Origin of the sequence: Arcobacter cryaerophilus gv. crypticus (assembly GCF_002993025.1) — a bacterium.
GTDB lineage: Bacteria > Campylobacterota > Campylobacteria > Campylobacterales > Arcobacteraceae > Aliarcobacter > Aliarcobacter cryaerophilus_B.
The window spans coordinates 1-57,671 of the sequence record NZ_NXGI01000009.1 but is presented as its reverse complement, the minus strand read 5'-3'; the positions used below and the strand labels follow the sequence as shown (position 1 = coordinate 57,671).

The 57,671-nt window shown below is 26.7% G+C and carries 65 protein-coding genes and 2 tRNA genes (1 of these 67 running past the window's edge); 50 read left to right on the top strand and 17 right to left on the bottom strand.

Annotated elements, in window-relative coordinates:
* From CJ670_RS05125 to CJ670_RS10745, 6 genes are all read left to right on the top strand, one after another.
* Positions 1–466, top strand: the 3' portion of a protein-coding gene (locus CJ670_RS05125) for a lipocalin family protein (protein WP_105939114.1). The gene continues 23 nt to the left of window position 1, outside the view; the window shows 466 of its 489 coding nt (coding positions 24–489); its start codon lies beyond the left edge, outside the window; its stop codon occupies positions 464–466.
* On the top strand, positions 463–1,701 hold the full coding sequence (locus CJ670_RS05120; RefSeq protein WP_105939113.1) for an NAD(P)/FAD-dependent oxidoreductase: 1,239 nt from the start codon (positions 463–465) through the stop codon (positions 1,699–1,701). The genes CJ670_RS05125 and CJ670_RS05120 overlap by 4 nt, the downstream gene beginning before the upstream one ends.
* Positions 1,702–2,466, top strand: coding sequence for a DUF1365 domain-containing protein (locus tag CJ670_RS05115; protein ID WP_105939112.1), 765 nt, complete (start codon positions 1,702–1,704; stop codon positions 2,464–2,466). It abuts the gene before it with no gap.
* A gap of 2 nt (positions 2,467–2,468) precedes the next feature.
* On the top strand, positions 2,469–3,695 hold the full coding sequence (locus tag CJ670_RS05110; protein WP_105939111.1) for an SAM-dependent methyltransferase: 1,227 nt from the start codon (positions 2,469–2,471) through the stop codon (positions 3,693–3,695).
* A complete protein-coding gene (locus CJ670_RS05105; RefSeq protein ID WP_105939110.1) occupies positions 3,692–4,219 on the top strand; it encodes a DUF3833 domain-containing protein in 528 nt (175 codons plus the stop codon). Before CJ670_RS05110 ends, CJ670_RS05105 begins: the two co-directional genes overlap by 4 nt.
* 848 nt (positions 4,220–5,067) lie before the next feature.
* Positions 5,068–5,652 carry a hypothetical protein gene (locus tag CJ670_RS10745; RefSeq protein ID WP_133161062.1) on the top strand — a complete coding sequence of 195 codons (585 nt, stop codon included), beginning with the start codon at positions 5,068–5,070 and terminating at the stop codon, positions 5,650–5,652.
* Here CJ670_RS10745 and kdsA read toward each other — a convergent pair.
* Both kdsA and CJ670_RS05090 read right to left on the bottom strand, forming a co-directional pair.
* Entirely contained in the window at positions 5,649–6,452 is an 804-nt protein-coding gene (gene kdsA, locus CJ670_RS05095; protein WP_342587568.1) for a 3-deoxy-8-phosphooctulonate synthase, read from the bottom strand. The two genes, CJ670_RS10745 and kdsA, sit on opposite strands and share 4 nt — an antisense overlap.
* 42 nt (positions 6,453–6,494) lie before the next feature.
* Entirely contained in the window at positions 6,495–7,373 is an 879-nt protein-coding gene (locus CJ670_RS05090; protein WP_105939107.1) for a DMT family transporter, read from the bottom strand.
* Between the two features lie 97 nt (positions 7,374–7,470).
* Between CJ670_RS05090 and murA the strand changes: the two genes are divergently transcribed.
* Both murA and CJ670_RS05080 read left to right on the top strand, forming a co-directional pair.
* Positions 7,471–8,739, top strand: a complete 1,269-nt coding sequence (murA, locus tag CJ670_RS05085) for a UDP-N-acetylglucosamine 1-carboxyvinyltransferase (RefSeq protein ID WP_105939106.1) — start codon at positions 7,471–7,473, stop codon at positions 8,737–8,739.
* 3 nt (positions 8,740–8,742) lie between these two features.
* Positions 8,743–9,312, top strand: coding sequence for a hypothetical protein (locus tag CJ670_RS05080; protein ID WP_105939105.1), 570 nt, complete (start codon positions 8,743–8,745; stop codon positions 9,310–9,312).
* Here the strand turns inward: CJ670_RS05080 and CJ670_RS05075 are convergent.
* The 9 genes from CJ670_RS05075 to CJ670_RS05035 all read right to left on the bottom strand — a co-directional run bounded on the left by CJ670_RS05075 (position 9,295) and on the right by CJ670_RS05035 (position 17,314).
* Complete coding sequence (locus CJ670_RS05075) at positions 9,295–10,080, bottom strand: YihY/virulence factor BrkB family protein (protein WP_105912206.1); 786 nt, start codon at positions 10,078–10,080, stop codon at positions 9,295–9,297. The two genes, CJ670_RS05080 and CJ670_RS05075, sit on opposite strands and share 18 nt — an antisense overlap.
* A 1-nt stretch (position 10,081) precedes the next feature.
* Positions 10,082–11,470, bottom strand: coding sequence for an FAD-binding oxidoreductase (locus tag CJ670_RS05070; RefSeq protein ID WP_105939104.1), 1,389 nt, complete (start codon positions 11,468–11,470; stop codon positions 10,082–10,084).
* Positions 11,470–12,489, bottom strand: a complete 1,020-nt coding sequence (locus CJ670_RS05065) for a plasminogen-binding N-terminal domain-containing protein (protein WP_105912204.1) — start codon at positions 12,487–12,489, stop codon at positions 11,470–11,472. The genes CJ670_RS05070 and CJ670_RS05065 overlap by 1 nt, the downstream gene beginning before the upstream one ends.
* Positions 12,490–12,497: 8 nt before the next feature.
* Entirely contained in the window at positions 12,498–13,007 is a 510-nt protein-coding gene (gene bcp, locus CJ670_RS05060; protein ID WP_105939103.1) for a thioredoxin-dependent thiol peroxidase, read from the bottom strand.
* Positions 13,008–13,111: 104 nt separating this feature from the next.
* Complete coding sequence (gene cmoA, locus CJ670_RS05055) at positions 13,112–13,819, bottom strand: carboxy-S-adenosyl-L-methionine synthase CmoA (RefSeq protein WP_105912202.1); 708 nt, start codon at positions 13,817–13,819, stop codon at positions 13,112–13,114.
* A gap of 20 nt (positions 13,820–13,839) precedes the next feature.
* On the bottom strand, positions 13,840–14,691 hold the full coding sequence (locus CJ670_RS05050) for a bifunctional riboflavin kinase/FAD synthetase (protein ID WP_105939142.1): 852 nt from the start codon (positions 14,689–14,691) through the stop codon (positions 13,840–13,842).
* Positions 14,657–15,373 (bottom strand): 23S rRNA (cytidine-2'-O)-methyltransferase TlyA, encoded by a 717-nt coding sequence (gene tlyA / locus CJ670_RS05045; RefSeq protein ID WP_105939102.1) that lies wholly within the window; start codon positions 15,371–15,373, stop codon positions 14,657–14,659. Before tlyA ends, CJ670_RS05050 begins: the two co-directional genes overlap by 35 nt.
* A 15-nt stretch (positions 15,374–15,388) precedes the next feature.
* On the bottom strand, positions 15,389–15,856 hold the full coding sequence (locus CJ670_RS05040) for a hypothetical protein (RefSeq protein ID WP_105939101.1): 468 nt from the start codon (positions 15,854–15,856) through the stop codon (positions 15,389–15,391).
* A gap of 78 nt (positions 15,857–15,934) precedes the next feature.
* Positions 15,935–17,314, bottom strand: a complete 1,380-nt coding sequence (locus CJ670_RS05035) for a DUF4885 family protein (protein WP_105939100.1) — start codon at positions 17,312–17,314, stop codon at positions 15,935–15,937.
* Positions 17,315–17,429: 115 nt separating this feature from the next.
* Between CJ670_RS05035 and CJ670_RS05030 the strand changes: the two genes are divergently transcribed.
* From CJ670_RS05030 to CJ670_RS04920, 23 genes are all read left to right on the top strand, one after another.
* Positions 17,430–18,056, top strand: a complete 627-nt coding sequence (locus CJ670_RS05030) for a hypothetical protein (protein ID WP_105939099.1) — start codon at positions 17,430–17,432, stop codon at positions 18,054–18,056.
* A gap of 49 nt (positions 18,057–18,105) precedes the next feature.
* Entirely contained in the window at positions 18,106–18,876 is a 771-nt protein-coding gene (locus CJ670_RS05025) for a hypothetical protein (protein WP_105939098.1), read from the top strand.
* Between the two features lie 27 nt (positions 18,877–18,903).
* Complete coding sequence (locus CJ670_RS05020; protein ID WP_105939097.1) at positions 18,904–19,620, top strand: hypothetical protein; 717 nt, start codon at positions 18,904–18,906, stop codon at positions 19,618–19,620.
* 90 nt (positions 19,621–19,710) lie between these two features.
* The gene (locus CJ670_RS05015) at positions 19,711–20,037 is read left to right on the top strand and encodes a nucleotidyltransferase family protein (RefSeq protein WP_105939096.1); all 327 of its coding nucleotides are present in this window, start codon (positions 19,711–19,713) and stop codon (positions 20,035–20,037) included.
* The gene (locus CJ670_RS05010) at positions 20,030–20,386 is read left to right on the top strand and encodes a HepT-like ribonuclease domain-containing protein (protein ID WP_105939095.1); all 357 of its coding nucleotides are present in this window, start codon (positions 20,030–20,032) and stop codon (positions 20,384–20,386) included. The genes CJ670_RS05015 and CJ670_RS05010 overlap by 8 nt, the downstream gene beginning before the upstream one ends.
* Entirely contained in the window at positions 20,383–20,955 is a 573-nt protein-coding gene (locus CJ670_RS05005) for a YigZ family protein (RefSeq protein WP_105939094.1), read from the top strand. The genes CJ670_RS05010 and CJ670_RS05005 overlap by 4 nt, the downstream gene beginning before the upstream one ends.
* A 32-nt stretch (positions 20,956–20,987) precedes the next feature.
* A complete protein-coding gene (locus tag CJ670_RS05000; protein WP_105939093.1) occupies positions 20,988–22,409 on the top strand; it encodes a type II secretion system protein GspD in 1,422 nt (473 codons plus the stop codon).
* Positions 22,410–22,430: 21 nt separating this feature from the next.
* Positions 22,431–23,333 (top strand): radical SAM/SPASM domain-containing protein, encoded by a 903-nt coding sequence (locus CJ670_RS04995; protein WP_306460237.1) that lies wholly within the window; start codon positions 22,431–22,433, stop codon positions 23,331–23,333.
* A gap of 44 nt (positions 23,334–23,377) precedes the next feature.
* Positions 23,378–24,178 carry an EI24 domain-containing protein gene (locus CJ670_RS04990; RefSeq protein ID WP_105939092.1) on the top strand — a complete coding sequence of 267 codons (801 nt, stop codon included), beginning with the start codon at positions 23,378–23,380 and terminating at the stop codon, positions 24,176–24,178.
* Positions 24,179–24,180: 2 nt separating this feature from the next.
* On the top strand, positions 24,181–24,909 hold the full coding sequence (locus CJ670_RS04985) for an inositol monophosphatase family protein (protein WP_207763613.1): 729 nt from the start codon (positions 24,181–24,183) through the stop codon (positions 24,907–24,909).
* 38 nt (positions 24,910–24,947) lie between these two features.
* Positions 24,948–25,202 (top strand): YfhL family 4Fe-4S dicluster ferredoxin, encoded by a 255-nt coding sequence (locus tag CJ670_RS04980; protein WP_105912188.1) that lies wholly within the window; start codon positions 24,948–24,950, stop codon positions 25,200–25,202.
* A gap of 1 nt (position 25,203) precedes the next feature.
* A complete protein-coding gene (locus tag CJ670_RS04975; protein ID WP_105939090.1) occupies positions 25,204–26,673 on the top strand; it encodes a Ppx/GppA phosphatase family protein in 1,470 nt (489 codons plus the stop codon).
* Positions 26,670–27,683: a lipopolysaccharide heptosyltransferase I gene (gene waaC / locus CJ670_RS04970; RefSeq protein WP_105939089.1), complete on the top strand. Its 1,014-nt coding sequence runs from the start codon at positions 26,670–26,672 to the stop codon at positions 27,681–27,683. Before CJ670_RS04975 ends, waaC begins: the two co-directional genes overlap by 4 nt.
* Positions 27,667–28,578, top strand: coding sequence for an LpxL/LpxP family acyltransferase (locus CJ670_RS04965; RefSeq protein ID WP_105939088.1), 912 nt, complete (start codon positions 27,667–27,669; stop codon positions 28,576–28,578). Before waaC ends, CJ670_RS04965 begins: the two co-directional genes overlap by 17 nt.
* Complete coding sequence (locus tag CJ670_RS04960; RefSeq protein WP_105939087.1) at positions 28,579–29,349, top strand: BUD32 family EKC/KEOPS complex subunit; 771 nt, start codon at positions 28,579–28,581, stop codon at positions 29,347–29,349.
* A 28-nt stretch (positions 29,350–29,377) separates the two neighbouring features.
* Positions 29,378–30,385: a glycosyltransferase family 9 protein gene (locus tag CJ670_RS04955; RefSeq protein WP_105939086.1), complete on the top strand. Its 1,008-nt coding sequence runs from the start codon at positions 29,378–29,380 to the stop codon at positions 30,383–30,385.
* Between the two features lie 35 nt (positions 30,386–30,420).
* Complete coding sequence (gene rfbA / locus CJ670_RS04950) at positions 30,421–31,311, top strand: glucose-1-phosphate thymidylyltransferase RfbA (RefSeq protein ID WP_105939085.1); 891 nt, start codon at positions 30,421–30,423, stop codon at positions 31,309–31,311.
* A complete protein-coding gene (gene rfbC / locus CJ670_RS04945; RefSeq protein ID WP_105939084.1) occupies positions 31,311–31,916 on the top strand; it encodes a dTDP-4-dehydrorhamnose 3,5-epimerase in 606 nt (201 codons plus the stop codon). Before rfbA ends, rfbC begins: the two co-directional genes overlap by 1 nt.
* Complete coding sequence (gene rfbD, locus CJ670_RS04940; protein WP_105939083.1) at positions 31,909–32,811, top strand: dTDP-4-dehydrorhamnose reductase; 903 nt, start codon at positions 31,909–31,911, stop codon at positions 32,809–32,811. Before rfbC ends, rfbD begins: the two co-directional genes overlap by 8 nt.
* The gene (locus CJ670_RS04935) at positions 32,808–33,374 is read left to right on the top strand and encodes an ORF6N domain-containing protein (RefSeq protein WP_105939082.1); all 567 of its coding nucleotides are present in this window, start codon (positions 32,808–32,810) and stop codon (positions 33,372–33,374) included. Before rfbD ends, CJ670_RS04935 begins: the two co-directional genes overlap by 4 nt.
* Complete coding sequence (gene rfbB, locus CJ670_RS04930) at positions 33,364–34,455, top strand: dTDP-glucose 4,6-dehydratase (protein ID WP_105939081.1); 1,092 nt, start codon at positions 33,364–33,366, stop codon at positions 34,453–34,455. Before CJ670_RS04935 ends, rfbB begins: the two co-directional genes overlap by 11 nt.
* Positions 34,452–35,528, top strand: a complete 1,077-nt coding sequence (locus tag CJ670_RS04925) for a glycosyltransferase (protein ID WP_228154203.1) — start codon at positions 34,452–34,454, stop codon at positions 35,526–35,528. Before rfbB ends, CJ670_RS04925 begins: the two co-directional genes overlap by 4 nt.
* Positions 35,525–36,751, top strand: a complete 1,227-nt coding sequence (locus CJ670_RS04920) for an O-antigen ligase family protein (RefSeq protein WP_105939080.1) — start codon at positions 35,525–35,527, stop codon at positions 36,749–36,751. The genes CJ670_RS04925 and CJ670_RS04920 overlap by 4 nt, the downstream gene beginning before the upstream one ends.
* Here CJ670_RS04920 and CJ670_RS04915 read toward each other — a convergent pair.
* Both CJ670_RS04915 and CJ670_RS04910 read right to left on the bottom strand, forming a co-directional pair.
* The gene (locus CJ670_RS04915; RefSeq protein ID WP_105939079.1) at positions 36,745–37,572 is read right to left on the bottom strand and encodes a glycosyltransferase; all 828 of its coding nucleotides are present in this window, start codon (positions 37,570–37,572) and stop codon (positions 36,745–36,747) included. The genes CJ670_RS04920 and CJ670_RS04915 overlap by 7 nt on opposite strands.
* Positions 37,562–38,620: a glycosyltransferase family 4 protein gene (locus tag CJ670_RS04910; RefSeq protein WP_105939078.1), complete on the bottom strand. Its 1,059-nt coding sequence runs from the start codon at positions 38,618–38,620 to the stop codon at positions 37,562–37,564. The genes CJ670_RS04915 and CJ670_RS04910 overlap by 11 nt, the downstream gene beginning before the upstream one ends.
* 113 nt (positions 38,621–38,733) lie before the next feature.
* Between CJ670_RS04910 and CJ670_RS04905 the strand changes: the two genes are divergently transcribed.
* From CJ670_RS04905 to CJ670_RS04870, 8 genes are read left to right on the top strand one after another with little or no spacing between them, the layout of a single operon-like run.
* The gene (locus tag CJ670_RS04905) at positions 38,734–39,483 is read left to right on the top strand and encodes a lipopolysaccharide kinase InaA family protein (protein ID WP_105939077.1); all 750 of its coding nucleotides are present in this window, start codon (positions 38,734–38,736) and stop codon (positions 39,481–39,483) included.
* A complete protein-coding gene (locus CJ670_RS04900; RefSeq protein WP_228154202.1) occupies positions 39,473–40,198 on the top strand; it encodes a polysaccharide deacetylase family protein in 726 nt (241 codons plus the stop codon). The genes CJ670_RS04905 and CJ670_RS04900 overlap by 11 nt, the downstream gene beginning before the upstream one ends.
* A complete protein-coding gene (locus tag CJ670_RS04895) occupies positions 40,195–40,962 on the top strand; it encodes a glycosyltransferase family 2 protein (protein ID WP_105939076.1) in 768 nt (255 codons plus the stop codon). The genes CJ670_RS04900 and CJ670_RS04895 overlap by 4 nt, the downstream gene beginning before the upstream one ends.
* Before the next feature lie 12 nt (positions 40,963–40,974).
* On the top strand, positions 40,975–41,202 hold the full coding sequence (locus CJ670_RS04890) for a hypothetical protein (RefSeq protein WP_105912545.1): 228 nt from the start codon (positions 40,975–40,977) through the stop codon (positions 41,200–41,202).
* Positions 41,186–41,569 carry a type II toxin-antitoxin system VapC family toxin gene (locus tag CJ670_RS04885; protein ID WP_105939075.1) on the top strand — a complete coding sequence of 128 codons (384 nt, stop codon included), beginning with the start codon at positions 41,186–41,188 and terminating at the stop codon, positions 41,567–41,569. The genes CJ670_RS04890 and CJ670_RS04885 overlap by 17 nt, the downstream gene beginning before the upstream one ends.
* A complete protein-coding gene (locus CJ670_RS04880; RefSeq protein WP_105939074.1) occupies positions 41,570–42,493 on the top strand; it encodes a glycosyltransferase family 9 protein in 924 nt (307 codons plus the stop codon).
* Positions 42,483–43,553 (top strand): hypothetical protein, encoded by a 1,071-nt coding sequence (locus tag CJ670_RS04875; protein WP_105939073.1) that lies wholly within the window; start codon positions 42,483–42,485, stop codon positions 43,551–43,553. Before CJ670_RS04880 ends, CJ670_RS04875 begins: the two co-directional genes overlap by 11 nt.
* Positions 43,546–44,490: a glycosyltransferase family 9 protein gene (locus CJ670_RS04870; RefSeq protein WP_105939072.1), complete on the top strand. Its 945-nt coding sequence runs from the start codon at positions 43,546–43,548 to the stop codon at positions 44,488–44,490. The genes CJ670_RS04875 and CJ670_RS04870 overlap by 8 nt, the downstream gene beginning before the upstream one ends.
* Here the strand turns inward: CJ670_RS04870 and gmhA are convergent.
* The 4 genes from gmhA to gmhB are packed head-to-tail and all read right to left on the bottom strand — an operon-like array spanning position 44,482 to position 47,991.
* Entirely contained in the window at positions 44,482–45,048 is a 567-nt protein-coding gene (gene gmhA / locus CJ670_RS04865) for a D-sedoheptulose 7-phosphate isomerase (RefSeq protein WP_105939071.1), read from the bottom strand. The two genes, CJ670_RS04870 and gmhA, sit on opposite strands and share 9 nt — an antisense overlap.
* A complete protein-coding gene (gene rfaE1, locus CJ670_RS04860) occupies positions 45,029–46,465 on the bottom strand; it encodes a D-glycero-beta-D-manno-heptose-7-phosphate kinase (protein WP_105939070.1) in 1,437 nt (478 codons plus the stop codon). Before rfaE1 ends, gmhA begins: the two co-directional genes overlap by 20 nt.
* Positions 46,462–47,469, bottom strand: a complete 1,008-nt coding sequence (gene rfaD, locus CJ670_RS04855; RefSeq protein WP_105939069.1) for an ADP-glyceromanno-heptose 6-epimerase — start codon at positions 47,467–47,469, stop codon at positions 46,462–46,464. The genes rfaE1 and rfaD overlap by 4 nt, the downstream gene beginning before the upstream one ends.
* Positions 47,470–47,475: 6 nt before the next feature.
* Positions 47,476–47,991, bottom strand: coding sequence for a D-glycero-beta-D-manno-heptose 1,7-bisphosphate 7-phosphatase (gene gmhB / locus CJ670_RS04850; RefSeq protein WP_105939068.1), 516 nt, complete (start codon positions 47,989–47,991; stop codon positions 47,476–47,478).
* An 88-nt stretch (positions 47,992–48,079) separates the two neighbouring features.
* Here gmhB and CJ670_RS04845 point away from each other — a divergent pair, with 88 nt between their 5' ends.
* From CJ670_RS04845 to CJ670_RS04795, 11 genes are all read left to right on the top strand, one after another.
* Entirely contained in the window at positions 48,080–48,952 is an 873-nt protein-coding gene (locus tag CJ670_RS04845) for a glycosyltransferase (protein ID WP_105939067.1), read from the top strand.
* Between the two features lie 64 nt (positions 48,953–49,016).
* Positions 49,017–49,205 carry a 50S ribosomal protein L28 gene (gene rpmB / locus CJ670_RS04840; RefSeq protein ID WP_066152839.1) on the top strand — a complete coding sequence of 63 codons (189 nt, stop codon included), beginning with the start codon at positions 49,017–49,019 and terminating at the stop codon, positions 49,203–49,205.
* 24 nt (positions 49,206–49,229) lie between these two features.
* Positions 49,230–50,357, top strand: a complete 1,128-nt coding sequence (locus tag CJ670_RS04835; protein WP_105939066.1) for a potassium channel family protein — start codon at positions 49,230–49,232, stop codon at positions 50,355–50,357.
* A 2-nt stretch (positions 50,358–50,359) separates the two neighbouring features.
* Positions 50,360–51,550, top strand: coding sequence for a bifunctional glutamate N-acetyltransferase/amino-acid acetyltransferase ArgJ (argJ, locus tag CJ670_RS04830; RefSeq protein ID WP_105939065.1), 1,191 nt, complete (start codon positions 50,360–50,362; stop codon positions 51,548–51,550).
* 54 nt (positions 51,551–51,604) lie between these two features.
* Entirely contained in the window at positions 51,605–51,820 is a 216-nt protein-coding gene (locus CJ670_RS04825) for an HP1242/YdcH family protein (RefSeq protein WP_105912465.1), read from the top strand.
* Positions 51,821–51,962: 142 nt separating this feature from the next.
* Positions 51,963–54,530, top strand: a complete 2,568-nt coding sequence (gyrA, locus tag CJ670_RS04820) for a DNA gyrase subunit A (protein ID WP_105939064.1) — start codon at positions 51,963–51,965, stop codon at positions 54,528–54,530.
* Position 54,531: 1 nt separating this feature from the next.
* Positions 54,532–55,569, top strand: coding sequence for an aspartate-semialdehyde dehydrogenase (locus tag CJ670_RS04815; protein ID WP_105912467.1), 1,038 nt, complete (start codon positions 54,532–54,534; stop codon positions 55,567–55,569).
* Positions 55,570–56,082: a YqhA family protein gene (locus CJ670_RS04810; protein WP_105912468.1), complete on the top strand. Its 513-nt coding sequence runs from the start codon at positions 55,570–55,572 to the stop codon at positions 56,080–56,082.
* Positions 56,083–56,096: 14 nt separating this feature from the next.
* A complete protein-coding gene (gene hemE / locus CJ670_RS04805; RefSeq protein WP_105939063.1) occupies positions 56,097–57,134 on the top strand; it encodes a uroporphyrinogen decarboxylase in 1,038 nt (345 codons plus the stop codon).
* 124 nt (positions 57,135–57,258) lie between these two features.
* A tRNA-Asn gene (locus CJ670_RS04800) sits at positions 57,259–57,333 on the top strand.
* Between the two features lie 25 nt (positions 57,334–57,358).
* Positions 57,359–57,433, top strand: a tRNA-Asn gene (locus CJ670_RS04795).
* The last annotated feature ends 238 nt before the right edge of the window (positions 57,434–57,671 follow it).

Genomic DNA, 57,671 nt, shown 5'->3' with positions numbered 1-57,671 from the left:
TTTATTTGTATCTTTTTCATTTTCAAATGATTTTATTGATAAAGTAAGGTTTTCAGGTCTTTGGTATGAAATAGCAAGAGTTGAAAACAAATTTCAAACATCTTGTGTTGCATCAAGCGTTGAGTACAAACTAGAAGATGATGGAACTTATGATGTTTTTAATAGATGTTTTGAAAATGAATTGAATGGGAAATTAATACAATACAATGGTTTTGCAAAATTAGAAGATAATCAACTTTATATGAGATATTTTTTTGTTTTTAGAAGTTCATATAAGATTGATTATATAAATAATTACAAAACAGTTGTTGTAGCAAATGATGATTATTCAAATCTTTGGATTATGAGTAGAACTCCAAATATAGATAAAGATGAATTAGAAAAAATATTAGATGATTTAAAAAATAAAATGGATATCTCAAAATTAGTTTTTACAAAACTTGATCCAAAAGGAAGATATAGATGAAAATAGCGGTTTTAGGAGCTGGAATAAGTGGGCTTGGAAGTGCTTATATTTTAAGCAAAAAACATGATGTATATCTTTATGAAAAAGAGAATAGACTAGGTGGACATGCAAGAACAACTGTTGTTCAAGAAGATGATAAATTTTTTGGAGTTGATACTGGATTTTTGGTATTTAATTATCCAACATATCCTCTTTTGACAAAACTATTTAAAGAACTTGATGTAAAAATAGAGAACTCTGATATGAGTTTTGCATTTTGGGATATAGATAAAAATATAGCTTACAATGGTTCATCTTTAAAAGGAATGTTTGCTCAAAAAAGAAATTTATTCTCTTTTTCTCACTATCAAATGATAAATGATATTTTAGCTTTTAATAAAAAAGCAAATAGAGATTTGATGATTGAATCAAAAGATTTAGATAAAACTTTAGGTGAGTATATAAAAGATTACTCAAAAGCTTTTAAAAATAGATATCTTCTTCCTATGGGAGCTGCTATTTGGTCAACTCCAAGCAATGAGATGAATAATTTTCCAGCAAGAACATTTTTAAAGTTTTTTAAAAATCATGGGCTTTTGGGAGTAGCAACACATCATCAATGGCTTACTGTTTCAAATGGAAGTATAAATTATGTTGAAAAAATAAAAGAGAAAATATCTGGAAAGATATTTTTAAACTCTGATGTTATAAAGATAAAAAGAGTTGATAATGGTGTATATTTAATACATAAAGATGGTGGAAAAACTTTTTATGACAAAGTAGTTTTAGCAATGCATGCACCTGAAGCTTTAGAGATTTTAGAAGATCCATCACCAAAAGAAGTTGAGATTTTAAGTGCTTTTAAATATAAAGAAAATAGTGCTGTTTTACATAGCGATAATAATATTTTGCATCCAAACAAAAAAATGTATGCAGCTTGGAATTATACAAGCTCAAATATAGAGAATAATGCGGTTACTTTAACTTATTGGATAAACTCTTTACAAAATTTAAAAACAAAAAAAGATTATTTTGTATCTTTAAATGAGACAAAAAGTATTAAAAATGTTATTGAAAACATATCATACGACCATCCTCAATTTGATTCAAAAGCTATTTTGATGCAAAGTAGAAAAGATGAGATTTGTGGAGTTAATAATACTTATTATGCTGGTGCTTATTGGAGATATGGATTCCATGAAGATGGACTTTTAAGTGCTACAAAAGTTGCTTCAAAACTTATGTGTGAGTTTTAAATGCTAAATAAAAAATCAAATCATAATATTTTTGAAGGAACAATTTATCACAAAAGATATCTTCCAAAAAAACATGAGTTTAAATATAACTTTTACCTTCTTGATATTGATGTTTTTGATTTAGAAAGTTTAAAAAACACTATTTTTTCTATAAATAGACTAAATCTTATGAGTTTAAAAAGTGTTGACCACTTTGGAACAACTATAGATTTTATTAAAAATATAGAAAATCTTTTAGAAAAATTTGATTTAAAAGCCAGTTCAAAGATGAGATTTTTAACACTTCCTAGAGTTTTAAACTTTGTTTTTAATCCTATTAGTGTGTTGGTTTTATTTGATGAAATAAATCTTCCAACTCATATTTTAGCTGAAGTTCATAACTACAATGGCGGAAGAGTTGTTTATTGCATAAAGCTTGAAAAACGTGAAAAAAATGAAAACTCATATTTTGGAGTTGTAAAAAAAGATATGTATGTCTCTCCATTTTTTGAGTGTGAAGGAGTTTATGAGTTTGAACTAAAATATGATGAGAATAAACTATTTATAAAAATAGATTTATATGAAAATCAACAACACAAATTATCAGCAATTTTTAACTCAAAATCAAAGCCTTATAGTTTTAAAAATATATTAAAAGTTTTTATAAAATATATGTTTAGCACTTTTTTAGTGGTAAGCAGAACATTTTATCATGCTTTTAGGCTTTATTTAAAGGGTTTAAAAATCTACTCTCCAAGAGATAATGACAAAATAAAAAGGTATTAAAGATGAAAAAATTTTGGAATAAATTTGCAGATAACTTCTTTTCAAAGATTCAAATAGGAACTATAGAGGTTATTTTTAAAGATAAAACAGTAAAACTTTATGGTGAAAAAAAACTTCAAGATAAAATAACTTTAGAGATATATAATAATAGATTTTTTATAAAAACAGTTCTTTATGGAGATATTGGGTTTGCTGAAAGCTTCATAGATAGAGATTTTGAGACTTCAAATCTTACAAAACTAATAGAACTTGCACTTTTAAATGCAAAATATTTAGGAACTACAAGTGAAAATGAAAAAAACAAACTAATAAATATAATGCCATTTTTTAATAAGCTAAAACATAGTTTAAGACGAAACTCAAAAACAAATGCAAGAAAAAATATCTCAGCTCACTATGATTTATCAAACGATTTTTACAAACTTATGCTTGATAGTACAATGATGTATTCAAGTGCAGTTTTTGAAAATAAAGACCAATATTTATACGATGCTCAGAAAAATAAACTTGAAAAACTATCATCTAAACTAAATATTAAAAATGGCTCAAAAGTTCTTGAAATTGGTTCAGGATGGGGAGCTATGGCTATTCATTTAGCAAAAGATAAAAAATGTGATGTTACAACTGTAACATTAAGTGTTGAACAAAAAAAGCTTTGTGAAGATAGATTTAAAAAAGAGGGAGTTGAAGATAAAATCGATATTTTATTAAAAGATTACAGAGATTTAAAAGGTCAATTTGATGCAATTATTGCTGTTGAGATGTTTGAAGCTGTGGGAAGAGAGTATTTTCATATATTCTTTAAAAAGTGTCAAGAGCTATTAAAACCAAGTGGGGTTTTGGTTTTACAAGTAATTACAATTCCAGATCAAAAATATAAAGCCTATTCAAAAGGTAGTGATTTTATACAAAAGTATATTTTCCCAGGTGGTCATTTGCCAAGTATTTTAAAACTTTTAGAGACAACTTCAAAACACACAAGATTGAATTTAAATCATCTTGAAGAGTTCACGGAGCACTATGCAAAAACATTAAATATTTGGCATGAAAATTTTGAGAATAATTTAGATGAAGTTAAAAAACTAGGATTTGATGACTATTTTATAAGAATGTGGAGAATGTATTTAAACTATTGTGAAGCAGGATTTTTAACAAGAAATATAAATCTTCATCAACTAGTTTTTACAAGAGATCAAAATATAGATTTAAATAAAGGATTAATCGCATGAAAAATTTATTATTAATTTTTATAACAACAATTTTATTAACAGGATGTGCAAGTATGAAAATAGAAGATTTTAGCAATACAAAACCAGAGTTTATTCCTCAAGAGTATTTTAATGGAAAATTAAGAGCTTATGGAATTGTAAAAGATAGAAGTGGAAAGATAATTAGAAGTTTTAGTGGAACAATGATTGGGTCATGGGATAAAAACGGTGTTGGAACTTTAGATGAGTTTTTTGTTTATGATGATGGTGAAGAGATGAAAAGAGTTTGGACTTTAAAACCAACTTCTGATAAAAAGTTTATAGCAACTGCCAATGATATAGTTGGGGAAAGTCCTATGATAGCAAATGGAAATACAGTAATGATTGATTATGTTATGAGAACACCTTATAAAAGTTCAACTATTGATTTAAGTGTACAAGATTGGTTGCATCTTCAAGATGAAAAAGTTATCATAAATCACTCAAAAATGAAAAAATTTGGATTTGTAGTTGGAGAGTTAGTAATTACAATAATAAAAGAGTAGATTCGCTAATCTTATCTCAAAAAACTAAATAAATAAGCCCATTTTGGGGCTTATAATTTGATGTCTACACAGAAGTAAAGAAACTTATAAAAGCAAATAAACTTCCTATTATTAAAACTGATTCACTCATTGATATTCTCCAAATATTAAATATTTCAAATAATATCAATAAAATTTAAAAATATCTAAAAAAATTGCAATTTGTAATGTTTTTATTTTTAATAGAATAAAAACAGCATAAAATCGATATGTATCACTAACTGAATTTGAAGATAAAATATTAAGTTTAGAAATGGTTAGTTAAATTATGAATTTTTTGTCCTATAAAGTGTTGACAGATCAAATAATTCAAATCCTATTAAAAAGTAAATTAAAATGTATGGAATTAAAGTTTTGTTTTCAATAATTAAAAAATATGATAAAATCTACAAAATAATATAACAAAAGTCATTTTATAAAAAAATACAAATATGCTTATTTTAGCTATTAATTAAAAATAAAGAAGAAAAATGAATATAATAAAAAAATTATTTATGGATTTAGAAAGTTTATTAAGCTTATTAATAGATTTTGATTATAGTAAACTAATATTATTATCAATAATCTTATTAATAACATATTTAATTAACAATATTATCTTAAATAAATACTATAAACCAAGCATAAAGAAAACTAAAATAGAGTTAAAAAAAATAAATTTAGAGGCAACTTTATATCAAAAAAGGAAATATTTATTAAAAATATATTTGATATTATTTATAATCCTATCTTTTTTTATTATCTCAAAAAACAATTTATCAATAATAATCCCTATATTATCTGCATTTATTTTAATCTCTTTATTCTCAATGAAAGAGCAATTAAACAATATATTTTTAGGGTTTTTTTATAGATCAGCAATTCCAACAACAATTCATGAGGGTATGGAGTTTTATTTTAAAAATAAACCAAACGAAATTTGTAAAATAACAAAAGTTAATTTATTTAAAACAATATATAAAAATGAGATGAGTGGACAACTATTTTCACTTGAAAATAAAGCATTAAATGAGCTAGAAATAATACATAAAGTAGTTAAAGATTTGGATTATGTGGAGTTTAAATATATAGTAAAAAGTGATTATCCATTGGAAGAATATGTAAAAGAGATAAAAGAGGAATTAAACAACTATATAAATGCAATAGAAGTAGATTTTAAAACATTAAGAGAAGCTATTTTATCACTAAAATCAAAATATAACTCAACACCTTTTTTAAAACCATTTTATAAAATAGATATTGAGTTTGATACAAAAGAAGATGTAGTAATAAAATTAAAATTAACTACATATAAATACAATTACAACAACTATTTAGATGATTTATTGAAGTTTAGACCAAAAGCAGTTAATCAAGCAAATGAGAAATTAAATAATAACTATAAAGAGTTTTAGTTTCCTAAAGCCTCTTTAATAGCAAAAATCTCATCCATTGTTTTATAAAGTTGTTCAATACTAAGCATATTTGGTCCATCGCTTTTTGCTGTTTTTGGGTCAATATGTGTTTCAAAGAAAAAACCATCTACTCCAACACTAGCAGCCGCTCTTGCCATATATGGTACAAAAGAGCTATTTCCACCTGTTGTTCCTCCAGTGCTTGGAATTTGCACACTATGTGTTGCATCAAAAATCACAGGTGCATATTGTCTTAAAAGTAGTAGATTTCTCATATCCACAACCAAAGCACCATATCCAAAAGTATTTCCTCTTTCACAAAGCCAAACACCAGCTTTTTTGCTACTTTCATAGCTAACTTCACTTATTCCTCTTGTGTTTAATACTTTTTCAACAGGGTGTTTCATAGCATCAGCTGCCAAAAACTGACCTTTTTTGATATTTATTTTTGCTTTTGTTTTAGCAGAGGCTACTAACAAATCTGTTTGACGACACAAAAAAGCTGGAATTTGAAGTATATCCATAACCTCTCCAGCAGGTGCTGCTTGATATGATTCGTGAATATCGGTAACCACTTTGTACCCAAACTCTTTTTTGATTTTTTCAAATATTTTTAATCCCTCATCAAGTCCTGGACCTCTAAATGAGCTTAGGCTTGTTCTGTTTGCCTTGTCAAAACTAGCTTTAAAATAAAAATCAACTCTTTTATCTTCACTAAGAGGTCTTAATTTTTCTGCTATTTTTAAAACTGTATCCATATCTTCTAAAACACAAGGTCCTGTCATAACTGTCAACATAATATATTTTCCTTTTATTTAATTGGTTCCAAATCTGTGAATTTATTATTTTTTACTAACCATTATTCCACTAATTACAATAAAAATTATACCCAAAAGCACTATAAAAGATGGAAAAGCATCTCCTATAAAAAGTCCTAAAATTATTGAAAAAACAATATTACTATACGAAACTGTGCTTACAATTCCTGCTTTTGCAAGAGAGTACGATTTTGTCATATATATTTGTGCATAAGTAGAAAAAATTCCTAATAAAGCTATAAAAATCCAATCTTTTGCTTGTGGCATTACAAAAGTTCCTAGCATAAAATCAAGATTTGGATTTACATAAAACTCACTTATTATCATAAAAATTAAAGGGAATATTGTACCAACACCCATAAAGCTCAAAACTATAGCTCTACTATCATAATATTTTCTTAATTCTCGTATAGATGTATATGCCAAAGCTGCTCCAACACCTGATAAAATTCCTAAATAATCTGTTTTTTCTAAACTACTTCCATCAAACTCGGCAATAAATAAAATTCCAATAAATCCAATAAATACTCCAATCCAACCTTTAAATCCAATATGTTCTTTTAGAAAAAAATATGCCAAAAGTGCTGTAAATATTGTAGATGTTTTGGAAAAAGTCATAGCCTCACCCAAAGGAATATTTGCAATATTATAAAAGAAGAAAAGCAAAGCTGAAAATCCAGCAACTCCTCTAAAAATAAGTAAGCAAAATTTTCCACCTAGTTGATTAAGTGGGCTTTTGTATATAGAAAATAGTATAAAAAATACTCCAAAAACATTTCTAAAAAATACTATTTCAATAGTACTAATATTTGAGCTAAGCTCTTTTGCAGCAACTCCCATTAAAGCAAATAAAAAAGAAGCAATAATCATATATTTTATAGCTTTATTTACATTTTCTTCCAATCCAAAATCCTTTTAAAAAGTAAAAGTATTGCAAAATTTGAGTTAAAGCAATATTTCGTTAAAATTTAAGCTATTTTAAACATTATTTAGGAAATTTATGGATTATTTAAAAATCATAGGAAATCAAAAACTAAGTGGAGAAATACTTATTTCTGGAGCAAAAAATGCGGCACTTCCTTTAATAGCTTGTACTATTTTAGCAAAAAACGAAACTATCATAAACAATCTTCCAGATGTTGCTGATATAAACACTTTTTTGAAGCTTATAAAAATGCTAGGTGGTAGTTTTGAAAAAGATAAAAACAGTGCAAAAATAGATACTAGCATCGTAGATAATACAATTGCAACTTATGATATAGTAAAAACTATGAGAGCATCTATTTTGGTTTTAGGACCACTTTTAGCTAGATTTGGGCATTGTGAAGTTTCTCTTCCAGGAGGTTGTGCAATAGGGCAAAGACCTGTTGATTTACACTTAAAAGCTTTGGAAGCTATGGGTGCAAAAATTGAAATACTTCAAGGATATATAAAAGCAACTGCTCCAAATGGATTAAAAGGTGCAAAAATTGTATTTGATAAAGTTACAGTTGGTGGAACTGAAAATACAGTTATGGCAGCAGCTTTAGCTTCTGGAGTTACAACTATAATAAATGCAGCAAAAGAGCCAGAAATTGTTCAATTATGTGAAGTAATAGCAAGTGCTGGAGTGAAAATAGAAGGAATTGGAACTTCTAAAATTATAATTGAAGGAACAGGTGGAGAGTTACTTGATATCAAACCTTTTAGCGTAATTCCTGATAGAATAGAAGCTGGAACTTATATGTGTGCAGCTGCTATTACAAATCAAAAATTAACTATAAAAAATATTGTTCCAGCTCATCTTGAAGCTGTTATTTCAAAGCTAGAAGAGATGAATTTTGAAATAGATATAAAAGAAGATGAACTTACAATTTTCCCTACATCAAAAATTTTACCTGTAAATATTATCACAACAGAATATCCAGGTTTCCCAACAGATATGCAAGCTCAGTTTATGGCACTTGCAACTCAAGCGGAAGGAACTAGCACAATTGATGAGAGACTTTTTGAAAATAGATTTATGCATGCAAGCGAGCTTGTTCGACTTGGAGCTGAAATTCATTTAAATGGAAATATAGCTACAATTATTGGTGAAAAAGGTAATTTAAGCGGAACAGATGTTATGGCAACAGATTTAAGAGCATCTTCGGCTCTTGTTTTAGCAGCTTTGGTTGCACAAGGAGAGACAAATATTCATAGAATTTATCATCTTGATAGAGGATATGAAGATTTAGAAGGAAAATTCTTAAAAATTGGTGCAAGTATTCAAAGGTGTAAAGAAAAATAAGATATGTTTGATAATATCAAAAAACTATTTGAAACTAAAGAAGAAGAAAAAAAAGAGTTGAAATTTAATAAGTTTCAACTCTTTTTGGATTTAGCTAATAGTTATTTAAAAAGAGAGTATCCAAATATTCATTTTGACTTAACTTTTTATGAAGACAAGGAAGAAGAAGATAATTTAAAAGTTCAAAAAGCTATGGTTATTCATCAAATTATAAGACAATTTGCAGATTTCCACTGGGAAAAGACAACTCAAAAAAGTGTGAAAAAAGAGCTTATTTGGAGTGGTTATGGGATAAACTCTCAACCAAACAAAAAAATTCCACAAGACTTTTTACGAAGAAAAGAGTTGGTTTTTTTTAGAGAAGATGGAATTTGCAATAGATGTGGAAATGTTATGGATAAAATACAAAAAAGTTCTATAGTTTTAGCTCAAGAAAGTCATGAAAATGGAGGGTATAATATTGAAAATCTTATACTACTTTGCTCAAGTTGTTTTAATCTTATAAAAAATGAGGATAAGGATTTTTCAGAAATTCCACTTAGAATAAAAGATGACTTATACGACTTTATTTAGATATTTCATATTTAATTTATGACAAATTTTTATACCATAAAGATAGATTATCCACGAAATATAAATCCATAAAATTGAGAAAAGCAAAGTTGAAAGTGAGCCATAAATTGTTGTATATGTTTTGTTGTAAACTACATAATATACAAATAGATTTTTTGTAATACTCAAAGTTGACAAAGTCAAAAAAGATGATATAAAAGCTGCTTTTGTTGAGATAATTTTGTTTGCACTTACTTTAAATAGAGCAAAAAAGATAAGCCAAGTAAATAAAAATAGTAGAATTTTTTTGAAAAAATTACTGTCATTAAAACTAAGAAGTAAATTTAAGACAATAAAAATAGCAGGAAACAGTATAAAAAAGATTGTGTATATAAAAAATGATTTATATATTGCTCTTCTAGTTGTTTGATGTATTTTATTTACAATATAATCATAATCTTTGAAAAACATAATATAGACAAAAAGCATATAAAATATTCCAATAAATCCTAATTTATCAGAGTTTGATATAAAATTTTTTAGAGTATTTACAATTTCATCAGAGTGTGTAGGGTTTAGAAAATTTAGTAAAAAATTTGTAAACATATCAAGATATGAGTTAAATTCTGGAAATTGTGAAATAATAGCAATTCCAAGAGCAATTATTGGTAGTATTGAAAATATAGTAAAAAAACTAAGACTTGCAGCATAGTAGCTTGTGTCATCATTAAAAAATGTTTCAACAGCTACAAATAGCTTTTTAGAAATAGTATTTTTACTATTTTCCAATTTATAATCCCATTTTAAATGGATTTAAAATATTGTTTGGATCAAAAGCTTTTTTGATATTTCTAAATAAATTCATTTCAGCTTCGCTAAATGCTATATTCATAAATGGAGCTTTTGATATTCCAATACCGTGTTCACCGCTTAAAGTTCCACCCATATCTACAACAAGTTGGAAAATCTCTTCAATAGCTTTGTGACCGTCAGCCATCTCTTTTTCATTTGTTTTATCTTTTACCATAACATTTACATGGATATTTCCATCTCCAGCATGTCCAAAACAAGGTACTTGGAAACCATATTTGTCACCAATTTTATATATCTCATCTAAAGCTTCTGGAAGTTTACTTCTTGGAACACTTATATCTTCATTTAATTTTTTAGTTCCAAAAACCATTGTTGCTGGACTTGCATTTCTTCTTGCAAACCATAGTTTTTTACCTTCTTCTTCATTTTGGGCAACTATAAAATCTATTGAGCCATTCTCTTTAAATGACTCTTTTAAAATATTTAATTGGTCTTCAATTTCAGCCAAACTAGAAGCATCTACATCACCTATTAAAATTCCACCAGCATTTTCTGGCAATGAAACTTGAGGAAATTTTTGCTTTAGTGCTTTTATTACAAGTGAATCTAAAAACTCCATAGCAACAGGATTTGCACCACTTGCAAGTGATTTAAAAACAGCTGTCATAGCACTATTTACATCTGAAAAAACTCCCATATAAGTTTTTTTAAATTTTGGTTTTGGAATAAGTTTTAAAGTAATTTCAGTAATAACTGCCAAAGTTCCTTCACTTGCTATTAAAATACCAGCAACATTATAACCAGCAACATCTTTTATAGTTTTTTTACCAGCAATTATAATATCTCCATTTGGAAGCACTGCTCTTAAAGCCATTACATAATCTTTTGTAATACCATATTTAGCAGCTCTCATGCCACCAGCATTTTCACTTACATTTCCACCAAGTGTTGAATACTCTTCACTTGCTGGATCTGGAGGATAAAATAGACCAACTTCTTCAACAGCTTTTTGAAATTGCATATTTACAAGTCCTGGTTGAACAACTCCGACCATATTTTGCATATCAATTTCAAGTAGTTTATTCATATGTCTTTCAAGTGAAAGAACAATTCCGCCATTTGAAGGCAATGCTCCACCTGTAAATCCACTTCCAGCACCTCGTGGAACAATTACTACTTTATTTTCATTACAATATTTAAGTATATCACTCACATCTTGTTCGTGTCTTGGAAAAACAACAGCATCTGGCTCAAAACGGCTTCTTGTAGCATCGTAGCAAAAAGCTATTAGATGAGCTTTATCTGATTTTACATTTTCCTCACCAACAATAGAAGTTATATATTCTAAATGTTTTTTATCAATCACTATTTAACTCCCAAAAGTTGTTTATAGTAGTTATCGTAGCTTGAATCATCTATTCCATCATCATTTAAACCTAAAGCATCAGATACAATAGGAATATTTTTAAGGTCAATTAGTGGTCCTTTTATCTCTTCAACTCTTGTAAAAAATGGTAATTGTTTTTTTGAAGAACCAATTTGTAAACTATAACTATCTAGTAGAGTAAATGTTTTTGCATCATAGATAAATATTTTTCTATTAACTACTATAAAAATAGTTCCCAAATTTTGCTCAATTGCGAATTTTTGGAAATCTTCAATTCTAGGAAGTGGTTGATTTTGAAATTTTAAAGCCGCTCCAAATAAATCTGGATGTATAAAGTTGTTTTGTGCAAAATCATCTTTTACTGCTTTATAGTTATTAAAATCAGGAGTTATAAGTAAAGATTGGTCATACATATAGTTTAAAAGTAAAATATCACCTTTTTCAACTACTCTGTTTGTAGTTGGAATTGCATCTTGTTTTAAGTCATCAAAGGCAAAATATTCTACAACAGAACTTTTTTCATTTGAGCTTACTACTTTTGCATTTGAAACTATTAGTCTTCTGTCATTGTCATAAATATGTACAACAATTCCACTTTGACCTACAAGTAAATTTCCTTTTGGTATAGTTGTTTTGTTATTTTCTAAATTATCAATTTTAAATGCCATAGGTGAAATAGAGAACTCTTTTTTCCCATAATCCAATTTTGATGCATAAGTTCCGCTACTTAAACCCTGTTTTACATTTTGATAAAAGTAGTATGAGTAACTTAATTTTCCATTTTCAGTTGTTACATTTATATCTAAAATTTGCCAACCGTTTTTTAGCATCTCACCAACAGTAGTTTTACCACCACAAATCCCACCTTCAAGTTTTGCAGTTTCTATTTGTGATGGTGTATCTAAACCATTTTTATAACAAACAGTTTCAACTGCCAAACTATTCGTAGCAAATAAAATAGCACCAACAAAAGCTAATTTTGTAAACATTTTTTTCATCTTTTTTCCTAATATTTTGATTGTAATTCTTCTAGTTTTTCTCTAACTTCATCTACATGTAAAATCTCGATTTTATCTCCTTTTACACTCTTTGTTTTTCTTACACTTACTTTATCCCAAATTGCTGCAATTTCTCCTTTTGGATTTATTATAAAAGTAGTTCTAATAACTCCCATAAACTCTTTTCCCATAAATTTTTTTAATTGCCAAACATTGTAATCTTGACACATCTTTTTATCTTCATCAGCTAAAAGAGTAATGCCTAAATCATATTTTTCTATAAATTTTCTATGTTTTGCACTATCATCTGGGCTTACACCTATAATTGTTGCTTTTAGATTGTCAAACTTATATAAGTTTGCTGTAAAATCACAAGCTTGAGTTGTACATCCTGGAGTTAAATCTTTTGGATAAAAGTATAAAACTATCCAATTTCCTACAATATCTCTTAGACAAATTTCTGTATCATCTTGATTAAAAGCACAAAATGCTGGTGCTTTATCGCCTATTTTTAACATATATTCTCCTTTCAAATTGGTTTCCTAATTTGAAAGGAAACCGTTATTATTTAACTTCTTTTAAAAGAAGCAAACTCTAAAGGGCTTTAAGAATAAAGCCTTTACTATTTAATTGCTATAAAAGTTGCAAAGTTTACCCATTTAAAAAGAGTCTCACAATGTCTAAATCCAGCATCTTTTATCATCTTTTTATTCTCATCTTCAGTATAAGGAATAAGCACATTTTCCAAAGCCTCTCTTTTTTGAGATATCTCAAACTCACTATAACCTTGAGTTTTTTTGAAGCTATAATACTCATCTATAAACTGTTTATTCAAAGAGCTATCTTGTGAAACTAGTTTTTCACTAAAGATAAAAATTCCATCATCTTCTAAGCTATCATATATTTTTTTTACCAGTTTTTCTCTATTTATTGGTCTTATGAACTGTAAAGTGTAGTTTGCAAGAACAAGATTTGCATTTTTTAATTCAACATCAAAAATATCGCTGTTTAAAAGCTCTATATCAACACCAAAAGCTTTTGCTTTTTTTTTGGCTCTTTCAAGCATTGCAGCTGAATTATCTATTCCTACTAAATCTAATTTATAAGAAGTTGTTTTACTAAGTTCAATCAAAGTTGAAGCAGTCGAACAACCTAAATCATAGACTTTACTATTTTCTTTTAAAAAATTATTGGCAAAAGATATTGACAGTTTTTGCATCTGTTTATAAAAAGGAACAGAACGCTCTAACATATCATCAAATACGCTAGCTACCTCTTCATCAAACTCAAACTGTTTTGAAATTGTTTTATTAAATACTTTATCAATCATTCTAATATTCTATCTAAAAATTAATAAAAATATTTTTTAGCAATATCTATATCTTTAAAAATCTGATTTTTTAGTTCTATAAAACTATCAAATTTTCTGTTTTCTCTTATACGACTTATAAATTTTATTTGTACATTTTCATCTTTTATTTCTATATTTTCTTGATTTAAAATATGAGTTTCAACTGCAAAACTACCATCTGTTGATCCTCTATGCCCTAAGAAACTAACAGAATTGTATTCAATATCATTTACAATAGTTTTTGTGATATAAACTCCACTTTGTGGCAATAAAAACTCATTTACATTTAGATTTATAGTTGCTACAAACTCTTTTTTTCCAAGTCCTTGACCAACTATATGTTTTCCAAAAATTTTATACTCTTTTCCTAAAAAGCTATTTGCTTTTTCTATATCACCATTTAGTAAAAATTCTCTTATATATCGTGAATGAATTGGGAAATTATTTAGTTTTATTTCAGGTATTACGACTACAACTCCATCAAAAATATTTTTCAAATCCTGCGTTTTGTATGCTCTATTTTTACCAAAACAAAAATCAAAACCAACAACTATTTTTTTTAGATTTTTAAAATCATTTTGAAGCATCTTTATAAATTCAACTCCATCAAGAGCTTTTATATCTTCTAAATCATAATAAAAAATAGGGTATTTTGTGTACTCTTGTCTATAATTTTTTGGAGTAATTGAAGCATAACCTGTTTCTATACTTATAATTGCACCATTAGGATTTAAGTTTTTAAATAACTCTTGATGAGCAATATGCATACCATCAAATCCACCAATTGCAATTGAATCTATACTGTTTTTATCTATATTATTTTTTACTAAAATAGAAGAACTCTTCCTCATTTCCATCTTTTCCTACAAGCTTACTAATGCTGTTATAATTTAATTTCCAGTTCAAAGAAAATGCTTTGCTTAAGAAGTTTTCTTTAGCTTTTAAAATCGCATTTTTATCTTTTACTACACCTTTTTTATCTCTTTTTACACCAGTTCCTACTTCAAATTGTGGTTTAAAAAGTATAATTATATTTTTAAAATCTAAAGAGTTTATTGAGTCAATAATCTTTAAAATAGAGATAAAAGATACATCACAAGTTACAATATCAAAACTAATATCACTTTTAAAATCTCTAATATCGCAGTTTTCAAAAAACTCAATTCTTTTATCTTTTTTTACTCTTTCGTGAAGTTGATTACTTCCAACATCTACACAAACTACTTTTTGAATATCAAATTCTAGTAAAATTTGTGTAAATCCACCAGTGCTACTTCCAATATCAAGAGCTACTTTATCTTTTAAATTAATCTTATTTTTTAGCTCATCTAAAAAATATTTTAGTTTATAAGCAGCTCTTGAAACATAAAAATCCTCTTCAAGTAGCTCAATTTTCATATTTTCATCAACTAAAAATGAAGCTTTTGATACAATTTTGCCATCAATTTTTACTTTATTTGAAATTATAAGTTCAAGTGCTTTATTTCTACTTTGAATATCAAAATTTTGGCTAAGGTATAAATCTAATCTCATATATTTCTAAATATCTTATTTAGATGTTTTTTTAAATTCATCTACAAGTCTTAGCTCTTCGTCTGTTGTAGGTTTTACAAAAGTTTCATTAGCACCACTTTTTTGTAAATTCATCATATTTTGTATAGTTTCATTATCTAAATCTACTTTTTTACCTGTAACTTCATAAATAGCAGTTTGTAAATCTTGTTTGAAAGCTTGAATATACTCTTCAGGGCTAAGAGGTGCTTGTCCTGATTCGGCTCTTTGCTTTTGTAACTCTTCTAAAAGCTCTTTAATTCTCTCTAACTCTTCTTTTGTAAATCCAGTTTTAGAAACAAAATCTAAGTCACCTAAAAGTTCAGTTGTCTCTTTTTTTTCTGCTTTATCTTTTTCTTGATTTTCTAAAAAAATATCAAACCTATCTTTTTGTTCTTCACTTACTGAACTGTTTGTATTTAGATTTGAACTTAAAATTGAATTTGTATTATTTGAAATTTCCATAAAATGCCTCTTTACCTAAGATGAAATTTTTAAAAAATTATAACAATATTAGCTTAAAGCTCTTATTGTCAAATACTACTATTCTTGATTTTTACTCTCTTCCCACTCTTTTAAAAGTTTATAAAACTCTTTATTTGCTTCACTATCCTCTTTGCCCATAAGATATTTTTGCATAAGTAAAAGTTTGATTAGTTCCATATCTTTTGAGCCATATTTTTCAAGTAAACTATCTGCTTCAGATTTTATTCCTTTAAAACTAAACTCTTTTAGATTTAGTGCCTCTTTGATAATATCTTGACTACTTTCACCATAAACTATATCTTTTCTATAATCTTTAAAAGCTTCTCCTAAAGTTTGAGTCTTTGAAGCTTTTAATTCATATATCCAATCTCTTTTACCAACTCCATATGTTTCACTTTGTCCAACATCATGAAAAGAGCTATTTTTATAATCTATTGATAAATTTAAATCTTCTATATTTTCAAAACCTTTTTTCGCAACTTTTGATAAATCTGCACTATAACTATCAAAGGCAACACCCTTATACTCTTGGGGAATATTTTTACTATTCATAACACCAATTCTCAATAACTCCATAACATCTGTTCCATCTTTTGTTAAAAACTTACCATCTACATTTTCCAACTCTCTTAGGTCATATCCAGTTAGCTCTTTTACATTATGAAATATTCCATATTTCATTGATTTATCTTTATCAAATTGAGTTGAATCATCTAAATAGCTTGAACGACTATATGAAATATGTCTAAATAATTCTTTTGAGTTATCTCCTGTATTTAAAACATCTTCTATTAAACTAGATAGATTTTTATCATCAAGTCCACTAACAGTTAATTTATAATCATAAGGTTCAATTGTAAATTTAAGATTACTATCTTTAGGAATAGAAATACCATATTTATTTAAAAGTTGTTGGAACTGTTCATTAACCATATCTCGATCAAACGCTTTTTTTTCTGCACTCTCTACTCTATCATTCATTGAATTTAAATCTTTTATATTTGGGTCAATAAAGCTTATATTTCTTATCTTTCCATATTTTAAATAATCCATTTCATGTTTATGGGCTACATTTCTTTCTATTCGACTTAATCCTTCTACATAATAAGGTGAGGCTTGAGAGTAATATTTATCACTAATATGTTGCTCTGGATTTGCAAACTTTTTATTCTCTTTTGTTGCTTTTGAGTAAACTTCTTCTAGTCTATTTCTAATAGCTTTTTCATCATCACTTATAAAGTTGTTGTAGCTTTTAATAAAAGTTTCTTCCTCCAAAGATGATAATAGATTTAAAGTATCTAGTGTTTTTGAGTCTATATTTATGTTTATAGCTTCACTATTTTTACTTTTATCTATACTTTGATTAGTATTTCCATTTTGTGTTACTTTTATTCCACTTTGTGAACTAAACGATTGTATATTAGTATTTATATTCATAAGAATCCCCTTCTTTATTACTAACTTTTCTTAATATTAGTTTAATTATAATCTTTTAAACTTTATTTAACTTTAATACTAATAAAATAAAACATTATTATACAAGGGGTAAAAAATGGAAATAGGTAAAGCAACAAGTGTATATCAGACACAAGAGGTAAAAGGGACAAAAGAGACTTATTATAAAGAAGCACAAAAAGTTGATTATAGTAAATATTCAGCAGATGATTTAATGCAAATACCTTTTGAAGAGGCAAAAGTAAATCAAGAATTTATAGATAAAAGATACCAAGAATTAGCTGATGATGGAAACATAAAACCTAGACATGCCGTTGGACTTTTAGCTTTAAAAGGAGCTTTGAATTTTAGTGGAAATAATAGTATTGATAAAGCATACTATCAAACTTTACAAAGTTCTCCAAAAGAAAATCTTGGTCTTGTAACATATGAATTCCAAATGAATTTTCAAGGATTTGCACAAGGAGAAGATATCAGTCCAACTTTTATGAAAGATGGAAGATCTGAAAATGGAAGTTATTTACTAAATAAGAATCAAGCTACAAGTGTTGATTTTGATGCTTTTATAAATAGTGCAATTGCAAGTTTTGAGAAGAATTTAACAAAAGCAAAATCTTCAAACTCAGAAACTAGTGTACAAAATCAATATCAAGGAATAGTTGATTTTTATAAAACTTTTCAAGAGAATTTTAATAAAGCTACTAAAGAGCCGTATTATGCTTGATAATAAAATCAAGTAGTTTTTACTAAATATTTAAATTAGGGGAAAATATATGCAAATAGGAAATAATGGAACTAGAACTTATGAATATAATACAGCACAAAGACCAAAAGATGATAACTCTTATAGTAGTTTTGTAGTAGATACAAAATCAGTAAAAGAAAATGCAACTTTATTAACTAAAAATTTAATAAAATTTATTGATAAAAGCGGTGGTTTTTCATCTTTGTCAAAAGAAGATGAAGAGTTATTTAGGGCTATTCTAGAAGATGATGAGATTTCAACAAGTGAAGCAAAAAATTTAAGCTATGAACAGATGGCAAAACTTAATCAGCTATTTAAAAACTTAGATAGTGGAACTTTTTTTATAAAAGGTTTTGATATTTTTCATAAAGCAAATATTTCAAATGATGAGAACTTTAACAAGTCTTTATTTGAAACTCTTAAAAATATTGAAAATGAAAGTGATAGAACTCTTTTTTCACTTAATTTAAAAAGTGACTTAGGATACAACAAAGTAAGACTACCTTTTGAAAAACCAATAGAACAAGAAATTGAAGAGAGAATTACTTTTGAAAAAGTGAAGTATAAAGATTTTCCAAATAAAGATGAAATTTTAACAAATATAATTCAAGAGCTTAAAAACTGGAAGATTTATGATTATGGAAGCTTTATTGACAAAACTCTATTTCAATTAAAAAAGGACATTTCAAACCCAAATACTTCAGAAGATGGAAAATATTATCTTTTAAAAAAATTACCATATTATGAAGATTTAAAAACAAACTATAATAAAGTAATAAATGAGCCTAAGTATGCTTAGATTTAAAAATAAATAAGGAAATAAAAAATGGAAATAGGGTCAATAACAAATTCATATCAAACGTTAGAAGCTAAAAGTAATAGTCAAAAAGATTATGGAAGTTCTTTTAGCAGTTTTGCAGAGCTTATGAGAGTAAATTCAGTATCTAGTATAAAACAAACTAAAGAAACAAAAAGTATAAACAGTAGTTCAAATATTGAAAAAATTCAAAAAGATTATAGTGGATATACTACTTTTAAAGAGTTAAAAGATATACCATATGAAGAAGCAAAAGAGAATTATGAAGCTATAGAAAAAAGGGCATTGGAGTTGAGAGCTAAACATAGAAGTGAGGGCATTGAGGAAGGAACAGCAGGATTAGCTTCTAGAGCTATGTTGGAACAACTTGATAAAGTCAATATATCAAATAATGATGAATTAAATAAAGCTCTTTATGAAACTTTAAGGGGAATCAAAGACCCCCTAGATTCTTTTGTTATGAACTCTGAATTACAATTTAACCTTGAAAATTACTATCATGGAAATGAAACAAGAGCAAGTTTTGTATATGATCCAAAAACTTATGGGAAAAACTATGAATTGACAAAAGAACAGTTAAGTAGCATAAATGTTGATGATTTTTTCTCTAAAATGTTAAATACATTTACAAAAGATTATGAAGCTGCTCCAAGAGAGGCAAAAGAGCAATATAAAAAAATTGTAGATGGATATAGCATATTTTCGCAGGTTTATAATAAATTATAAAGTGGTTTGTATTATGTTTGATAAAATAGTTTAGTTTTATAATAAACCATCAAAAGTCAAAATTTATACCAAATGTTATAAAATCTACAAATGAAATTTGTACAAAAAGAGTTTAGTATGAAAAAAGAAGAGATTTTACATAAATTAAAAGAGATAAAACCACTTTATGAGAAAGAGGGTTTAGAGATTTTAGGACTTTTTGGAAGTTATGCAAAAGATACTCAAAATGAGTTTAGTGATATAGATATTGCATATAGACTTGATTACAATAAATTTTCACAAAAATATGTAGATGGTTTTTCAAAACTTTTAAGAATAGAAGAGATGAAAGATGAACTTAAAAAAATATTTAAAAAAAATATAGATTTTGTTCCAGATAAAAATAAAAAAATCTTACAAGAAATAATCTATGTCTAAAGTAAAGTTTAGATTAGAAAAAGTCTTAGAGATAATTTGTGATATAGAGTTTATTATGGATAATAATAGTCTAAAAATTACTCAAGCAGTAGAAGATAGAGTTTTAAAACCAGCAATAAGAATGAACCTTGTAAGAATAGCTGAACAGTTTTCAAAATTAAAAGATGAAAATGAGTTTAAAGTTTTAGACTGTTTTTCAAGTAAAGATTTAAAAGGAATTAGTGCTGTAAGAAACTATATAGCACACGATTACGATAGTACAGATGATAATATAATTGAAGATGTTATTAGACACAACTTACCAGAGTTAAAAAATATTATAGAAGAGTTATTAAAAATAACTAAATGAAATTTGTACAAAAAGAGTTTACAACAACACTAGAAGAGAAAAAATCAAAATTTATAGCTTTTTTAATGCCTTATGAAGATTTTGATAAAACAATGCAAAGATTAAGACATGAGCACCCAAAGGCTGTTCATTTTGTTTATGCATATAGATATTTAAATGAGTTTGAACAAATTGTTGAAAATAGTAGTGATGATGGAGAACCAAGAGGAACAAGCGGAAAACCAACTTTGGCTGTTTTAAGTGGGGCGGGTATTATAAATAGTGCAACAATAATTGTGCGATATTTTGGTGGAATAAAACTAGGAACTGGTGGATTAGTTCGAGCTTATGGTGGTTCTTTAAATGAAGTTATAAAAATTGCAGAATTTTTTGAGTATAAAAAACTAGATAATCATATAATAGAGTGTGAATATAGCTCTTTGGGTCAGCTTGAGTATATTTTAAATCAAAATAGTATAAAAATTATAAATAAAGATTTTTTAAATATTATAAAAATAACAATCCAAATTACAAAAGATGAATTAGAAGCTCTAAAATCTTTACTTCCAAGAGAAATTAAGATACTATAAAAAACTTATCATATTATTTCTAGGGGTAGTAAATGAAATGGTTTTTAAATCTCTTTTTTCTTTTATTCTTTTCTGTACAAAGCTTTGCAAATGATTATATAGATGTAAATTTTACAAATTTAAAATTAGATGAATTTATAAAAATAGTTTCAAAAGTGAGTAATAAAAATATTCTTGTAAGTGAACCTTTGGATATAAATTTAAACTTTGTATCAAACAAAAAAATCAAAAAAGATGATTTGATTACTATTTTGAAAACTATTTTAGATGAACACAACTATATTTTAGAACAAAAAGGTGATTTTTTAAAAATTAGTAAAAAACTACCACCAAAAAAAGAAAATTCTATCTCAAAAGTTTATGAATTAAGAAATATCGATGCAGAAAATATAGCGAAGATATTGGAAAATATTATTGAAAAAAATAGTTATGAAGAGGGAGAAAAACCAAATATTTCATTTGCACAAGAGACAAATTCAATTGTTTTAACAGGTCAAAAAGATATTTTAGAGCCACTTTTTAATCTTTTAAAAGATTTAGATAAACAAAAAGAGCAAGTTTATATTCAAGCAAAAATTATAGAAGTAAACAACGAACTTGTAAATAAAATAGGTTTATCTTATGGGATTTTAAAAGCAGATAGCTCAAGCGATGGAATTATGGCAATATCAACAAATTTAAATGGTGGTTCAAAAAGTATTGAAGATGCTTCAACACTTTTAGGAATAGATGTAAAAAAATTAAATCTAAAATCAGGACTTGCTTTGGGTGCAAGTTTAAATCTTTTAAAACAGCAAGGAGCTTTGGATATTGTTTCTGAACCATCAATTTTGGCTTTAAACAACAAAGAGAGCTTTATATATGTTGGAGAAAAAATCTCTATGCAAACTTCAAGTAGTGTAACAGATGGTGGAACTCAAAGAACAAACTATGCAAGAGAAGATATAGGATTGACTTTAAAAGTAAAACCTAGAGTTTCAAGTGACACAAAACTTACTTTAGAGATTAATGCACTTTTGGAGAATTTAAAAGTAAGATCAGTTGGAACTAGCAATCCTGATACGCTTAAAAAAGAGATAAATACAACAGCAATTTTAAGTAATGGTGAGAGTGTAATAATAGGTGGATTAATTGAAAATAAAAATGAAATTGTAGAAGAAAAAGTACCAGTTTTAGGAGATATTCCAGTTTTAGGTGAACTTTTCAAAAATGAGTCAAATCTAAATAGAAAAAATAATTTAGTAATAATTGTAACTCCATATATTATTCAAAAAAATCAAGATATTACATATATAAGAGATAAATTAACAAAGTTAAAAGCACTAGAAGAGAGATATTTAGAAGAGAGTTTGAGTGATTTAAAAGTTGAATTAAAATCAAAAAATGAGAAAACAGTAGAAGATACTCAAGCTTTACAAGAAAAAAAGTTTAAAGATTTTTTTGAGCAACAGTGATTTTTAGCTTATTTTGATAAAATCAGCAAAAAAATTAAGGAAAATAAGATAAAAAAGTTTAAAAAAGTTCATATAGAACTTACAAATATTTGTAATCTAAAATGCTCTTTTTGTCCACCAAAATTATTAGCAAATAAGATTATGGATTTAAATACTTTTGATAGATTAAATTTTGAGCTAAAAGATATTACAAAGGAACTAGCATATCATATTGTTGGTGACCCTTTAGTTTTGACAAATTTAAGTGAATATTTAAATATAAGTAAAAAGCACAATTTAAAGGTAAATATAACAACAACAGCAAATAATATTTCACAAAAGCACTATGAAGCTTTACTAAATCCTACAATTAAGCAGATAAATTTTTCACTAAATTCATATAATGCAAACTCTCATAAAAAAACTTTTGATGAATATTTAGAGCCTATTTTAGAGTTTGTAAAGTTTGCACAAGAAAACAAGCATGAATATTTTATAAACTTTAGAATTTGGAATTTAGATGAGCAAGAAAGCGCAAAAGAGTTTAATCTAAAAGTTTTTGATAAATTAAATGATTTTTTTTCTTCAAGTTTAAATATAGATGAGATTTATGAAAATAAACCAAAAAATATAAGAGTTGCTAGAAAAATATTTATAAATTTTGATGAATATTTTGTTTGGCCAAATTTAAAAAATGAGTTTGTAAGCAAAAAAGGTTTTTGTTATGGTTTAAACTCACATTTTGGGATTTTATCAAATGGAACTGTAGTTCCTTGCTGTTTGGATTTAGATGCAAATATAAACCTTGGAAATATTGAAAAATCAACTATAAAAGAGATTTTGCAAGGACAAAGAGCAAAAGATATGATAGATGGTTTTAAAAACAATATTTTAAAAGAGGAGCTTTGTCAAAAGTGTGAATATAGGACAAGGTTTGATTTTTAAACATTTGTAGGTAGAATATGCAAAAATTAAATAAAAGATAAAATATGAATGAAATAGAGATTTTACAAAGAAGTATAAGAGATTTTTTTAGTTCAAAAATGCTAAAACTGGCACTAATTCCACTTTTTATAACAATGTTGATTTTATATATGTTGTTTTTTGGAGTTGCAAGTGTTGGGATAGAAGCGCTTAAAACTGTGGCGGAAACTTCACAAGCTGGTGGAGAAGTTGTTATTGATGAAAATGCGCCATTTTATTTTGTGTGGCTTACATATTTTATAGTTTTTTTATTTAAGTATTCTATTACTTCGTGGATTGCTGGATTTTTATTTTATAGTTTTGGAGCTATTTTTGTTTTTCATTTAAGTGTTGTATTAACTTTGGTTATTATTGGTTTTTTGACACCTTTTGTTGTGAAATATATAAATGAAACTAGCTATAAAAACTTAATTTTAAAACCATATGGAACTATTTTAGGAGCATTTGGTGTTTTTTTGAAAGCATTTTTTATTATGATTTTATTATATATTTTATTTATTCCCTTGTATTTTATTCCACTTATAAATTTTATAGCTCTTTATCTTCCTTTGTACTATTTTTTTCACAAAATGTTAAATTATGATGTATCTTCAACAATTTTGAGCAAAGAAGAGTATGAAAAAATTTACTCTAAATCTTCTAGTTCATTTAGAGTTAGAACACTTTTTTTATATTTTATTACTACTATTCCTTTTCTTACACTTTTTGTTTCAATTTTTTATATTATTTTTCTATCTCATGCTTATTTTATGGAGCTTGAGAAACTTCAAAAAATAGAAAATCAAGATAAAAAAGAGGATATATAGTTTTGGAAAATATAACAAAAGCAATAATAAAATCAAACCTTGAAATAGCAAAATATTTAAAAAATGGTTTAAAAGAAGAAGATTTTACATATACAAAACAGATTGGATATGGTGGAGATAATTCACTAAAAATCGATATTTTTTTTGAAGATATATTTATAAAAAACCTAAAAGATTTTGGAAATATTTTTAGTGAAGAGTGTGGATTTATTGATAATAAAAAAGATATTACATTTATAATAGACCCACTAGATGGAAGTAATAATTTTTTATCAAATATTCCATATTTTGGGACTTCAGTTGCAGTTAAAAAGAGTGATGAAATTATTGCTGGTTTTGTAGCAAATATGGCAAATAAAACTTTAGTTTATAGAATTTTAGATGAAGAGGTAAAATACTTTTGTTTGGAAAATAAAAAAGAGTTTCAAAGAATTGAGCATAATATTTCAAAAGTTGCAGTTTTTGAAAGAGGATATAAGTATCCAAATATTTGTAAAAATATAGATGATAAAAATATAAAGTTTAGAGTTCTTGGTGCAACAGCACTATCTTTGGCAAATGCAAAAGATTTTTTGTTTGTTATTTTCAAAGGTGATTTAAGAGAATTTGATGTTGAAGCTGGACTTTTTATAAGCAGAGATTTATATATAAAAAAAGAAGAAGATATTATATTTGTTACAAAATATAAAGAACAATTTTCAGTATTTAAAGAAATTATTAAAGATTTTTAGGTATAACTCCAGATTAATAAAAAAATTAGGAAAATTATATGGCTTTAATAATTATGGATGAATGTATTGCATGTGATGCTTGTAGGGAAGAGTGTCCAAATATGGCGATTGAAGAGGGCGATCCAGTTTATGTAATCGATGCTGATCGTTGTACTGAGTGCGTTGGGCACTATGAAGAACCTCAATGTGTTGAGGTTTGTCCAGTTGATTGTATTATTTTGGATCCAGATAATGAAGAGACACTAGAAGAGTTAAAATTCAAATATGATCAGTTAATGGAAGAAGAAAACTAAAATGTCTAAAATTACAACAGTCATCGATATTGGCTCAAACTCAATGCGGATGGTTGTTTTAGAAAAATCTAGCCGTTTTGCTTTTTCTTTAATAAATGAGACAAAAAGTAGGGTAAAAATTTCTGAAGGTTGCTATGAAAATGGTGGAAATCTTCAAGAAATTCCTATGGAAAGAGCTTATCAGTCTTTAAAATCTTTTTTAAATATTTCAAACGCTTTAAAATCAAGAAAAGTTTTGTGTGTTGCAACTTCTGCTCTAAGAGATGCTCCAAACTCAAAAGTTTTTTTAAATAGAGTTAAAAATGATTTGGGTTTGAGTATAAAAGTAATTGATGGTGAGAAAGAGTCATATTTTGGTGGTGTTGCTACTTCAAATTTGCTTCATGATGATGAGTTTATAACTATTGATATTGGTGGTGGAAGTACAGAATTTTGTTTTGTAAAAGACAAAAAAATCTTAAAATCAATATCTTTAAATATTGGAACTGTAAGAATAAAAGAGTTGTATTTCAATAAAAACAATATAAACGGAGCAAAAGATTATATTTTGGAGAACTTAAAAAAAGTTTTTGAACAAAATATTGAGATTCCTCCAAAAGCTGTTGGAATTGGTGGAAGTATTAGAACTTTATCAAAGATGATTATGGTTAAAAATGAGTATCCACTAGATGCAATTCATGGATTTACATATGATGTAAATAAAGAAAAAGAACTTTTTGAAAATATTTTAAAAGCAGATACAAATGAAGAACTTCAAGAATTCGGAGTTAAAAAAGATAGATTTGATACCATAAAAGAGGGTACATTTATTTTTAAAACTATTATTGATGAGTTGAAGATAAAAGAAGTTGTAACTTCTGGAGTAGGTGTGAGAGAAGGTGTTTATCTTACAGATTTACTAAGAAATTCAAACCACAGATTTCCAAATAATTTTAATGTAAGTGTAAAAAGTTTACTAGATAGATTTGAATTAAATGAAAAACAAAGTGCTTATTTTGGAAATAATGCAAAAAAAATATTTGAAGTTTTAAAACCTATTCACAAGCTTGATGATAAATTTAAAGAGCTTTTAGTTGTATCTTCAAAACTTCACTCAGTTGGTTCTAGTTTGAATTTTTATAAAAAAAATGACAATGCCTTTGAGTTTATTTTAAACGGTTTAAATTATGATTTTCAACACACTTCAAGAGTTATAGTTGCTCATACTATAAAGTTTTCAAAAAAATCTTTACCAAAACAAAGTGATATAGAAGAGTATAAAGAGTTATTACCAAATATAGAAACTATGCAATGGCTTTCATTTATGATTGCTCTTAATATAGCTGTAAATACTGATTTTTCTTGTCCAAAAGTAAACTATATTTTAGCGGATAATATTTTACAGTTGGAGCTTCCAAATAGATCATTTTTAATAAATTCATATATTGAAAAACTTGAACTTCCAAAAGATTTATTCTTAGAGATTTTATAGTGCAAAAAATAGCTATTATAAAGCTATCTGCTATGGGTGATATTATTCACTCAATGGTTGCTTTGCAGTTTATAAAAAGAAAATATCCAAATATCCAGATTGATTGGTTTGTTGAAGACTCTTTTTCTAAAGTTTTAGAAAATAATCCAGATATAAACAATATAATCAAACTAAATTTAAAATCTATTAAAAACTCAAAAAAAGAGATTTTAACTCAATTAAAACTTGTAAAAAGTTTCAAAAATAGAAATTATGACTTAATTATAGATGCTCAAGGTTTAATAAAATCAGCAATAGTAGCTAGACTTTTAGGTAAAAATAGAGTTGGTTTTTGTAAAAATTCCACTAGAGAAGGAATGGCAAGTTTTTTTTATAATAAAAAAATATCCATATCTTATGATAAAAATGTTATAGATAGAAACTGTTATTTGTTCTCAAAAACACTTGATTTTGAGATTACAAAAGATGATATTTTGGATAAGAAACCTTTCTTGTTTTTTAAAAATGAAGATGAAAAAGTTTATGAATATCTTGATAAAAATAGAAAAAATATTCTTCTTGTAATTGGTGCTAGTTGGAAGAGTAAAATGTATTCTAAAGAGAAGTTTGTTAAAATAGTACAAAATTTGAAAGAGAATTTTTTTATTGCTTGGGGAAATGAAGAAGAAAAAGAGATTGCAAAATTTATTTGTGATAATTCAGACGCTATTGTTTTACCAAAAATAGATTTGAATACATTAAAAGCTTTGATAAGTAAAGTTGATTTAGTAATTGGAAATGACACTGGACCAACACATATGGCTTGGGCTTTAAATACTCCTTCAATAACAATTTTTGGAAATACACCAGCTTATAGAAACACTTATGAAACAAAAATTAATAAAAGTGTAAAGTCTTCTTCTGTTGTAAATCCTTTTAAGTTGGATAAAAAAGATTTTTCAATAAAAATGATTGATGAAAATATTATTATAGATATGGCAAAGGAGCTTTTAAGTGTACAGAAAAATTAAAGATTATTTTAGACTTTTTTTATATAACACATTTCTTTTTTTATTTTTAATTACTCCTAAAATTATTATGAAACAGATTTTGAAATTTTTTGCATTTTTTGCATTTAAATTTAATAAAAAACATATAAAAGTAGCTCGTGCAAACTTAGATTTTGTATATGGTAATAGTATAAGCGAAGATAGAAAATATGAGATTATTTATAACTCTTATAAATCTTTGGTTTTTAATATGTATGAGTTTATTGAAAATCAAAATATAGAAAAAGAGGATTTACTAAAAAAAGCAAATATTGTAAATAAACATATAATAGAAAATGCAATAAAAGAGAATAGAAAAATTATTTATATTTCAGCTCATTATGGTGGTTGGGAGCTAACTGTTCCATATATTGCCCTTATGTTTGGAGATGTTGCAATAGTAAATAGAAAAATGAATAATCCTCATATTCAAAAAAAGTATGAGAAAGCAAGAAGTAAAAATCATATTACAATGCTTGAAAAAGAGAGTGCTGCAAAAGGTATGATAAAAGCTTTTAAAGAGAATAAAACAGTTTGCGTGGTAATTGACCAATATTTAAATAGTGGGATAGAAATAGAATTTTTAGGAAAAACTACAAAAGCAACTGATTCAACTTCAAGAATGGCACTTAAATTTGATGCAGTAATTATTCCAATTTTTACTATTTGTAATGATTTTAGAGATTGGACTATAAAAGTTTGTGAACCAATTGATGCTAAAACTTATGAGTTTAAAAGTGAAGATAAAATAAAAGAGTTAACTCAAATTCAAAATGATGTTTTGTCTAAACAGATTTTAGAAAAACCAGATTTTTGGCTATGGCAACATAAAAGATTTAAAGATTTAGAAAATGATATTTATAAAAAAGAAGATTAATTGAACAGTTTTGAAAATGTAGCAAAAAGAGAATTTACAAAAAATAATAAAGAGATTTTTTCTTTTATTTTTGAAGAAAAACAGTATTGGCTAAAAAAAGCTAGAACTACAAAACCAGATAAAATCCAGAGTTTTTTTTATAAGTTTTTCCCTTTTGAGCTTCTTATTCCTCCTGTTGTAAAAAGCTCAAAAGAGGCTTTGCTTTATGAAGTTTCAAAGCTTGAAAAATTTAATGAATTAGGAATAAATACTCCTGTTATAGCTTATAAGTGTGAAGATTTTTTTGTTTTAGAAGATAGTGGAAATAGTGTAAATGCTTATTTAAGAAACAAAGATATAAGTGAAGATAGATTTTATTTTTTTGTAGATAAATTGATACTTGAACTCTCAAAAATTCATAATTTTTCACAATTTCATGGTGGAAGTCAGTTAAGAAATTTTACTTTTAAAGATGATAAAGTTTTTGTTTTAGACTTTGAAGAGAGTTTTGAAGAAAGTGTTGATATAAAAACTTTACAATATAGAGATTTTTTACTATTTTTATTATCATTCATAAAGTTAAAAGAAGCTAGTTTTAAAATAGATTATGAAAAAATAATTAATAAATATTGTGAACTTTCAAATAATTTTGAATTTAAACAAAAATTAATAAAATTTAGTAAAAAACTTGGATTTTTTTTATGGCTTTATGAAAAAGAGTTTATAAAAAAAAGAGTTGGTAGTGATGTGAAATATTTTTTTGAGTTTGTAAAAGTATTAAGAAATTTGTAAAATAATATTTTAAAATTAAGGGAAAAATTTGAAGAGTATAAAAAGAATATTGATAATAAGATGTGGAGCTTTAGGCGATTTAGTATATTCTACATCTGTATTAGATGCATTAAGATTGGAGTTTAAAGAAGACTTAACTATTGACTATGTATCAACTCCCGCAGCTTCAAAACTTTTTGAATATGATAAAAGAGTAAATAAAATTTTTCATTTAAAACATAAAAAAATTCCAATAATTTTTAGTTCACAAAAAAAAGCAGTAATAAACCATTCAAAAAAAGAGCCTTATGATATTTTAATAAATTTTGAAATGGGAAAACAATTTAAAAGTTTAGTTGACAAAATTGTTTCAAATAAAAAAGTTGGTTGGTTTTGTGAAGATATTAAAATTACAAAAACTCATATGGTTGAAATTTGTAAAGAGTTTTATTCAAGTCTAATTTCAAAAGAAAATTTAGAGAAATCATTTCCTAAAGTTTTTGGTTCAGATTTTAATGAAATTAAAACTAAATTTAGTTTACCAAATGATTATATTATTGTTAGTCCAAGTAATTCGCATAATAAAAAGAAAAGATTAAATTATAGAGCATGGCCTCATAAAAATTGGAAAGAGTTTTTAAATTTAATTCCAAAAGATACTAATATTATTTTAATTGGTGCAAAAGGAGAAGAAGATTTTTTTGAACCTCTTAAACCTTATAACAAAAATATTATAGATTTAGTAGAAAAAATAACAATTTCTGAAATGGTTAGTATTATTAAACAAGCAAAAGCTTTGATTGTAACTGATACAGGAACAGCTCATATAGCATCCGCAGTTAATACTCCAGTTTTTTGTCTAATAGGACCAACTCCTCGTGAGCAAACAGGACCATATAAAACACCTTTTAACGAAGTTCATATTGTAAACGCTGGATTATCTTGTAGTCCTTGTTATAAAACAGAAGTTATGAAAGCTTGTAAGGATAATATTTGTATGAAGGATATTAAACCTTCAAATGTTTTTGATTTATTAAATCAAGCTAAGATATTGTAGAATAATAGCCAAATTATTTTAGGGAGACAGATAATATGAAAGGTATAATATTAGCAGGAGGAAGTGGAACAAGACTTTATCCCATCACAAAAGGTGTTTCAAAACAACTTGTACCCATCTATGATAAACCTATGATTTATTATCCATTGTCTGTTTTAATGCTTGCAGGTATTAAAGAAATTCTTATTATTACAACTCCTCAAGATCAACCTAGTTTTATAAATCTTTTAGGAGATGGAAGTGAACTTGGTATGAGATTTGAATATGTAGTTCAACCAAGTCCAGATGGACTAGCGCAAGCGTTTATTCTTGGTGAAAAATTCCTTGATGGAGATGATGCTTGTTTGGTTCTTGGAGATAATATATTTTATGGTCATGGTCTAACAGAACTTTTAGCTAAAAGTATAAAAAATATTAAAGATGAAAATAAAGCAACTGTATTTGGATACTATGTAAGAGACCCACAGAGATATGGAGTTGCAGAGTTTAATGATAGTGGTGATGTAATATCTCTTGAAGAAAAACCAACAAACCCAAAATCAAACTACGCAGTTGTAGGATTATATTTTTACCCAAATGATGTAGTAAAAAAAGCTAAAGATGTAAAACCTAGCCATAGAGGTGAGCTTGAAATCACAACTTTAAATCAAGATTATCTAAATGAAAATAGATTAAAAGTAGAACTAATGGGAAGAGGATACGCATGGCTTGATACTGGAACTCATGAATCACTTCTTGAAGCTAGTAGCTTTATTCAAACAATAGAAAATAGACAATCTTTAAAAGTAGCATGTCTTGAAGAAATAGCCTATGAAATGGGATATATAAGTAAAGAAAAACTACTAGAACTAGCAGAGCCTTTAAAAAAGAATCAATATGGTCAATATTTAATCTCTAGAGCAAATCAACCAAGAAGAATGAAATAATGCAATTTACAAGAACAGCTATTCCTGATGTAGTAATAATAGAACCAAAAGTTCATGGAGATTCTAGAGGATACTTTGTAGAGACTTTTAGGCAAGACAAACTAGAAGAGTTTTTGGGATATCTTCCCAACGGGCAGCAAGGAACGAAGCTGAAAATAAATTTTTGTCAAGATAATGAATCAAAAAGCTCTAAAGGAGTTTTAAGAGGTCTTCACTATCAACTTCCACCTCATGCTCAAACAAAACTTGTACGAGTAATTCAAGGAAGAGTTTTAGATGTTGCAGTTGATATACGAAAAAACTCTCCTACATTTGGACAACATGTAGCTGTAGAATTAAGTGCAGATAATAAAAAACAACTACTTATCCCGCGAGGCTTTGCTCATGGATTTGTTGTACTTGAAGATGATACAATCTTTGCATATAAAGTAGATAACTATTATAGTCCACAGTGTGATAGAGGAATAGCCTTTGATGATAAAGATTTAAATATAGATTGGATTTTAAATCATGATGAACTAAACCTATCGGCAAAAGATACAACTCAAGCAAAACTAAATGAAACAAATGACTTATTTGAATTTGGAGTAAACTATTATGCCTAATTTAGGAACTGAGACTTTAGTCTCAGCAAATATAAATGTTTTAGTAACAGGTTCAAACGGACAAGTTGGATCTGAAATAAAAGAGCTTTCTACAAATTACTCTTATAATTTCTATTTTACAACAAGAATTGATTTTGATATCACAAATAAAGAAAATATAAGAAATTTTTGTAATGAAAATAATATAAATGTGATTATAAACTGTGCAGCTTATACAGCAGTGGATAAAGCTGAAAGTGATATTGAAAATGCAGATTTAGTAAATAGAAAAGCTGTAAAAAAACTCTCAATTGTAGCAAAAGAGTTAAATATAAAATTAATTCATATCTCTACAGATTATGTATTTGATGGAAAAAATCATAAACCATATGTTGAAGAGTTTCAAACAAACCCACAATCAGTTTACGGTAAAACAAAACTGACGGGTGAAAATGAGCTCTTAGATATAAATCCATTAAACTCTATAATTATACGAACTTCATGGGTTTATTCATACTATGGAAATAACTTTGTAAAAACAATGCTTCGATTAGGAAAAGAGAAAGAAGAACTAGGTGTAATATTTGATCAAGTTGGAACTCCCACTTATGCCGCACATTTAGCAAAAACAATATTAGACATAATTCCACAAATAAAAAACTCAAAAGTAGAAATATATAACTACTCAAATGAAGGAGTTCTGTCTTGGTATGATTTTGCAAAAGAGATTATGAAAATGGCAAAGTTAGATTGTAAAATAAATCCAATAGAGACATTTCAATATCCAACTCCTGCAAAGAGACCACACTTTTCACTATTAAATAAAAGTAAGATAAAATCTAAATTCAATTTAGAAATACCATACTGGAAAGATGGACTTGATGATTGCTTAAGAAGACTTGGGGAGAGAAGATGAATATAATATCACACACTTCAATTGATAATAAAATTATAGAGTTACGAGAAAAATTTGTTATCATTGATAGAGATGTGGCTGAACTTTATGGAGTTGAAACAAAAAGGGTCAATGAAGCAGTAGCAAATAATTCTGATAAATTCCCAAATGACTATATGTTTGAGCTTACTAAAGATGAAAAAATAAATGTGGTCGAATATTTCGACCACCTCCAACCTATAAAGTATTCTCCGTATCTTCCAAAAGCTTTTACAAAAAAAGGTCTTTGGATGTTAGCAACAATACTTTCAAGTAAACAAGCAAAAGAGACAACTTTTTTGATAATAGAAACATTTGACAAAATAGATAATCTGAAATACAATCTAAAACAACTTGAAACAACAAAAGATAATAAACTAAAAGAACAACTATCTAAAAAAAGTGGAGAGATTATAGCTGAACTTTTAGAAGTTCCAGAAGAATATGATACGGACACTGAAACTTCTGTAGAAGTAAATTTTGGGTTACTTAAATATAAAAGAACTGTAAAAAGAATACATAAAAAGGAAAATGATGTTCAATAACAAAAATAAAACAATACTACTTACAGGATGTGCTGGATTTATAGGTTCAAACTTTGTACCATATTTCCTAGATAAGTATTCAAATTATAATCTAGTAAATCTAGACCTTTTAACTTATGCAGGAGATTTGGAAAATCTAAAAGAGTGTGAAAATAATCCTAACTATAAATTTATAAAAGGTGATATCTGTAATAGAGAATTAGTAGAGTTTATATTTGCTGAATATGATATCTCTGGTGTAATTCACTTTGCAGCTGAATCTCATGTGGATAACTCTATTAAAAATCCAGGAGTATTTGTACAAACAAATGTAAATGGGACTTTTACTTTGATTGATGTAGCTTATAAATACTGGATGAATAAACCATTTGTTTATAAAGAAAAATACGGAAATGCAAGATTTCATCATATCTCAACAGATGAAGTATATGGAACACTAAGCCTAAATCCAAATGATTTATTTACTGAAACTACACCTTACGCTCCAAATTCTCCATATTCAGCCTCTAAAGCTTCAAGTGATATGATTATTAGAGCTTATAATGAAACATATGGATTAAATACAGTTATCACAAACTGCTCAAATAACTATGGACCAAAACAACATGATGAAAAACTAATTCCTACAATTATAAGAAATGCACTTAAACAAAACCCAATCCCAATATATGGTGATGGGAAAAATATAAGAGATTGGTTATATGTACTTGATCACTGTAAAGGTATAGACCTTGTTTATCATAAAGGTAATAAAGGAGAGACATATAATATCGGTGGAAGAAATGAGAGAACGAATCTGCAAATAGTAGATAGAATTTGCCAAATTTTAGATGAAAAAGTACCATTATCGGAAATGGGACTTCAGTCTCATCAAAAAGCTGAGGATAAATCCTTCGTTCCAAATATAAAAAGTTATAAAGAACTTATTACTTTTGTAGAAGATAGAGCAGGACATGATAGAAGATACGCAATAGATGCAACAAAGCTTGAAAATGAACTTGGTTGGAAAGCGGATGAAAACTTTGATAGTGGAATTGTGAAAACTATTGAGTGGTATTTGAGTAAGTATCTAGTAGTATGAATCCTAATAACAAAAAAAATATTTCAATTATTTGTTTATCATCAAATTTTGGTGGTATGGAGATTGATGCTATTAAGTTAGCAAATAAACTATCACCCTATTATAAAGTATTTTTAATAACAAAAAAGAATGGTTTTATTGCACAAAATTTTGATAATTATTTTTCAAAAAATATAAATGTATCTTTAGAAGCTATCAAATTTAAATCTTCATTATCTTTAAATATTATAAAAAAAACTAGAGATATTATCATAAAAAATAGTATAAAAAATGTTATATTTTTTGGTGCTAGTGAATTAAAATCTTTATATTTTTCTTTTTTAGGATTTGATATAAATTTAATAGTTAGGCATGGAACAACAAAATCAACTCCTAAAAAAGATTGGTTTCATAGATTGATATATAGCAAAGTAAATTATCATGTTTCAATATGTAAACATATACAGAAAAATGTAGATTATATTATTCCTTTTGGTAAAAATTCAAAGTCTAAATTGATATACTCTTCTGTAAAAAATATAAATATAGTTAAAAAAGAAAAAAATGATAAGCTAACTCTTCTTCATACTGGAAGAATTGCAAATGGTAAAGGTCAAATAGATGCTATAAAAGCTTGTTCTATTTTAGTTGAAAATAATATAGATTTTATTTTTTATATAGTTGGAGGATTTGAAAAAGGTTATGAAACGGAATTTTTAAATTTTTATAATACTATTGAATATAGAGATAAAATAATTTTAGTTGGATTTTCAAATGAAATAGCAAGATATCTAGAAAAATCAGATATTTTTATTTTTCCTAGTTATGGTGAAGGTTTTGGAAATTCATTTATAGAGGCTGTTAGAAGTGGTTTGGATTGTATTTCTTACTCAAATACATCATTTATAGAATTCAAGGAAATTGGTTTAGATTTTGAAATAGTGGAAGATAAAAATATTGAAAAATTAAAAGAAACTCTTTTAAAAATTTCAAAAAAAGAAGTTATTTTTGATACAGAAAGAAATAAAAATATTATTAATGATTATTTTTCTGAAGAAAAAGAGATAAAAGAATATTTAAGGATACTGAAATGATTAATTTTAAACAAAAATTTGAAATTATGGATTATAATAAATTTATAAACTATTTTATAATTTTATATTCTTTTTGTCTTCCTATATCAAAAGCTGGAACAACTTTTTCGGCAATTTGTTTAATTCTTTTATGGTGTATTGAAGGTAATTTTAAAGCAAAAATTAGTCTTATAAGATTAAATAAATTTATGATTGTTTTAGGATTATTCCTTCTTCTTTCTTTTTTATCTATTTTTTGGAGTTCAGATATAAATTTTTATTCTGATTATATGAGAAAATATTGGCATTTTTTAATCATTCCTATTATTTATACATCTTTAAATAAAAATTATATAAAGCATGTTTTTTCAGCTTTTTTAATTGGAATGTTTTTAAGTGAAATAGTATCTTATGGAATATTTTTTGAATTTTGGACAAAAGAAGGAGTATCTCCGAGTGATCCAAGCCCATTTATGGATCATACAAATTATAGTATATATTTAGCTTTTACAGTTTTTATTTTAATGCATAGAATTATTTTTGAACAAGAGTTAAAAATGAGATTAATGTATAGTTTATTCATGTTGTTTTCAATGTCGAATATGTTAATAAATGGTGGAAGAACTGGTCAAGTTGCTTTTTTTGCTACTTTATTTATCGTTGCATTTTTAAATATAAAAAATAAACTTAAAGCAATAATTTGCTCTATGACTTTTGTGATTATTATATTTACTTCTGCTTATAATGTAAGTCCAGTATTTCATGATAGAATGAACTATGCTTTTCAAGATATAGAAAAAATGATTAATGATAATGATTTTACAAATTCATTTTCCATAAGAGTTTCTTTATGGATCATAGGGCTAGAACAATTTATTGATAATTCTTTTATTGGTACTGGAATTGGAGATGAGGCTATAGGTATACAAAAATATATAGAAAAATATAACTTTGTATATTATGATAATTTTAAAGATAATTATATAGATTATCATAATGCCTATGTTCAATATTCAGTTCAACTAGGAATATTTGGGTTTGTTCTATTTATTTTATTATTTTTAAATCTTTTAAAATTAAAATTCAAATCTATTATTTATAGAAATCTAAATATTACATTTGTTTGTTTATATTTATTACTATCAAGCGTTGGATTAAGTTTACATATTATGGCTTCAATGACTTTATTTGCATTATTTAGTGGATTATTTAATGCTATATCACGATTTGAAACTAGTCAGTGAGAAGATAATCCAGATGTACATATAAATTTATTATTTAATTTATTTACTTTAAATATTTCAAGATATTGATTTGTATTGATTCTATTTCTAAAGCTTCTTGAGTGATAAAGATGAAATACATTTGCCACATTCTTAGCTGACTTTATTTTACAACCAAGAGCTTTAAATCTCCATTCTAAATCTGTATCATCTCCTATTGCAGTTTCACCATATCCTTCATCATAACCATTTATTGCAATAATATCTTTTTTTAAGCAAGCATAATTACATCCTAAAATTGAAGTGCTAGCTTTTCTATTTTTGATAAATTTATTGTATATCAATCCATCTGCTGGAAAATAAAATCCATCTTCACTGTGCCCTTCTTTACAATCTATTGCAATCAATAGATATCTCAATAAAAAAGTGTTTTCAAGGTCTAAAGGAGATAGAATTTTATTTCTTAGTTTTTGTGAATATTTAGGTCCAAGATTTACTCTTCTTCCACTTATTATAAATCCATCTTGTGATAGTTTTACATAAGATTCTATAAAAGTACTATAAGGAATACAGTCTCCATCAATAAAAATTAAAAGCTCACCATCACTAGCAAGAATACCATTATTTAAGGATCTTGTTTTTCTAATACCTATATCTTCCTGAGTAGTATGCTTAATATCTAATCCTTGAATGGAATTGACAAAATGTTTCATTTTTTCATCTTGCCCATCTTCTGCAATAATAACTTCAAAATTTTTATATGTTTGATTTTTTAAAGACTCAATTATAAGTTCAAGTGCTTCTACATCTTTATAAACCGCAATAATAACACTAACTTTCATGTGCTCTCTCCAAAATATTTTTTATCTCTTCAAACTGTTTTTCACTATCAAAAACCTCATTAGCCTTAATCTTACAATTTAAAGCTAATCTTTCTTTTATTTTTTCATCTTCTATAATCAAAGATAATTTTTCATATAAACTATCACTATTCATACTTTCAAACAAAAGTCCAGTTTTTTTATCATCTATTATTTCAAGAGGTCCACCTTGATTACTTCCTAAAACACAAATTCCAGATTTCATAGCTTCAATAAGCACAAGCCCAAAAGTCTCTTTTTTTGTTGCTAAAACTACACAATCTGAAATTTGTATAAAATCAGTAGGGTTAGAAACAAAGCCTGTAAATATATCATTTGGATAGTTGTTTTTTAGATTATTAAAATAGCTTTCATTCATATAGTGACCAACGACTAAAGTTTTTATTTTTATACCACTTTTTCGCAAATTCTCAACAGCTTGTAAAACTATATGCTGTCCTTTTGCTTCTTCAATCCTTCCAACTATAGAAACTATAAATTCATCAGTGATATTAAAAGATTTTTTTAAACTATTTTTTTCTTCATTGCTTAAAAGTTTAGGAGTATTTGCTCCAATATATGAAGTCTCTATTTTAGGTCTTATATCTTTTGGGATAAACTTTTCTAGTTGTTCTTTTACTAGATTTGTAACAGCAATTATCATATCTATATTTTTATATAAAAACTTATGATAAAAATCACTTTTAAATCTTGTCATATGCATATGTCTAGTTTGAACAATTTTTGGTTTTCTTTTTGAAAGAAATTTTGCAAAAACAACCGTTGGAATATCTTTTGTCCAGTGAAGATGCACTATATCAATTTCTTCTTTATCTATGATACGAGCTAGTTTAAAAAAGCTATATCTTGAAAGCTCAAAATAATTTACTTTTTCATTTTCAAATACACTTTTTAACTTTGATTTTTTATTTATTACAGCATTTGAATTTAAATATTTAGTTATATTTTTCATATACAATTCAAGTCCACCTAAATCAGGAGAAAGACAAACTTCTAAAACTTTTTTCATAGAACTCTTTGTTTATTAATTTTAAGGACATATTCTACTTTTTTAGTAGTTAAATCCAAATTAAATGCTTTTTTGGCTAAAATCTTAACTATCAAAAAAGAAAAAGGTAAAAATTGTCAAACTATAAATTTATTTTAAATGAAGAATTCAAAAAATTTGAATCTTTTTTATGCAATATAAAACAATTTTTCAAAGAAAATTCAAATACCATACACAAAGCTAGAAATGAACTAAAAGTTATAGAGCATGAAAATAAAAAGCTAGTTGTGAAATATTTTAAAATACCACATTTTATAAATAAAATTGTATATACATTTTTCAAAAAATCAAAAGCACAAAAATCTTATGAGTATGCTCTAAAAATTAAAGAGTTTACACCAAAACCTATAGGATATATAGAGTTTTACAAAATGGGTTTGTTAAATGAGAGCTATTTTGTAAGTGAAAAATTTGAATATGATTTTACTATTAGAGAGCCACTTTTAGATATAAATTTTCCAAATAAAAATGAGATTTTGAAAGCTTTTGCAAAATTTACATTTGATTTACACCAAGCTGGGATTTTTCACTTTGATTATAGTCCTGGAAATATATTAATAAAAAAAGAGAATGATAATTTTATTTTTCAAATTGTAGATATAAATAGAATGAAATTTTTTGATTTAGAGCTAAATGATAGACTTAAAAACTTCTCTAAACTTTGGGCAAAAGATGAGGATTTGGAAGTTGTTATAAAAGAGTATGCAAGACTTTTACAAAAAGATGAAAAAGAGCTAGTTTCTAAAGCTTTAGCTTTTTCCCATAATCATAAAGCAAAAATAAATTTCAAAAAAAGATTAAAAGGAAAAAAAGTTGTTGATTAGTATTATGTATCATCATGTGAATAGTGATAGATGTTCAAATGATTTAGCAATTTTTGAAGAGCATCTAAAACATATAAAAAACAATTTCAAAACTATTTTTCCAGGTGAAAAAATAACTGAAAAAAGTGTTTGTTTAACTTTTGATGATGCTTATGCTGATTTTTATTTTTTAATTTTTCCACTTTTGAAAAAGTATAATCTAAAAGCACTTTTGGCAATTCCTTCAAAATATATTTTAGATGACACAGATGAGTTAGCAGAAAGTAGAATGAATTTTGAACACAATGATTTGTTTCAAAATTATCAAAAAGCTACATTTTGCACATATAAAGAGTTAAAAAAGATGCAAGAAAGTGGTTTAGTTGTTTTTGGTTCACATTCACATTCTCATATAAATTTGCTAGAAGGAAATGTTGATTTAGATTTAGAGTTAAGAGTTTCAAAAGAGATTTTAGAAGATAAATTAAATACAAAAATAGAGAGTTTTGTATTCCCTTTTGGAAAATACAATCAAAACATTTTAAAAGAAGCAAAAAAATACTATAAATACAATTTCAGAATTGGAAATGCAATACATAAAGATTTTAGCGGAATTAATGGAGCGATTTATAGAGTTGATGGAGATGATTTAAAAACTCCTTATGAAATATTTAAAACTACAAAACTATTAAAATATAAATTTAAAGGTTTAGTAAAAAGATTGGGTCAAAAATGAATATTAGTGTAGTTGTATTAGCAAAAAACAATGAAAAAACTATAGAAAATAGCTTAAAAAGTTTAGTAGATTTTGATGATGTCGTTGTTTATGACAATGGCTCAACAGATGGAACTATAAGTATTGTAAAAGGTTTTTCAAATGTAAATTTAATACAAGGTGAGTTTAAAGGTTTCGGCTGGACTAAAAATCATGCAACTTCTTTTGCTATAAATGATTGGATTTTGATAATTGATAGTGATGAAGTAGTTGATAGTGAGCTTTTAAAAGAGTTGAAAAATAAAAAACTTGATGAAAAAACCGTTTATAAACTTAATTTTAAAGCTTTCTACAAAGATATTCAAGTAAAACATTGCGGATGGAATAATCAAAAAATCAAAAGATTGTACAACAAAAATATAACCTCTTATAACTCAAATGATGTTCATGAAGATATTATAACAGATGGCTTAAACATAGAAGAGTTAAAAGGAAATGTTGAACACTATAGCTATCATACAATTTCAGAATTTATAATAAAAGCAGATAGATACTCTACTCTTTTTGCTACAAATAATGTTGGTAAAAAATCTTCAAGTCCAGTAAAAGCTTTTTCAAATAGTATATATTCATTTTTTAGAACATATATTTTAAAACAGGGATTTAGAGATGGTTATGTGGGACTTGTAATTGCCTTTTCTCATATGGTTACAAATTTTTATAAATATATAAAGCTTTATGAGAAGAATTTAGAACTTAAAAATAGATATAATGATAAAAAATAAAAGGAGTATGAAATGATTAGAGAAATTGTTACCCCAACTAATACAAATTTTACTTTAAAAATTCCAAAAGAGTATGTAAACAGACAAGTAGAGATTTTGATTTTACCTTTATTTAATGAGAATAAAATAAAAAAAACAAAAATCTTAGAAGTTTTTTCTAGAACAGCTGGAATATTAAAAGATAAAAAAATAGACCCATTAAAATGGCAAAGAGAGATAAGAAGTGATAGAAAAATCTAAAAAATATTTAATAGATTCAAATATCATAATTTATCATTTAAATGGCGAAAAAATGGCTATGGATTTTTTAGAGAACTATTTTGAAGAATCTTGTATTTCAAGATTGACTGTTTTAGAAGTATTATCTTTTGATTTTAGCGATGAAGATGAAAAATATGTTTTAAAAATGCTTAATAGCTTTGAAATTATTGATACAAATGAGAAGATTATTTTACAATCATTAAAGAATAGAGAATATAAAAAAATAAAATTAGTTGATAATATAATTGCTTCAACTGCTCAAATAAATAATTTAATTTTGGTAACTAGAAATGAAAAAGATTTTAAAAATATAAAAATAGATATTTTAAATATATTTGGAAAATAGATGAATTTACTTATAACAAGACATGATAAAATAGGGGATTTTGTAGTTACCTTACCACTTTTTAAAGCTATAAAAGAGCAGTACCCTGATACAAAAATTACAGCTTTGGTTTCAAAAATAAATTATAAATTTGCAAAAGATATTGAGTTTATAGATGATGTTATTTTATATAATAAAAAGGATTTTCCTAGAACTTTGGAAGAGATAAAATCTAAAAATTTTGATGCAAGTATTAGTGCATATATAGATACTCAATTAGGAAAAATACTTTATAAAAGTGGAATTAAAAAAAGGGTTGCACCAGCAACAAAACTAGCACAATTTTTCTTTAACAAACGAATAAGACAAAGAAGAAGTAAAGCTATAAAAACAGAGTGGCAATATAATCTTGATTTAGCAAAGGCAATTTTTCCAGAAATTAAGCTTGATTTTATAAAACCACTTTTAAATATTAAAGAAAAAAAAGAGAAAAGAGTTATTTTTCACACTGGATTTGGTGGTAGTAGTGATGGAAATTTAAGAATTGATGATTATATAAATTTGGCACGAAGTATTAAAAATAGTGAGTATGATATAGTTTTTTCTTTTGGTCCAGATGATGAGAAATCAAAAGATTATATTGAGGCTCATTTAGATTTTGAAGCATATATTTATGAGTCAAAAGTTACTTTGATGGATTTTGCAAAATATATAGCAAAAAGTAAAATATTTATAAGCACTTCAACAGGACCTATGCATCTTGCAGGTGCAACAAATACTATGACTTTGTCTTTTTTTGGAGATAGCCTATTTGCAAGTAGTAAAAGATGGGCAACAGTAAGTGATGAAAAAAATCAAAATAACTTTATGATAAACAAAAATTATACAAAAGAACAATATTTGGAAATTGAGAATAGATTAAAAGAGATTTTGGATGTCAAATAAACATTTTATTTGGGACAATTATTCAGATCAACCGCAAGTTATAAAAGATAGGGCTTTTAAAAAAGCTATGAGAAAAAAAGAATTTAAAGACAATTTAAAACTACTTTTTACTTCTATTTTTATTCTTCCTATTTCAATAATTTTTATGAAATTTTTTAAAGGAAGAGTTAAAACTTCAAATATAGATTTTATAGGTCTTGGAGTAAATCTTGATAAAGAAAATGGCAATAATATTCAGCAAGAGTTAGTTGAAGAGTTGGGTGTTAGAAATCTTATTATACGAGTTCCACTTTGTGATATAAAAAATATTGATTTATATTTTGAGTTTGCAAATAGTTTTAATCAAAATAATAGAAAAAATATTTTAATAAATGTGATTCAAGATAGATTAAATATTGAAAATAGGGAACTTTTAGAAAAAAATATTAGTTTAATTTTTGAAAAATTTAAAGATATATCAAATGAGTTTCAAATAGGAACTACAATAAATAGATTAAAATGGGGTTTCTTTAGTACTTTAGAATTTATGAATTTTTATATGGTAGCTTCCAAAATAAAAGAAGAAAAATACCAAAATATTAAGCTTTTAGGACCATCTGTGATAGATTTTGAGTACTATTATAATGCAAGAGCTATGTTTAATTTCAAAAAAATAAAATATGATATAACTTCGGCTTTGCTTTATGTAGATAGAAGAGGTGCTCCACAAAATAGTCAATATGGAATATTTGACTTAAGAAATAAAATAGATATGCTTTTTTCACTTGTAAAACTAAGTCCAAAAACTTCAAGTGATGATATTTATATTACAGAAGTTAATTGGCCAATCTCAAATACAGCTCCATACGCACCTACGAGTGAAAAAGAGTGTGTTAGTTGTGAAGATTATACAAAATATATGTTGGATTATTTTAAAATTGCACGTGATTCAAAAAAAATAAAAAAAGTTTTCTGGCATCAGCTACTTGCTCCTGGATATGGTTTGGTTGATAATAGAGATGGAAAAATTGTAAAATACCCACAATTTTATGCTTTTAAGGAAATGTTAAAAAATGGTTAAAAAAATATTTATAGAAATTCCTTCATGGCTAGGTGATGCAATTATGGCAACACCAGCTATACAAAATATAATAAAAACATATCCAGATGCTAAAATCACACTTCTAGGTTCATATGTATCTACACAAGCTTTTAGCAACTATCCAAATATTGAAAAAATTATAGTTGATGATACAAAAAAAGATGGCAATAGATATAAAAATTTAATAAATCTTGCAAAATCTATTGGAAAAATTGATTTAGCAATCTCTTTTAGAAGAAGTTTCTCTTCAAAATTCATGATGTTTTTTATAAAATCAAAAAATAAATTCAATTACAAAAGACTTACAAAACAAGAGATTCATCTAGCTATTCGTTATAATGATTTTGTAAACAAAATTTTAAAATTAAAAAACGAAGTAGGGGATTTAAAACTATATTTTAAACCATTTTCATATGCAAAACCAACTTTAGGAATAAATCCAGGTGCAACTTATGGAAGTGCAAAAAGATGGTACCCACAAGAGTTTGCAAAAGTTGCAATAAGCTTAGCTTCAAAATACAATATTGTAATTTTTGGCGGACCAGCTGAAACTGATATTGCAAAAGATATTGAAGATATATTAATAAAAAATGGTATATCAAATTATCAAAATTTATCTGGACTAACAACAATTCCAGAGCTTATAGAAAAAATTGCAGGATTAGATTTGTTTATTACAAATGATAGTGGACCTATGCACATTGCTGCTGCTTATAAAGTAAAAACTGTATCAATTTTTGGACCTACAAAGTTTACAGAGACAAATCAATGGAGAAATGATAAAAATGGATTAATAGTGACAAAGAACTTAGATTGTGCACCATGTATGAAAAGAGAGTGTCCTCTAAAACATCACAACTGTATGAAAAAAGTCACAGCAGATGATGTTTTAAAAGCAATTACAAAATTAGCTTAATTCATTATCAATTATCTGACAAATTGTATGTGCAAATAAAATATGCATTTCTTGAATTCTAGGAGTATCATTTGATGGAACAACTAAGTTTACATCGCAAAGTTCATTCATAGCTCCACCATCACGCCCTGTTAATCCTAAAGTTTTACATCCTATTTCTCTTGCCACTTTTAAAGCATTTATTACATTAGAAGAGTTTCCAGAAGTTGAAATTCCTATTAATAAATCACCTTTTTGTGCCAAAGCTTCAACTTGTCTATCAAAAACTCTATCATAACCATAATCATTTCCAATAGCTGTTAATGCGCTTGTATCAGTTGTAAGTGCAATTCCAGGAAGTCCACGTCTTTCAGTTTTATATCTTCCTGTAAGTTCTGCAGCAATATGCTGTGCATCAGCTGCACTTCCACCATTTCCACAAAGTAAAATTTTATTTCCAGCTCTTAAAGTTTCAACTGCAAGTTTTGAAGCTTCTAAAAGTGGTTCTTGCATAGTTTCTATTACTTTAGCAATTGTCTCTTGATGTGCTAAAAACTCTTTAATTATTGCATTTTGCATCGTTTTGTATCCTTTTTATTGTATTTGTTGTACTTTTCCCATCTACAAATTGAACAAGCTTTAACTCATCTGCTATATCTTGCCCAACAACTTCTTTACCTTCATAATCTCCACCTTTTACTAAAACATGTGGTTTGATTAATTTTATTAATTCATAAGGTGTCTCTTCTTCAAAAATAACTACATAATCAACACTCTCTAAAGAAGCTAAAATATAAGCTCTATCATCTTGAGTGTTTATTGGTCTAGACTCACCTTTTAATTTTCTTACACTACTATCTGCATTTAACCCTAAAATTAAAACATCTCCATAACTTTTTGCAACTTCTAAGTATTTTACATGACCCACATGTAAAATATCAAAACAACCATTTGTAAATACTATTTTTTTACCTTGATTATGTAGTTTTGAAGATAAAGTTTTAATCTCATCAAAAGTTTTTATATGTGAAGTAGAGTTTGATTTGTGTAAACTGTATTCATATTCATAAATTTCATCAAGTGTTGCTGTTGCACTTCCAATTTTTCCTACAACAACTCCAGCTGCTAAATTTGCAAAATATATAGCATCTTTTATATCTAAATCATTTCCTAAAGCAAAAGCAATTGAAGCAATTACTGTATCTCCAGCACCTGTTACATCATAAACTTCTCTTGCAACTGTTGGTTTAATAGTTAAATTATCATCAAAAATTGCAATACCTTGTTCGCTTAAAGTTATTAGAGAAACTTCTAAAGCACATTGATTTTTTAAACTTTTTAAAGCTTCGATTAAAGAATTTTCATCTTTTATATCAATATTTGTAGCTTCCATAGCCTCTTTTTTGTTTGGAGTTAGAGTATATGAACCTTTATATTTACTATAATCTTTTCCTTTTGGGTCAACCAAAATTTTTACACTATGCTTATTTGCAATTTTTATAATCTCTTTTGTTAAACTTGTAGTTAAAACACCTTTTCCATAATCTGATAAAATTATTGAACTATATTTATTTATATTTTTCTCTAAAGTTTGAATAATTTGTTTGTGACTATTTTCATCTATATCATCAATACTTTCCATATCATATCTTAGAACTTGTTGTTGAGATGCTATAAGACGGCTTTTTTTAGAAGTTTGTCGGCTGTTTTCAACCACTAAGTTTGATGTTGGAACATCTATTCTTTCTAATAAATTTTTTAATTCATTTGCAACAGTGTCATTTCCAATTACACTTATTACATCAACTATACTTCCAAGTGTTACTAGATTGTTAATAACATTTCCAGCACCACCTAAAACTGAACTCTCTTTTTTTACATTTACTACTTGAACAGGTGCTTCAGGAGAAATTCTGTCACAGCTTCCCCATAAATAGTGATCAATCATTAGATCACCAATTACAAGAATATTTGGTTTTTTATCTAATTTTATCATTTTAGCTCTTCAGTAAACAATCTTTTAATTTCAGGAATATAAGCTTTTATTCCATCTTCTAAACTAAATCTAGGTTCATAATCTAAAAACTTATTAGTTGTTAAAATATTTGCTTCTGTAAAAAATTGGTAAGAACCAACATAAGGATTTGGTATATACTCTTTTCCCTTATCAATTTCAAGCTCTTTTTGTAAAATAGTTACAATATCTTCAAAACTTCTAGCATTTCCAGTTCCTACATTGTAAACACCTGATTTTTTAGGTTTGCAAGCTTTAATATTTGCTTGAATAATATCTTCAATATAGATAAAATCTCTTAAAATTTTATCGCTTCCTTCAAAAAGTTTTGGAGTAAGTCCTTTTAAAATTTGGTGACCAAATTGTACTACCATTGAAGCTGTTTTATTTTTGAAAAACTCTTTTGGACCATAAACATTAAAATATTTAAGCCCAACAATAGATATTGGTAAATCTTTTTTTAAATATTCGTAAGTAATATTATCCATCATAACTTTTGAAAATCCATAAACATTATTTGGTTTTTCAAAACCAACTTCAAATCTATCACTATCTCCATAAGTTGCAGCACTTGAAGCATAAATCATATTTGCTTTGTGTTTTATTGCAATTTTTAACAAATCTTCATAAGCATTTACATTGGTTTTTATCATAATATCTTGCTCAATTGCCGTTGTATCAGAAATTGCTGCTTGATGAAAGATATAGTCAAATTTGTAATTATTTTCTAGAGATTTTAATAATTTTTTATCATTTATATCTCCACTAATTACTATTCCATTAAAGCCTAAAAGATTTTTAAAGTGACCAAAACTTTTTAAATTTCCATTTGAAAAAGTCTCTGCACTTCTAAAACAATCTAGAACTACTACTTTTGATTCTGGAAAGTTTTTTTGAAAATAAAAAGCCAAATTTGAACCTATAAATCCAGCACCACCAGTTATTAAAATCGTTTTTTTATTAAAATTTATATTGTTATATTTCATATTTTCCTACTTTTTTATATATTTTACTGAATCTAGCAATGATTTTGCAAGCAAAAAATCTTTACTATCTACAATATTTTCACTTATTAAAATTCTATTTGGTATATTACCATTTTTTGCACACTCAATGTCACTCATTTTATCACCAATTAGCCATGAACTATTTAAGTCTACTTCAAAATCGTTTAAAGATTGTAAAATCATTCCAGATTTTGGTTTTCTGCAAGAGCAATCTTCATTTGGGTTATGTGGACAATAATAGACATTTAAAATATCAATATCTTGTTTTTTAAACTCATTTTTCATATATTTAGTAAGTTCTAAAAATTCATCTTCGCTATAGTAATTTCTTCCAATTCCAGATTGATTTGTAACAACAATAATCTCATATCCAAGAGTTAAAAACTTTTTACAAGCTTCAAAAACTCCATCTACAAATTTAAAATTCTCAATTTTACTAACATATCCAAAATCTTCATTTATAACTCCATCTCTATCAAGATAGATAATCTTTTTTTGCATATAATTTATCCTTACAATTTAGGTTTAAATAATATCATAAAGCACTTTTAACTATAATTACAACTTTAAAAATTAGGAAAACTAAATTATGAAACAAACAACTATCTGCTACAAAACAAGTAATACTTTAATAAATAAACTAAAAGCTAGAGATGATATAAAAATTTTAAAAAAACCATCATTTATCACAAAGTTTTTTTCAAAAAAAAGATATCCAGATATATATTTTCATAGTGGAGAACTGGATGAAAATTCAATAGATTTTATTAAAAATTCCAAATTTGTAATTACAAACTCATTTTCAAATCTAAATCTGATTTTATCAAAAACAAAAATAAGTCATGAAAAAATAAAAGTCATTTATCCAAGTGTTGATTTAAAATATCAAAAACCAAAAGAGTTAAAAGAAAAATATAAAGATAGATTTTCTTTTACAGCAAATACAAAAGTTATCTTTTTTACAGCAAAAAATTTTAAAACAAGTGGAATAAAAGAGTTTTTACAAATAGTTTCAAACATTTCATTTATCGATTTTAAAGTTATTATTGCAGGAACAAAACAACAGTTGGCAGCTTTGGAATTTACATTACCAAAATATTCAAAATTAGAACCAAAAATTATATTGCTTGATGAAAGCAAAGAGAATTTAGATGAACTATATCTTATAAGTGATATTTTTTTACTTCCAAGCTACAACAAAAATATTGCAAGCAGCGTTATAAAAGCTATGTTTTGTAAATGCGTAGTTTTTTCTACTATGAATAATGATGCAAAAGAGATATTAGATGTTTATGCTACAATGGATAATCCAAACGATCCTAGCACTTCTTTTAAAATAGATGCTATTTTATTTGATGAAAATGAACTTAAAAAAATTAAAAAACAAAATAGAAATATTGCACTTGAAATGAGTTTAGATAAAAATATTGATAAATTTAATGATATTTTAACAAAAATTTAACTCTAACTTAAGAATTTTAAGATAGAATTCTGAATTATTTTTTACTACAAAAAGGAATATCAAAATGGCAAGAAGATGTGCAATTTCTGGAAAAGGACCTATGGTTGGAAACAACGTAAGTCATGCTAAAAACAGAACTAAAAGAAGATTTTTACCAAATATTAGAACAGTTAGAGTTACATTAGAAGATGGAACAACAACTAAGTTAAAAATTTCTGCAAAAGAGCTAAGAACTCTTAAAAAACACTCATAATTAAGCACTAGAATAAGTGCTTAAATGAGCATTTTCACAAAATTCAAAAAATATTTCAAATGGGAATATAATTCAAATATTCCACAATATGACTTAAATCCTATTATATACTCAAGACTAAAACCAATTAGATCCCCTTTGATTCTAATTCAAATTCTTATGATGGTTGGTACTTTAGCTTATGTTTATTTAGAAGACTATACCATCATGCAAGCTATTTTTCAAACATCTTATACTATCACAAACACTGGATTTGGTGCTTTAAATGAATCAAATTTTAAAAATGAAACAATAATATTTACTGTATTTTTAATGTTAGCTGGGTTTATGAGTTTGATTTTTGCAGTTGGAGTTGTAATTGATGTTTTTACAAATGGTAATTTAAGAGAACTTTTAAGGGAGAGAAGAATGCTTTACAAAATAGCAAGATTAAGAAGACACTTTGTTTTGTGTTATCACAATGAATATACTGCACAAGTTGCAAAACAGTTTAGAGAAAATCAAATTCCTTTTGTGGTTGTTGATTCAAGTGATGATATTGAAGCTATTGCAAAAGAGCATGGTTATCCATATTTTGTAAAAGAAGAACCATATAAAGAAGAAGCTTTCTTAAAATCTCATTTAAGTTCTGCAAAAGGAGTTATTACTTTATCAAAAAGTATCTCTGATAATATTACACTTATAGCATCTGTAAGACTTTATGAAAAAGAGTTAGAAAGAAATCCATATTTGATTATTGCAAATGCAGAAACTCATAATGAAAAAGTAAGACTTAAAAAACTAGGAGCAAACAAAGTTGTTGCAACTCCTTCTTTAATGGCAAAAAGAGTAAGTGCTATGGCAATAAGCCCTGATATGGAAAATATTTTAGATGAATTTTTATACAAAAAAGATAGTCCAATAACAATGGAAGATCTTTTGATAAAAGAGAATTCTTGGATAGTTGGAAAAGAGTTACGAGAACTAAATTTAAGAGATACTCTTAGAATATCTATTATTGGAATAACTGAATCAAGTGGAGTTTTTGTTCAGCTTCCAAATGGAGACAAAGTTATAAATAAAAACTCTAAACTTTTAATTGTTGGCTCACAAAAAGGTCTTTTTAAAGCAAAAAGAGTTTTAAATTTAACAAATCAACCAAAGGAATTATAATAATGTTTACAATTTTGCCAATAAAAGGTTATATAGACCAAATAAATGGATTTTTTTGTGATGGAATTCATGCTGGACTTAAGCCAAATGGAAATAATGATTTAGGATTTATATATACAAAAGAGGCTTGTACAGTTGCAGCAATTTTTACAGAAAATAAATTTCAAGCAGCACCATTAAAACATTTTTTACAATATGGTGAAAATTTTAAAACAAACTTTGTACTTATAAATTCAAAAAATGCAAATGCATTAACAGGTAAAAAAGGTATTGAAGATATAGATAATCTTTTCTCTCAATTAAATTTTGGTGATGATAAGTTGATTAATCCAGTTATGAGCAGTACAGGAGTTATAGGGAATCCATTACCAATTGAGAAACTAGTAGCTGGTTCAGAAAAATTTGATTTAAGAGCTAAAAATGGTGAAAATTTAAGCAAAGCAATTATGACAACAGATGCATACTCTAAATCTTGTTTTTATGAAGTAAAACTTGAAGATGGAAAATCATTTAAAATAGGAGCTGTTGCAAAAGGTGCTGGAATGATAAATCCAAATCTTGCAACAATGCTTTGTTTTATTTGTACAGATGCAGCTGCTCCTTACGCAGATATAAAAGAGGCATTAAATAAAAATAAAGAGACAACTTTTAATGCAATTTCTGTTGATGGAGATACTTCAACAAATGATACTGTAATGGTATTAGCAAATGGAAAATCAAATGCTTATGATAAAGATGCATTTTTTGAAGCTTTAAGATTAGTGATGCATGAAATGGCAATGTTAATGGTAGCAGATGGTGAAGGTGCAAAAAAAGTTGCAGCTTTTGAAGTAAAAAATGCAGCAACAAAAGAAGATGCAATTAAAGCAGCAAAAGCTTTATCAAATTCACTTTTAGTGAAAACAGCACTTTTTGGAGAAGATCCAAATTTTGGAAGAATTGCTTCAACAATTGGAGCTTCAAGAATAGCTTGTGATGATGAAAAACTAGTAATTTCATATAATGATGTTGTGGTGTTTAATAAAGGTGAAATCTGTTTTGACTCTATTATTGAGCAAAAAGCAGCAGATGTTTTAAAAAAAGATAAATACAAGATTATTTGTGATATTGGTTTGGGAGATGAGAGTTTTACAGCTTACGGTTGTGATTTAGGCTACAAGTATGTAGAAATTAATGCAGATTATAGAAGTTAAGATTAAGAACTTTTTATATATAATCTCAATTAAAATTTTAAACAAGGATAGATAATGCTTCACGAACACAGAGATGTAATTGCAGAATTAAGACAAAAAGATGCACACTTTACTAAAGTTTTTGATAAACATAATGATTTAGATCATGAAATCACAAACTTAGAAAATTCACATGCTGACCAATTTACTATTGAGTCAAAGAAAAAAGAAAAGTTAAAACTTAAAGATGAAATTTACTCTATGATAGTAAAATATAAAGCTGAAAAATAGTTTTAAAAACATATTTAATATTTAAAAAAGGAAGTAGAGTTTTCTCTGCTTCCTTTTTTTTATAAAAAACTATTCCTAAGTATATATTAGATAAAATAAAAACAATTTTTTTAAGAAAACTTTATATTAAAGGCCTTATTTTATGGAAAACCTTTTTGAGAACCAAGATATTGTAGATATAAATATTGAAGATAGTGTAAAAGCTTCATATTTAGATTACTCTATGAGTGTTATTATTGGACGTGCATTACCAGATGCAAAAGATGGATTAAAACCAGTTCATAGAAGAATTTTGTATGCAATGCATGATTTAAATCTTACATCAAAAGTAGCATATAAAAAATCAGCAAGAATTGTTGGAGATGTTATAGGAAAGTACCATCCTCATGGTGATACTTCTGTTTATGATGCACTTGTAAGAATGGCTCAAAGTTTCTCTATGAGAGCACCTTTGGTTGATGGTCAAGGAAACTTTGGTTCTGTTGATGGTGATAGTGCAGCAGCTATGAGATATACAGAAGCTAGAATGACTAGAATCGCAGAAGAAGTTTTAAGAGATTTAGATAAAGATACTGTAAATTTTGTACCAAATTACGATGATACAATGAGAGAACCAGCAGTTCTTCCAACACGTGTTCCAACTCTTTTACTAAACGGAAGTGAAGGAATTGCAGTTGGAATGGCAACGAAAATTCCACCTCACAATCTTGGTGAACTATTAGATGCAATTTTATATTTAATTGAAAATCCAAGTTCTGAAGCAATTGATTTAATGGAATTTATTCAAGGTCCAGATTTCCCAACTGGTGGAACGATTTTTGGAAGAAGAGGGATAGTTGATGCTTATAATACTGGGCGTGGAAGAGTTAGAATTAGAGCAAAACATCATATAGAATCAAAAGCAAAAAAAGATGTTATTGTTATTGATGAATTACCATATCAAGTAAATAAAGCAAGATTAATTGAACTTATTGCAAATCTAGCAAAAGATAAACAAATTGAAGGAATTGCAGAAGTTAGAGATGAATCTGATAGAGATGGAATTAGAGTTGTAATTGAGCTAAAAAAAGATGCAATGGCTGAAATTGTATTAAACAATCTTTATAAATCAACTCCTATGGAGACAACATTTGGGATTATATTACTTGCAGTTTACAATAAAGAGCCAAAAGTATTTAATCTTCCAGAAATATTAAATATTTTCTTATCACATAGAAAAACTGTAATTATTAGAAGAACAATTTTTGATTTAGAAAAAGCAAAAGCAAGAGCACATATCCTAGAAGGTTTAAAAATTGCTTTAGACAACATTGATGAAGTTGTAAAAATTATTAGAGCCAGTTCAAATGACCAAGATGCAAAAGATAATCTATCTTCAAGATTTGGTTTAAGTGCAATTCAATCTCAAGCAATCTTAGATATGAGATTAGGAAGATTAACAGGTCTTCAAAGAGATAAACTTGAAGCTGAATATGCTGAACTTATGTTATTAATATCAGAATTAGAGGCAATTTTAAGAAGTGAAGAAAAATTAAATGAAATTATAAAAGATGAGTTAAATGAGATAAGAGAAAAATTCTCAACTCCAAGAAAAACAGAAATTGAAGACTCTTATGATGAAATTGATGTTGAAGATTTAATTCCAAATGAACCAATGGTAGTTACTATTACTCATAATGGTTATGTAAAAAGAGTTCCTATTAAATCTTATGAGAGACAAAAAAGAGGTGGAAAAGGTAAAGTTGCAGTTACAACTCACGATGATGATTTCATCGAGAGATTCTTTGTAAGTAATACTCATGATACTTTAATGTTTGTTACAAATATGGGACAACTTTATTGGTTAAAAGTTTACAAAATTCCAGAAGGAAGTAGAACGGCAAAAGGAAAAGCTGTTGTAAACTTAATCAACTTAAGAGCTGATGAAAAAATTATGGCAATTATTCCAACTCCAGATTTTGATGAATCTAAATCTTTAGTATTCTTTACAAGAAATGGAGTTATAAAAAGAACATCATTAAATGAGTTCTCTAATATTAGAAGTAATGGAGTAAGAGCAATAGTTCTTGATGAGACAGATGAGATTGTAACAGCTAAAATTGCAGATGTACAAACTCAATATATTATGATATTTACAAGTCTTGGGCAATGTATTAGATTTGAACTTGAAAAAACAAGAGATCAAGGAAGAAGTACAAGAGGAGTTAGAGGTATTAAGTTTAAAATTGATACAGATATTGTTGTAGATGCTGATGTAATTGATAATGAAGAGCAAGAGATTCTTACAGTTTCTGAAAAAGGAATTGGAAAACGAACAACAATAGAAGAGTATAGACTTACAAATAGAGCAGGTTCAGGTGTAATTGCTATGAAATTATCGCCAAAAACTGGAAATATTGTTGGTGAAGTTTTAGTTGATGATACACAAGATTTAATGCTTTTAACTTCAATTGGAAAAATGATTAGAGTTGATATGCAGACAATTAGAAAAGCTGGTAGAAATACAAGCGGTGTAATAATTGTAAATATGGATAAAGATGATAAAGTTGTATCTATCGCAAAATGTCCAAAAGAAGATGAAGAGATAGAACTTGATGAAAATGGAAATATTATTAGATATAACGAAGATGGTGAAATAATTGAATCTTCAAAAGATGAAGAAGAAAATTTATTAGATAGTATTTTAGACAATAAAAAAGAGGAAGAGTAAAATGAGAAAGTTTAATGTTGCAGTTGTGGGAGCAACTGGGGCTGTTGGAGAAGAAGTATTTAGAGTTATGGAAGAGCTTAAATTTCCTGTAAATAAAGTTATTCCACTTGCAAGTGCAAGAAGTGCAGGTTCAACAATTGAATTTTTAAACAAAGAGTTTACGGTTTTAGAGTTAACTGAAACTGTTTTTGAAGAACAAGAAGTTGAGATTGCATTTTTTTGTGCAGGTGGAAGTATTTCTGAAAAATTTGCAAAATTTGCTGTTGAAGCAGGAGCTGTTGTAATTGATAATACAAGTCATTTTAGAATGGATCCAAAAGTTCCACTTGTAGTTCCTGAAGTTAATCCAGATGATATTGGACTTTGGAGAGAGACTGGAATTATTGCAAATCCAAATTGCTCAACAATTCAAATGGTTCAAAGTTTAAAACCACTTGATGATTTATATGGTATTAAAAGAGTTGATGTATCAACTTATCAAGCAGTTTCAGGTGCTGGAAAATCTGGAATGGAAGAACTTGTAAAACAGATGCAAGATTTCTTTGCATTTAGATTGGACGAAACAGAAATTAAAGCATTTGCACACCAAATTGCACTTAATGTAATTCCTCAAATTGATGTTGCTACTGAAAATGGATTTACAAAAGAAGAGATGAAAATGGTAAATGAAACTCAAAAAATTATGCATAAAAACTTTCAAGTTGCAGCAACATGTGTGCGAGTTCCAGTATTAAGATCTCATAGTGAATCTTTAACAGTTACATTTAATGATGGTGTTGATGTTGATGTAGATGAAGTAAGAAATGCACTAGAGAATTTTGAAAATGTAAAAGTAATTGATGATTTACCAAATAAAAAGTATCCAATGCCAATAATTTCAACAGATACAGATTTTACATATGTTGGAAGAATTAGAAAAGATGTTTATGCTTCAAATATTGTTCACTACTTTAATGTTGCAGATCAAGTAAGAGTTGGAGCTGCTACAAATGCAGTTAGAATCGGTTTGAAATGGATTGAATTAGAAAGCAATATGTAAATGTTTGAGAAATTTTTTGAAAATGCCCTTTGGAAAAGTAGATTTATAGTAATTCTTGCTGTAATTTTTGGCTTTTTTGGATCAGTAATTTTATTTATTGTTGCAAGTGTTGATGTTATTAATGTAGCAAAATTTATTTTTACAACATTTATAAATGGAACTCATCCTGAACATTTTCATGAAGATATTGTTGCTGGAATTATTGGTGCAGTTGATCTGTATTTAATAGCTGTTGTTTTACTTATTTTTTCTTTTGGAATTTATGAACTATTTATTTCAAAAATAGATGCAGCTTGTACTCCAGAAGATTGCAACTCTATTTTAAATATTAGCTCACTAGATCAGCTAAAAGATAAAATAGCAAAAGTTATTATTATGGTTTTAGTAGTAAATTATTTTCAAAGAGTTTTGCATACAAAGTATGAAACACCACTTGAATTACTATATTTTGCATTAGCAATAGTTGCACTTGCTGTTGGACTTTACTTCACAGGTAAAGTTGGAAAAAAATAAAAAGGATTTAAATTATGTCAAAAATTTTTGTAGAAGCATGTTTTAGAAGACCAACTCCATACACTCCAGTTTGGATGATGAGACAAGCTGGAAGATATCTAAAAGAGTATATGGAAGTTAGATCAAAAGCAGGAAACTTTTTAAATCTTTGCCATAATCCAAAACTTGCTGCTGAAGTTACTATTCAGCCACTTGATATTGTGGGAGTTGATGCCGCAATTTTATTTAGTGATATTTTAGTAATTCCAAATGAGATGGGAATGCACCTTGATTTTTTACAAGGCGAGGGACCTGTTTTTAAAGATCCAATTAAAACTGAAGCAGATTTAGATAATTTAATTGGAGGAGTTGAAGCTGCTAATAAACTAACTTATGTTTATGAAACTATAAAACTTTTAAAACAACAACTACCCCAAGATAAAGCTTTAATTGGATTTACTGGAGCACCTTGGACACTTGCAACTTATATGATTGAAGGTCAAGGAACTAAAACATATAATCTTTGTAAAAAAATAATGTATTCAAATCCAGAGTTTTTACATAAAATTTTAAGAAAAGTGACAGATGTTGTTAAATTTTACTTAGAAAAACAAATCCAAGCTGGAGCAGATGTTGTTCAAATATTTGATTCATGGGCATCTGCAATTGAACCTGGTCGTTATGATGAGTTCTCTTGGAAATATATGGTTGAAATTGCAGAATATATAAAAGAGAAATATCCACATATTCCAGTTATTATGTTTCCAAAAGGAGTTGCTGCATTTATTGAAAGAGGACTTGTTTATGGAAACTTTGATGTATTTGGAGTAGATTGGGGAACACCAATGGCTCTTGCTAAAGAGAAACTTGGAAGTAAATATGTACTTCAAGGAAATATGGAGCCATGTAGATTATACTCTAAAGAAGAGACAACAAAATGTGTTGAAGCAATTCAAAATGTTATGAAAGGTGAGGGGCATATATTTAACTTAGGTCATGGAATACTTCCAGATGTTCCAGTTGAAAATGCTATTCATTTTGTAAAAGAGTGTCAAAGAGTTAGTAAAAAGTAGTAGTTCTTACTACTTTTGAACTTAATTGTAATAAATTTTATAAAATTCTAAATTTATTACAAAAACTCTTGACAATAAATTTTATTTTTACTATAATTCCACCCCATTAACGATAAAGAAAGATTCCGGCATAGCTCAGCGGTAGAGTAGATGACTGTTAATCATTTGGTCCCTGGTTCGATCCCAGGTGCCGGAGCCATTTTTTGTTTTAATGATTTTTAATTTCCGGCATAGCTCAGCGGTAGAGTAGATGACTGTTAATCATTTGGTCCCTGGTTCGATCCCAGGTGCCGGAGCCATTTTATAATTTTATTAAAATTAGAGTTCTTTAAAATATGTATGAAGTTTAAGAAGTAATCTTTGTAAACTAAATATAATGATTGTTAAAAGTAAAAAAATGAAACAAGATATAAATAGTAAAATATTTATTACTTGTCTATAAATTTGAGTGATAATTTTGTAATTAAGTAATTAAAAACAAAAATGTCAGTTTCAACACTACATAAAGATTAATTAGATTAATCAAAAATTTATGGA

What these genes read in the sequence shown, in the direction of transcription:
- bcp (WP_105939103.1), bottom strand. Translation starts at nt 13,007, where the DNA reads ATGTTAAAAATAGGCGATAAAGCACCAGCATTTTGTGCTTTTAATCAA.
- CJ670_RS04845 (WP_105939067.1), top strand. Translation starts at nt 48,080, where the DNA reads ATGAAACAAACAACTATCTGCTACAAAACAAGTAATACTTTAATAAAT.
- CJ670_RS05005 (WP_105939094.1), top strand. Translation starts at nt 20,383, where the DNA reads ATGAAATTTGTACAAAAAGAGTTTACAACAACACTAGAAGAGAAAAAA.
- rfbD (WP_105939083.1), top strand. Translation starts at nt 31,909, where the DNA reads ATGCCTAATTTAGGAACTGAGACTTTAGTCTCAGCAAATATAAATGTT.
- CJ670_RS05010 (WP_105939095.1), top strand. Translation starts at nt 20,030, where the DNA reads ATGTCTAAAGTAAAGTTTAGATTAGAAAAAGTCTTAGAGATAATTTGT.
- rfbC (WP_105939084.1), top strand. Translation starts at nt 31,311, where the DNA reads ATGCAATTTACAAGAACAGCTATTCCTGATGTAGTAATAATAGAACCA.
- CJ670_RS05110 (WP_105939111.1), top strand. Translation starts at nt 2,469, where the DNA reads ATGAAAAAATTTTGGAATAAATTTGCAGATAACTTCTTTTCAAAGATT.
- CJ670_RS04935 (WP_105939082.1), top strand. Translation starts at nt 32,808, where the DNA reads ATGAATATAATATCACACACTTCAATTGATAATAAAATTATAGAGTTA.
- argJ (WP_105939065.1), top strand. Translation starts at nt 50,360, where the DNA reads ATGTTTACAATTTTGCCAATAAAAGGTTATATAGACCAAATAAATGGA.
- rpmB (WP_066152839.1), top strand. Translation starts at nt 49,017, where the DNA reads ATGGCAAGAAGATGTGCAATTTCTGGAAAAGGACCTATGGTTGGAAAC.
- CJ670_RS05080 (WP_105939105.1), top strand. Translation starts at nt 8,743, where the DNA reads ATGTTTGATAATATCAAAAAACTATTTGAAACTAAAGAAGAAGAAAAA.
- CJ670_RS05040 (WP_105939101.1), bottom strand. Translation starts at nt 15,856, where the DNA reads ATGGAAATTTCAAATAATACAAATTCAATTTTAAGTTCAAATCTAAAT.
- CJ670_RS04880 (WP_105939074.1), top strand. Translation starts at nt 41,570, where the DNA reads ATGAATTTACTTATAACAAGACATGATAAAATAGGGGATTTTGTAGTT.
- CJ670_RS04870 (WP_105939072.1), top strand. Translation starts at nt 43,546, where the DNA reads ATGGTTAAAAAAATATTTATAGAAATTCCTTCATGGCTAGGTGATGCA.
- CJ670_RS04915 (WP_105939079.1), bottom strand. Translation starts at nt 37,572, where the DNA reads ATGAAAGTTAGTGTTATTATTGCGGTTTATAAAGATGTAGAAGCACTT.
- gmhA (WP_105939071.1), bottom strand. Translation starts at nt 45,048, where the DNA reads ATGCAAAATGCAATAATTAAAGAGTTTTTAGCACATCAAGAGACAATT.
- CJ670_RS05120 (WP_105939113.1), top strand. Translation starts at nt 463, where the DNA reads ATGAAAATAGCGGTTTTAGGAGCTGGAATAAGTGGGCTTGGAAGTGCT.
- rfbA (WP_105939085.1), top strand. Translation starts at nt 30,421, where the DNA reads ATGAAAGGTATAATATTAGCAGGAGGAAGTGGAACAAGACTTTATCCC.
- rfbB (WP_105939081.1), top strand. Translation starts at nt 33,364, where the DNA reads ATGTTCAATAACAAAAATAAAACAATACTACTTACAGGATGTGCTGGA.
- CJ670_RS04910 (WP_105939078.1), bottom strand. Translation starts at nt 38,620, where the DNA reads ATGAAAAAAGTTTTAGAAGTTTGTCTTTCTCCTGATTTAGGTGGACTT.
- CJ670_RS05020 (WP_105939097.1), top strand. Translation starts at nt 18,904, where the DNA reads ATGGAAATAGGGTCAATAACAAATTCATATCAAACGTTAGAAGCTAAA.
- gmhB (WP_105939068.1), bottom strand. Translation starts at nt 47,991, where the DNA reads ATGCAAAAAAAGATTATCTATCTTGATAGAGATGGAGTTATAAATGAA.
- rfaE1 (WP_105939070.1), bottom strand. Translation starts at nt 46,465, where the DNA reads ATGATAAAATTAGATAAAAAACCAAATATTCTTGTAATTGGTGATCTA.
- CJ670_RS10745 (WP_133161062.1), top strand. Translation starts at nt 5,068, where the DNA reads ATGAAAGAGCAATTAAACAATATATTTTTAGGGTTTTTTTATAGATCA.
- CJ670_RS05105 (WP_105939110.1), top strand. Translation starts at nt 3,692, where the DNA reads ATGAAAAATTTATTATTAATTTTTATAACAACAATTTTATTAACAGGA.
- cmoA (WP_105912202.1), bottom strand. Translation starts at nt 13,819, where the DNA reads ATGATTGATAAAGTATTTAATAAAACAATTTCAAAACAGTTTGAGTTT.
- CJ670_RS05025 (WP_105939098.1), top strand. Translation starts at nt 18,106, where the DNA reads ATGCAAATAGGAAATAATGGAACTAGAACTTATGAATATAATACAGCA.
- CJ670_RS05115 (WP_105939112.1), top strand. Translation starts at nt 1,702, where the DNA reads ATGCTAAATAAAAAATCAAATCATAATATTTTTGAAGGAACAATTTAT.
- tlyA (WP_105939102.1), bottom strand. Translation starts at nt 15,373, where the DNA reads ATGAGATTAGATTTATACCTTAGCCAAAATTTTGATATTCAAAGTAGA.
- CJ670_RS04825 (WP_105912465.1), top strand. Translation starts at nt 51,605, where the DNA reads ATGCTTCACGAACACAGAGATGTAATTGCAGAATTAAGACAAAAAGAT.
- CJ670_RS04815 (WP_105912467.1), top strand. Translation starts at nt 54,532, where the DNA reads ATGAGAAAGTTTAATGTTGCAGTTGTGGGAGCAACTGGGGCTGTTGGA.
- CJ670_RS04980 (WP_105912188.1), top strand. Translation starts at nt 24,948, where the DNA reads ATGGCTTTAATAATTATGGATGAATGTATTGCATGTGATGCTTGTAGG.
- CJ670_RS05050 (WP_105939142.1), bottom strand. Translation starts at nt 14,691, where the DNA reads ATGAGGAAGAGTTCTTCTATTTTAGTAAAAAATAATATAGATAAAAAC.
- hemE (WP_105939063.1), top strand. Translation starts at nt 56,097, where the DNA reads ATGTCAAAAATTTTTGTAGAAGCATGTTTTAGAAGACCAACTCCATAC.
- rfaD (WP_105939069.1), bottom strand. Translation starts at nt 47,469, where the DNA reads ATGAAATATAACAATATAAATTTTAATAAAAAAACGATTTTAATAACT.
- CJ670_RS04895 (WP_105939076.1), top strand. Translation starts at nt 40,195, where the DNA reads ATGAATATTAGTGTAGTTGTATTAGCAAAAAACAATGAAAAAACTATA.
- CJ670_RS05035 (WP_105939100.1), bottom strand. Translation starts at nt 17,314, where the DNA reads ATGAATATAAATACTAATATACAATCGTTTAGTTCACAAAGTGGAATA.
- CJ670_RS05065 (WP_105912204.1), bottom strand. Translation starts at nt 12,489, where the DNA reads ATGAAAAAAATGTTTACAAAATTAGCTTTTGTTGGTGCTATTTTATTT.
- CJ670_RS05030 (WP_105939099.1), top strand. Translation starts at nt 17,430, where the DNA reads ATGGAAATAGGTAAAGCAACAAGTGTATATCAGACACAAGAGGTAAAA.
- CJ670_RS04925 (WP_228154203.1), top strand. Translation starts at nt 34,452, where the DNA reads ATGAATCCTAATAACAAAAAAAATATTTCAATTATTTGTTTATCATCA.
- murA (WP_105939106.1), top strand. Translation starts at nt 7,471, where the DNA reads ATGGATTATTTAAAAATCATAGGAAATCAAAAACTAAGTGGAGAAATA.
- CJ670_RS04920 (WP_105939080.1), top strand. Translation starts at nt 35,525, where the DNA reads ATGATTAATTTTAAACAAAAATTTGAAATTATGGATTATAATAAATTT.
- CJ670_RS04990 (WP_105939092.1), top strand. Translation starts at nt 23,378, where the DNA reads ATGAATGAAATAGAGATTTTACAAAGAAGTATAAGAGATTTTTTTAGT.
- CJ670_RS04875 (WP_105939073.1), top strand. Translation starts at nt 42,483, where the DNA reads ATGTCAAATAAACATTTTATTTGGGACAATTATTCAGATCAACCGCAA.
- CJ670_RS04975 (WP_105939090.1), top strand. Translation starts at nt 25,204, where the DNA reads ATGTCTAAAATTACAACAGTCATCGATATTGGCTCAAACTCAATGCGG.
- CJ670_RS05000 (WP_105939093.1), top strand. Translation starts at nt 20,988, where the DNA reads ATGAAATGGTTTTTAAATCTCTTTTTTCTTTTATTCTTTTCTGTACAA.
- CJ670_RS04835 (WP_105939066.1), top strand. Translation starts at nt 49,230, where the DNA reads ATGAGCATTTTCACAAAATTCAAAAAATATTTCAAATGGGAATATAAT.
- gyrA (WP_105939064.1), top strand. Translation starts at nt 51,963, where the DNA reads ATGGAAAACCTTTTTGAGAACCAAGATATTGTAGATATAAATATTGAA.
- CJ670_RS05015 (WP_105939096.1), top strand. Translation starts at nt 19,711, where the DNA reads ATGAAATTTGTACAAAAAGAGTTTAGTATGAAAAAAGAAGAGATTTTA.
- CJ670_RS04810 (WP_105912468.1), top strand. Translation starts at nt 55,570, where the DNA reads ATGTTTGAGAAATTTTTTGAAAATGCCCTTTGGAAAAGTAGATTTATA.
- CJ670_RS04890 (WP_105912545.1), top strand. Translation starts at nt 40,975, where the DNA reads ATGATTAGAGAAATTGTTACCCCAACTAATACAAATTTTACTTTAAAA.